The organism is Arenibacter sp. F20364, assembly GCF_023015905.1.
Taxonomy (GTDB): domain Bacteria; phylum Bacteroidota; class Bacteroidia; order Flavobacteriales; family Flavobacteriaceae; genus Arenibacter.
In genome coordinates, this window is record NZ_JALKBD010000015.1 from 1 (window position 1) to 57,671 (window position 57,671).

Genomic DNA, 57,671 nt, shown 5'->3' on the forward strand with positions numbered 1-57,671 from the left:
AAGGCCCAGTGCTTCTCGAACTTGGCGCCCTGTTCTATCCATTTCTTCAATAGCTTCTTTTCATACGAATTCAGGGCCAATTGCGAATCCGGTGGGGGCATCAGTAGTTTTGGATCGTCCGAGATTACGTGCCGGTACAAAAGACTGTTGCCGGGCCGGGCCGCAACAACGGCATATTTCCCCGGATTCTCCGGCAGTTCCGAAAGTGCCGCCTGCTCCAGATCCAGGCGAAGGCCGGCCTTCCTCTTGTTGGCATCAGGTCCATGGCAGGTATAGCAATTGTCCGATAGTATCGGCTTTATATGGAAATTATAGTCAACGACCTCGGGCAGCTTCTGGTTCACGTACCCGTCGTCCGAGGATTTGAAAAACCCCGACTTAAGGGCAAACAACAAGGCTACCAGACCCAATAAAATCAATACTATACTAACTTTTTGTTTCATTCGGGAATTCTATTTCAATATGGGTAATTTTAAATAATTAATATCTTTACCCTAATATTCCAATATTACATCCCCATTATTATTTCGGGGCGATTTTCTTGAGCCCTAAAATTGGCTGCCTCATTCTCTGTAATGGTCGTACCCCAGACATACACCCTTTTCAATCCTTTCATTTTAACAAAACTCTCAAAGCTCGATGAAGTAATTTTAGTCTGGTATAAATTGAGTCCCGTTAAACTTTGGTTAGCCGTTATTTCACTAATTCCGTTATCCGTTACCGGATTTTTTTCAATCTCCAGTTTCTGAAGGTTTACAAACTGACTTATAGTTTTTAAGTGCTTATCCTGTAAATGATTATCCTTCACGGAAAGCCATATTATATTGTCCTTTATAGAAAGTAACTTCTTCAGTTTTATATCCAACTCACTCTCATTCCCTGCCAAAATGGATTTTGAGGGTAAAACAACGTCATACAATCCAGATTCGAATACCAATTCGCGTATTTTAAAACCTGCGTCCGTAATTTCCCCTAGAATTTCAGCTGTAGGTTGTGACACCTTGGGCAAGGGTATTCCACTTTTACCAGTGGCGTCTTCCAAGCCCAACATTGTGGATGCTATACTCGTTATCTCATCCGGAGTTTCCAACTCCCCTATTTTTACTTTAAAATTGGCATTGCCCTTTTCTATCCAAAACGATAAAATTGATTTTTCCTCATCTGTAAGGGGTGTCTTTCCTTCTGGGGGCATGTAATCCTCATGGTGCGGATTCAACATAACACGTTTTATCATTTCTGAGTCGGCCACATTCCCAGCAATAAAAACATCGCCATTTTTTCCCCCTTTTTTTATGGCAAGGGTATCCTGAAATGAGAGTCCACCCTTTTTCTTACTGGAATTATGACAACTATTGCACTTTGTTTCAAGGATAGGGTTTACCAGATAATCATAGACAGCGGCTTCCTCCAATTTTGCAATTGGGGGCAGCACCACTTTTTCCGTTCTTCCAAAAGGAGCATATTTCACCAAATAATCGCTTCCATGGGTCAAATTACCCCCATAATGACCGGTAACACCAACCAAAACGACCACCAAGGTTAGCGTGGCCATATTAGGTTTTAGACCGCTTAATTTTGGTATACTTAGTTTTCCCGAACGCAAAGACCATGCAAAAAATGTTACCAGGGTCGTCGCTATTCCAAACCAGAAATGGGTATCCAACATCCCCTTCTCATAGTCGCCGCTAAGGGAAAGCATATATCCCAGAACACTGGCCACCAAAGCACTTATTGCCCCACCAAACAAGGCCAAACTAATGGCCGTGGACAAGGCCGGGTTTATATGCCTGCGCCCATAGATTTCCAAAAGAAAGGCAAATATCAAAAACCCAATGGGCAAGTGCACCACAAGAGGGTGAAATCGACCTAAAAACAAAATAAAATCCGGCACAGTACTTTCCATGGTTAACTTTTAATTCTCTTGTATTCTAGTAATATCTTTTTATACCCTCTCCAATTTTATTGGCGCCGTATTATAGGCGTTCCACTGACATACATATAAATTTTTGTCCGGATCCACAAAAACATCGTGCCCATGGTTAAAAATCGGCACCTTGGAATTATGCATGGTTTGGAGTTCCCCATCAATATAATTGGGAGCCTCGCCCCCAGGATTGGAAACGACCTTGTTTTTACCGTCCAATATGGTTACAAAACCTGTATCCCTGACCCATTTTTTACCATCCCTAGTTTCCGACCAGCACACTCCGGAATAGATATTTTCCTCATCCAAAACAGCCCTGCAAACAAAGGCACCGGGCAAGTTCAATGTTTTGATATATTTTCCGTCCAGCGTGAAAAATTTAAAGGCGTTTTCTGTTCTTGAAGTTACTACTAATACCGGATTATTACTATCGCGATAATCAACAGCTACCCCGTGGGCATTTACTAAATTATAGTTTTTATCGTCATTATTTTTTCCTCCCCATTTTCGAATAAATTCGCCCTTGTCATTGAATTGAAGGATATAATCCGATCCGTAGCCATCGGCCACATATATATCCCCATTTGGTCCTATGGCCGTTTCCGTAGGCATATAGGCTTCCTCCTGTTTATATACCCCAATGGTATGCGGATGCGGCAAGGGAAAAATTAAGCGCCCATCAATAGTAGTTTTAAATACCTGACCGGCCTGTGCATGGTATTTTCCAGATTTATCCACAAAATATCCACAATCCACAATATAAAGCACATCCTCCCCTCCTTCGTTGTGCAGAGTTAAACCATGTCCTCCAGGGTAACCAGTACCCCAATAGTCCAGTAATTTACCTGATTTGTCAAATACCAAAATATTATTGTCCGTATGATCCCCGATCATTAATAACCTTCCTTTGCTATCCATTTGCATTTCATGACAATTAAGGATAGGATTATGTGCGGTGGAAATTTTTGCCCAGTCTTTGTGAACCTTATATTTAAAATCTCCATGACCAACAATATTGTCCTCTTGATTTTCTTTTTTCATAATATGAAAACCAAAGGACGGGGTCGCTGCCAGTGCCGTTCCCAACATCGCGGTACGGCCTATAAATTTTCTTCTCGAATTGTTCATTTAATTTTTAATTTAGGTCGATATGTTTTGAATTAGGTAAGAATATCTTTCACCACATCTCCATGTACATCAGTAAGTCTAAACCTACGTCCTTGATGTTTATAGGTCAATCTTTCGTGATCTATTCCAAAAAGGTGCAGTAAGGTGGCCTGAAAATCATGGGTATGTACAGGATCCTTAATAATATTATACCCAAAATCATCTGTTTCACCATAGGTAAATCCCGGTTTCACCCCTGCCCCCGCCATAAACATGGTAAAAGCTTTAGGGTGATGGTCCCTTCCGTAGTTGGTATCTGTCAACTGACCTTGGGAGTAGACCGTACGGCCAAACTCACCGCCCCATACCACCAAGGTATCTTCCAGCATGCCCCGCTGTTTTAAATCTTTGATCAAAGCTGCCGTTCCCTGATCGGTATTCTTGCTCTGGTGTTTTACACCCCCGGGACAATTGCCATGCTGATCCCATCCCTGATGATACAATTGCACAAATTTTACGTCCTTTTCCAATAATTTACGGGCCATTAGACAGTTTGCCGCGTAAGTTCCAGGATTTCGACTATCGGGTCCGTACATGTCAAAAATATGATCCGGTTCGTCCGATACATCCGTTACCTCGGGTACGGAAGTCTGCATTCTATATGCCATTTCATATTGCGCTATCCGCGCATTAATTTCCGGATCGCCGTAGGCATCATATGCTATCCCATTCAACTTGTTCAAATAATTCAACATTTCCCTACGGTCCTTTCCGTCGTAATTCTCCGGATCTCCCAAATATAGCACAGGGTCTTTTCCGGATCGGAACTGTACCCCCTGATGTTCTGTTGGTAAAAAGCCATTGCCCCACAAACGGGAATATAAAGGCTGCCCTGAACCATTTTTGGATACCAGGGAAATAAAAGTTGGCAAATTGTCATTGTCGGATCCTAAACCGTAGCTGATCCAGGAACCTATGGAAGGCCTTCCCGGTTGTTGACTGCCCGTTTGAAAAAAGGTTATGGCCGGATCGTGGTTAATGGCATCGGTATGCATGCCCTTAATAAAACAAAGGTCATCCACAACCTCGGACAGGTAAGGCATAGCATCACTTACCCAGGCCCTAGACTCGCCATACTGCTTAAAGTTCAGAGTGGATGCAGCAATGGGGAAAGCCGTTTGATCGGCGCTCATCCCGGTAAGGCGTTGCCCGGCCCTTATAGAATCCGGTAAATCTTGGCCAAACATATCCTTGAGCTTTGGCTTATAATCGAACAGATCCAACTGTGATGGCCCACCGCTTTGAAACAGGTAAACTATACGTTTGGCCTTGGGCAAATGATGGGGTAACCCCAGTTTGTTTTTAGCAAAGGCATTCAAAGATCCATTTGCATCAGCCATGGGGTTCACAGCACTCCATAGCTTTTCCGACTGCAATAGGGAACCAAGTGCTATAGCTCCTATCCCAAGTGAGGTCTTTTTAAAGAACTCTCTTCTGTCCAATTGTTTTTCGATGCTCTGAAGATCCCTATTGTTCGATCTTAATTTATCATGATGATCACACATATCCTCTTGTTTAACGCTACTTTTCTTTTAACTTATTACCTTTTAGTGATATAGGCATCCGCATTCATAATGGCATTGGCCACAACGGCATTAGCGGCCACCAATGCCCTATCATCCCCATTTTCCAATTTGAACTCACCAGTATTTAGCCAACCTTTAGTCCTTTCCAAGTTGGCAGTAAATTTTTTATATTCATTCTCCTGAAGTTCAAGCAACAATTGCAGCTCATTTTCCATGATTTTCCTCCCCGTAAGCTGCCTAAACACATTGGAAATACCCAATTTTAAATCTCCCGAATCGCTCATACGCTTACCTAAAACTCTCGCTGCCTCAATATAAGTGGGATCGTTGAGCAATACCAAAGCCTGTAGCGGAGTATTGGTTTCCTGTCGCTGAATAGTACAAACATCCCGTGCAGGGGCATCAAAAGTAGCCAAGGTAGGATGGGGTACGGATCGTTTCCAGATGGTGTACATACTTCTTCTGTACAACTTATCTCCGGTATCCTGCCTATAGGTTGCATTGTTCACCCTCCACAGCCCTTCAGGCTGATAAGGACTTACACTTTTCCCGCCAATGGATTTGTTTAGCAATCCAGAACTGGCCAAGGCATTATCACGCAACATCTCCCCAGACAATCTTTTGGAAGGGCCTCTTGCCAACAGTCGGTTTTCAATGTCCATTTCCATCAAATCCTCACTTACCATTGAAGATTGCTGATAGGTATGGGACATCACGATCAATTTTTGAAATGCCTTAACATCCCATCCCGAATCCCTAAATTCCAAGGCCAACCAGTCGAGCAATTTTGGGTGGGAGGGCATTTCCCCTTGATTCCCAAAATCCTCAGATGTCTTAACCAGACCATACCCAAAGTAGTGCTGCCAAAATCTGTTGACCGCCACTCTAGCAGTCAAAGGATGGTCCTTATGAAACAGCCATTTGGCAAACCCCAATCGGTTCTTTGGATATTCTTCTGGCATGGCCAATATAGCTTCAGGGGTATTGGGAAACACTTCTTCACCCCTTGCATTATATACTCCACGATCCAATATGTATGACGGTACCGGCTCCGGAGTCTCCTCCATGACCATAACCTCTTTTACCTTTTCCACACTATCCACATAAGCTTTGCGCAATTCTGCCAATTTGCCCTCTTGTAATTTGGCAGCTTGTGAAACCGTCTTCAAATAATGTTCCTGTAATAATTTTTTATCTCCGGCCCCAAGATTAACGACCTCTTTTTTTACCAGTTCATTTAGTTGAAGATCATTTGCGAGTTGCATGATCTCTAAAGCCGACAGATCCCTTTCATAAACCCGTATCTCATCTACAACAGCCCCCTTAATTCCTTTTCCCCTTAACCTAGCGCCCAATTGCAGTCCTGGTTCATTATTATTCCTAAAAAGAATGTCCTTGTATAGGTTATCAGTTTTCATAAAGGTCTCCATTTCCCTACCATTTACAAATAGCCTATACCCTTCAGCTTTACTGGAACCATCATAGGTTACGGCAAAATGTACCCATTGATCCCTTGGAAAGGCATTTTTGGCAATCTCAACAATAGCATTGTTGGGCGCCGTATGCGCCATCATCAGTTCCAATTTATTGTCAACGATCTTAAGATGATAGCCACGCCAATTGTACAAAATGGCCCCGTCTCCCTTATGGAAAATATTACCATTTTCGATATTGGAGGGAATGTTGGCCCATAAACCTATGCTAAAGGCATCGTTTCTTCCAAATACACCTGTTTTTCTTAAATCCAACCAAGTATCCCCATCGAACAAAACCCCTTTACCCTTTTTTCCTTCCGAAAGGTTTATTTTTTGCCCTTCAGTACCTTCCCGCTTCATGGTTCCCTTTTGATTTGGATCGATGGCATTTCCTAAACTTTGGTTATTTAGATCAAAATAAGCCGTTAAACCTTTGGAAGGAACTTTCATTCCAAGGGCCGTATATTGCTTTTCGGTTAGCCACTTATCAAAATTCGAGGCAATTTCCTTTTGCTCCACTTTCTTAATCTCCCCTTCAGTCTCTTGAATTAACTTCCCCATATAGGACAGCACTTTTTCTTCCTCTTCCGTAGTCAACATTAATGTGGGCACCGGGGTGGCATCATTCCACGAAATCTGTCCAGACTCGTTCACATTGTTGAAAAAACTGGTAAGCTCGTAAAAGTTCTTATGCGAAATGGGATCGTATTTATGATCATGACATCTGGCGCAGGCCACGGTTAACCCCATAAATGCCTGTCCGGAAGTACTTGCGCGGTCCACTGCGTATTCCACCAAAAACTCTTCACTTACAATACCACCCTCCATATTTTGTGGATGAACCCGGTTGAAGGCGGTGGCCAAAATGGATTCGCGACTGGGATTTTCAATAAGGTCTCCTGCCAATTGCCAAGTTATAAACTGTTCATAGGACATATTTTTGTTAAAGGCATCTATTACCCAATCCCTCCACGGCGACATATCCCGATACCGATCTACACTATAACCATGGGTATCTGCAAAACGGGCCAAGTCCATCCAGTCCAATGCCATTTGTTCTCCGTAGTGCGGGGAGGACAATAATTTGTCCACTTCCTTTTCGTAAGCTTCGGGCGAAGTATCCTTCATAAAAGAATCCATATCCTCCAAAGTTGGAGGCAGTCCCGTAAGATCCAGATAGAGTCTTCTCAATAACAATTCCTTGTCCGCTTTAGGGGAAAATTCCAGGGCCTCCTGCTCCAAGCGGGCCAGTACGAAATTATCGATAGGATTTTGTACCAAACCTTCCTTATCCTGGGCTTTTGGTTCATCGTATTCCTTTGGCTTAATAAATGCCCAATGATCCTTATATTCGGCTCCCTGTTCAATCCATTTTATCAAAACCGCCTTCTCATGGTCGGATAGGGATAGATGGGAATCCGGTTCCGGCATCACATAGTTGGGGTCTTCCGAGATAATTCTATGGAACACTTCACTTTTGTTTAGATTCCCTGGCTTTAACGCAAACTTTCCAGGAGATTCCACCAATTCCTTATAAGCCGCTTCCGGAGTATGCAATTGAAGGTCAGCCTTTATTTTAGCCTTATCGGGGCCATGGCAAATAAAACATTTATCCGAGAGAATAGGCTTTACGTGGATATTGAAATCCACCTGCCTTGGTAGTTTTTCATATTCCAACGATACCAATTCCGGTATATCCGGACCTCCACAGGAAAAAAATAAAAATAACCATATATAAACCAAAAGATTCCTAATAATTGTCATACCCAACCAATCAATTTGCTATTTTTTCAAAGATAAAATTTAAGGATTCATAATATACACTCAAATCAGTTTAAGTATTGCACATTTCCGACATTAACACTTGCCCAATTCCTAATTCCATCTATATTTTTTATTAAATTAGTATATAATTATCTATATATTGGATGGTGATCCACAAATTTCTTTTACTCCAAATCCGACAAAATCCCGCTTATGTCTAAAATACTTCAATCTTTAAAGTTATCCTTATTGAACACGGGTTACGCAAAATTGGATCCCCTATGGGACTATGATGACGTTATTAGCCCTTTTATTCGCCTCTATTACATCACCAAAGGGAGCGCAATGGTCTATCACAGCAATGAGGCCATTGAATTGAAGCCCGGACATATTTACCTCATCCCCAGTTACACCTTCGGCAGGTATAAATGCGATGAATATCACGAACAATATTACATTAGTTGTTTGGAGGAGATAAAAAATGGTTATTCCATATTTAATTTTAGCAGCTTTATTTATGAGTCAAAAGCAAACCCTATGGACTTGTATTATTTTAAGCGCATATTGGAATTAAATCCAAATAGGCAGCTGGAAAACAATAACCCAAAAGTTTATGACAACCGACCTACACTGATGGAATTTGAAAAGAGAAACGAAGAATTAAGTCTTTCGGCATACATGGAAACCCATGCCATTTTGGAAATAATCCTATCCAGGTTTATCGGGGCCGCCAACTCCCAATCCCCAAAAAGCAGTGTAAAAAAGGAATTTGGCATGGTCCTAAACTATATCCATGAAAATCTCCATGAGAATTTAACAGTGAAACAGTTGGCCGACTTTTGTCACTTAAACACCGACTATTTTTCCAGGGTCTTCAGTCAAAATTTTGGTATGCGGCCCAACAAATACATTCAATCCAAACGAATCGAAAGAGCGCAATTACTATTGCTTTCCACAAGCAATTCCCTAAAGCAAATTGCGGAAAAAGTGGGGCTTGAAAACCCGTCCTATTTCACTAGAATATTTAAAAACCATACAGGAAAAACCCCAGGAGTTTTTAGAGAAGAGCGTTTGCAAAAATAACGGTGTAAATAAATACGAAAACCCAAGAATCTAAATTGGCCCTAAAGACGACCGATAAAAAATTCTATTTAAAAGTGTTGGAACAGACCCATAAAAAATAGACCCTATCCCTTTGTATAGACCAAGTCGAAGTCGATAGTGACATTATCCCCAACTATTATTTGGCCAAACATTGCCGTTGGAGGCTCCATATCATAATCCTGCAACTTTATTTCCTTACTTCCCTTAAAAACGTAATTCCCACCAGCTTCCTGGTATTCTGATGTAATAGCTACAGCTTTTTCAACACCTGCTATATTTAGCATCCCGTTAATCTGAAAAGTATTTTCCGAACCGGCAGTTTTTTTTATTTCTTGTAATTTAAAGGATACCTCAGGATGATCTTCCATTTTTAAGGCCGCATGCATTTTTTTATCCATAGCTGCCCCACGTTCACTTTTAATCTGGGCCACCTCTACCTGAAATAACAAATTCTTTATAGTATTGGCATTCATGTTCATGGATCCCTTCATAGAATTGGCCGTTACGGTCCAGTCATGTATGGTAGAAGAACCATTAATTTTAAGGACGCTTTCTTTGGACAAGGTATATGATTCTTGGGCATATCCAATAAACACCAAAAAGAGTAATGATAATAAGGTAAGTATATTTTTCATCTGTAACGTTATTTTTTTATTATTAGGCATAAGCCCTAGGCCTACTCATCCAATACGGTTTGCCAAAACTGTTTTTGTTCCTCTTCGGAGGGCTGCTCTTTTGGACTCACCAATCTAAACCCTATAAAGTTGGAATCTGTGTTCCACCAAAAGCTTTTTGGAATCTGCGGATCCCTCTTCTGTAATTTCAAACTTGATGCAATCCTAGCAGACGACCTAAGTGTCTTTGCATCATCATCCCATGACCCTCCTTTGATTACCCTGGGATGTATTACGGTCGGCTTTACCCAAGGGTTCTTGGACTCTGCAATAGCCAAGGCATTTTCCTTGTACTCATCCAGGGTCCATTCGGAAACATTTCCGTGCATATCGTACAATCCCCAAGGATTTGGCAATTTGCTTCCCACCTTGGCATACTGATTATTGGAGTTTTTATAGTAAACTGCATAATCGTCAATTTTAGAAACATCGTCTCCAAATGAATAGGCCGTGTTGGTCCCGGCCTTGGCAGCATATTCCCATTCTGCCTCTGTTGGCAATCTATAAAACCTTCCGGTAACGGTACTTAACCACTTACAGAACACAAGGGCAGAATAGGTCGACATGCTTATTGCAGGGTATCCTACCTTTCCCATACCATAAGAAGGGTCCTCATAAGGAGGACTTGGCCTTGTAATGGCGTCTATTCCATTTAACTTATCTGCTTCCAAATTCTCGAACAAATTCTTGTTCTGCTTAAAGAACAACTCAAAAACTTCCCAACCAAGTTCATATTTTCCCATATAAAAAGCATCCAATTCAACATTCTTCATGGGACCTTCATCAGGCTTTCTGTTGGGCTGATCCTCTGGGCTACCCATTTTAAATTCTCCTTCAGGAATCAATACCATGTCAAAAGAAATATCGGTAGCTGGAATATTCTCCGTAAAAATTTCGGTAGCCTGCTCCTTTTTATCTGGAGCAGCAACAACGGCTTGCCCAGATTTACAAGACTCCAAAGAGATCGTCAAAGATGTAAATAAGAGAAAACTAAAAAGAGGTAGATTAAATAATCTAGAGGTAATTCTTAGCATTTGAAAAATTAGTTTAGGTTGATGGCCTAAAAATATTACTATTTTTTCAAAGAGCCATCCCTATGTCCTATTTAAACCTCTCAAACTCAAAATTTCTAAGGTTACAACTCCTAAAACACCCTTTAATTTTTGTATTATTGAACATCACAAACTACACTCCTATGAGAACAAAAATCTTATCGCTTATATTGATCGGCCTAATTTTTAGCAGTTTTTCCTATGGGCAATTGCAAAAATCAGCCTCCGTGGAGGGAATTACGGAATATAAAATGGACAACGGCCTTAAGGTTCTTCTGTTTCCAGATAATTCCTCACAGACCATAACCGTTAACATTACCTACTTAGTAGGATCCAGGCATGAAGGTTACGGGGAAAAAGGAATGGCCCACCTATTGGAACACATGGTTTTTAAAGGCACCCCCAATCATCCGGACATCCCAAAAGAACTAAGTTCACATGGAGCCCGACCCAATGGCACTACCTGGTTCGACAGGACCAATTATTTTGAAACTTTTAATGCCACCGATGAAAATCTGGATTGGGCCTTGGACCTAGAGGCAGATCGCATGATGAATTCGTATATCGCCAAAAAGGATTTGGAGTCCGAATTCAGTGTAGTTCGAAATGAATTTGAAAGTGGTGAAAACGATCCTTCAAGGGTTCTTATGCAGAACGTCATCAATGCTGGCTTTATGTGGCACAACTATGGTAATAGCACTATTGGAAATAGATCCGATATAGAACGTGTTCCCATTGAAAACCTACAGGCATTTTATAAAAAATTCTACCGCCCGGACAATGCGGTTTTAATGGTTACCGGCAAATTTGATGAAGCCAAAACACTGGACTTGATCCAAAAAAAGTTTGGTGAAATTGAAAAACCCGCCACCCCAATAAGGGATTCCTATACGGAAGAGCCGGCACAAGATGGCGAAAAAACGGTACAACTAAATCGTGTTGGCGATTTACAAATAGTTTCGGCTATGTACCATACCCCCGCAGGTTCCCATGAGGATTATGCCGCCATTTCGCTTATAGAAAACGTCCTATCGGATGAACCTTCCGGCAGGCTATACAAAGCTTTAATAGAAGCCAACAAAGCTTCATCGGTATGGTCTTTTTCCCCTTTCACCAAAGAGCCCGGGTTTTTGTACCTCAACGTAGATGTACCTTCGGATAAGAATGCGGACGAAGTGGAAAAAGTACTTAAAGAAACTTTGGATGCCGTAAAGACCTCACCCATCACCCAGGATGAATTGGATCGTGCCAAAGCCAACCTTTTAAAACGAACCGATCAAATCTTTAGAAATTCGTCCTATCTAGGAACCTATATGAGCGAATTCATTGGTGCAGGGGATTGGAGATTGGCGTTTATATTGCGCGATAGAATTGAGAACACCAGTCTGGAAGCGGTAAATGAAGTGGCCAAAAAATACTTGATCACCACCAACAGAACCATCGGTAGATTTAATCCCACCAAAAATCCGGAGAGAATAGCAATTGAGCATACGCAAAATCTTGATGCCCTTGTGTCAGACTATAAAGGCAAGGAAGATATGGGTACCGGTGAGGCATTTGATGTTTCCTATGATGCCATTCAATCCAGACTGGACGCAGGCAAACTTTCCAATGGAATTGAATATGGCCTTATTGAAAAGAGCAACCGAGGAAAAACAGTCAGGCTTAGTTTTAGTATTAGAAATGGTAACATGGAATCCCTTAACAACAAAGGAGTTGTACCATCTTTTACCGCAAGCATGCTAAACAAAGGTACAAAATCCAAAACCAGACAACAGATTGAGGACGAATTGAGCAAATTGAAATCTTCGGTATCCTTTAGAGCTAGTAATGGAAATGTTTATGCCAATATAGTCTCTACCGAAGAAAACCTAATGGCCACATTGGCCCTAATGTCGGAAATGCTAAAAACCCCTTCCTTTGAGGCCACAGAATTGGAAAAATTAAAAACTGAGTCTTTGGCATATTTGGAAAGCAACAAGACAGAACCCCAATTTTTGGCCTCCAAAAGATTATCCCAATTAAACAATACCCATCCTAAGGGACATCCTTTATACTCCATGTCAGTGGAAGAGGAAGAAGCAGCCATAAGGGCAACCAGCATAGAGGAGATCAAAAGCTTCCACAAGGCGTTTTATGGCCTAGGCAAGTCCATTCTGGTAGGGATAGGCGATATGCAGCCCAAGGAATTAAAGACCTACATGGAAAAAGAGTACGCCAACTTCAAGAGCAAAAATACCTACGAGAGGCTTAAAGATCCATTTACCCATTCCCCGGAAATACATGAGGACATTCTTACCCCGGACAAGAAAAATGCCATGACCCTCGGAAACCTAAATATTAAAATCAGTCAGGACGATGAAGATTATGCTGCACTTAATATGGCAGCTACTATATTGGGAGGTGGTTTTCTAAATTCAAGGATTGCGGACAGGTTGCGCCAAAAAGACGGTGTTAGTTATGGTGCAGGGGCTGGATTCCAAGCCGATTCCAATGCTGATGATCAAAATTCATCCATGTACCTATATGCCATATATGCCCCAGAGAACTATGACAAGGTGCAACTAGGATTTAAAGAGGAATTGGATCGTTTTATTAAAGATGGTATAACGGAGGAAGAATTGCAGAATGCTGTTAACGGTTGGGTACAGGAGCAAAATGTTTCCCGCGCCAAAGATGCCGAGCTCGCAGGCCTAATAAACAACAACATTTACTACGATCGTACCATGGACTTCCAGAAGAACTTGGAAGAAAAAGTGAAAAATTTGACCATAGGCGATATTAACAAGGCCATTCTAAAATACCTTAAACCTTATAAGAATTGGACGGTAATCAATGCCGGGGATTATAAGAAATAAGTACGAATTATAATACCTACCTTAAGAAGACAGTTTAAAAATCAACATATTTAGACTGTCTTTTTTTTTGAGGAAGATTAAATAGCCTAACAGATTATTGCCCAATATCCAAAGCCTCGAAGGCATTTAGCTCCCCCTCATTAAAAACCGGGGTAACCGATATAGGATTACAGCAAACCTCACAATCCTCTACATAGGTCTGCCTAGAGATGGAAGGGTCCAATAACATAGATATTTCTTCCCAACAATAGGGGCATTGAAAGAAGTGTTCGTACATGTCTTGGATGTTTAAAATTTACCAGCTTGAAAACTCTTGGCCTACGTCAGCTATTGTACATTTAGAGCAATTCTGTCTAAAATTCAACCGACAACAACTGTCCTGTTAATTGCAACAGCTGTAATTCAGCCAACTTGGCATCATATTTCGCCAAATTTTTGTTGGTCTGAGCATTCAACAGGTTTATTTGGGCCTGCCTAAATTCTATGGATGTTATCCTACCCAATTGAAACTGTTCCTTGGACCGCTCAAAATTATTTTGATTGGTTACGACGTTCTGTTCCTGAATTTGAAATATCTGCAACCTATTTTCGTAGATTCCCAAGGCATTTAAAATATCCCTATTCACTTCAAGTGAAACTTGTTCCTTGAGTATTTCCTGATTTTCATAGGCTATTTTGGCATTTTTCACCCTTACGGTTGTTCCGCCACCATCAAACAAATTCCATGTAAGATTGGCCCCCAAGGCCAAATTATAACTATTCCTATTGCTCCCGGGAATAATCTGCCCCGGAAGAAAGGATGTTGCTGCACTTTGGTTCAAATTCCATCCATAACTCCCGCTCAACCCCAAAGTAGGCAAGTATCCAGATCTATTTACCTTAATATCATAATCGTTTATAGCCAAATTGCGTTCTGTCTGAAGTATGGCCACATTGTTCTCCTTGGACTGGGCAATATAATCCTCCAACTGTAATTTGGGAATAAAACTTACTAGGGTATCCACAACGAATTTTTCATTGAGATTTTGATTGAGGACCACATTTAAATCCCGTTTCGTATTGGCTAAACTCTGCTGAGTATTCATTAAGCTAATACTATCGTTGGTAACATCTACCTGGGCATTTAAGATGTCCAATTTTGTATTCTGCCCATATTCAAAAGAATACTCCGCCCTTTTTATCCGGTCCTTGGAAATTTGTAGAGCTTGTCTTAAAACATTTTCGTTTTCGGTTAGCCTAGCAATTTCGTAATAGACACTAAATAACTGCAGAACTGTATTCTCTATGGTTTCCCTGGCTTGCAACTCCGATAACTGATACTGTTCCTTTAATCTCTTAAAATTATAAAGTCTGCCCATACCATCAAACAAGGTATAGTTTAAGCTAAGTCCGGCATTATAAGCCTGTGATTCCGCATCATTGATCTCCAAATCTGCCCTGGGATCCCCATTGGACTCAAATTGACCGGGATACTCCGTATTACTATTAAATTCGTTATAAGTGGCACCAGCCGTACCCGTAAGACTCGGTAAATAACCAGAGTTCAGGATTCCCGAATTATTATCGGCAATAGCCACCTGATTTTTGGCTACCTTAATTCCAAAATTGTTTTCCAAGGCCAATGAAACAGCGTCATCCTTGGACAATAACTTATCTTGTGCACTTAAAATTCCGCTAAAACCTATTAGTAGGCTTGCGATCAAATATTTATATCCCATTTATTTATCGTCTTCCAATTCGTTAGATATTACAATTTCATCCTCTAACGATGTTGCTATTTCCTGAGAATGACCGTTCTGCTCATGTTTTTCAAAATTTTGCATATGACCTTCTTCCTGTTGTTCCTTTATTGCCCGTTCCACTTCTTCCTTGGTTACTTTTTTTCCGGTGATCAACCATTTGGAACCAACTTTCATCTTATTGCTAAAGGCTAGGAACAACGGTAACATCAATAAGGTCAATACGGTTGCATACCCAATACCGTAGGCAATGGAAATGGCCATTGGCTTTAAAAATTGTGCTTGACGACTTTTTTCCAATAGCAATGGGGCCAAACCTGCAATAGTGGTAATAGAAGTCAAAAATATTGCCCTAAACCTAGATTTCCCGGCTTCATAAATGGCATCATCAAATTTCATTCCTTCCCTAAGATTGCCGTTAAATTTCCCTATCAGCACCAGGCCGTCATTTACCATGATACCAATTAGGGCTATAATTCCCAACATGGACAAAACGTTGATAGGAAAATCATGGATCCAATGGCCCCAGGATACAGCGGTAATGCTAAAAGGCACCAAAATAATCAACATTAGGGGTTGACTAAAACTTCTGAAGGTAAAGGCAATCGTTATATAGATCAACAATAAAACGGAAAGCCCCACAAATTTTAATGAACCAAAAAGTTTAGCGGTCTCCCTGTTCTGACCCTCATAGGAAGCCGTTACCGTAGGATATCTGGAATGAATATCCGGCATTATTACCGTTCTTATTTCATTCATAATATCCGTGGCACTAGTGGTCTTATCGTCTTTAATATCGGCAGAAACCTGAATTTCGCGCTGACCTTCCAAATGGTTAATGGCAACGTCCCCTCTCACTATAACGTAGCTTGCAATTTCCTTTAAGGGCACCTTATTACCACTGGGAGTGGTAATCCTCATATCGTCCAGATCATTAATGGATGATCGGTCCGCACGGTCGTAACGCACCCAAACCCGAATTTCATCCTGTCCCCGTTGAAAACGTTGTGCCTGTGCCCCAAAAAATCCGGCACGAACCTGATTCATAACACTTCTCAAGTCCAACCCCATTAAATAGGCGTTCTCCTTAAGCTCCATCCGTATTTCCTTAATCCCCGCAGGATCATTGTCCGCCACATCCTTTAGCAGGGCATTATTTTCCAAAATGGCCTTGAGTTCTTTTTTTGCCTCTTTTAGTTCTCCTATATTATTTCCCAACAGGGAAACAGAAACGGGGCTGCCCCCAAAATTACCTCCTGAACCATAAATAAGACTTTCTACGCCAATAACCGGACCTACCAATTCCTGCAATCTATTGGTTATCAAATCCGATCGTATCTCGTCTGGCCTTTCTTCTCCTGGCAAAAGGTTAATATCCAGCGAAGCCGTTGAAGAGCCGGGCCCCACTTTTCTAATCATGTTTTCAAAAAGCTGTTTCCCCGTACCCTTTAAGTACTTTTCCGTTAGCTCTTGGTCCACAATTTTAGCCTTTTCCTCTATAAGGCTTATAATGGAATCGGTTACCCGTTCGTGCGTCCCATTGGGCATAAGCAAGTCTACCGATACCCTATCACTGGCCACACGCGGAAAAAACGAAGTTCTGATAATTCCTCCCCCAATGGAACCGAAACTTAAGAACAGTAGCATTACGAAGATGGAAAACATCAAGAATTTATAGCGGAGTGAAAAGCGCAAAACGGGGCCATAAAGTTTATCCCGCATCCACATCATAAAGCTATCGCCCCATTCGTTTATAACCCTTAATTTTGCAAATAGCCTTGCTATGCCAGTTTTAGGCTTATTGTCCAAGGGCTGCAGGGCTTTTGAATGGGCCAAATGGGCAGGTAGAATAATCAAGGCCTCAACCAAGGAAACCACTAAAGTAAGTATCACAATTACGGATACCTCACCAAAAAATTCGCCGATCCTACTATCCAAGAATAGGAAAATAGAAAATGCCAATATCGTAGTAATGATGGCCGATATAATTGGAGGCAATACCTCCATAACACCATCTACCGCCGCCTGAATAGGGGGCTTTCCTTTTTCGTAGTTCTGATAAATGTTTTCGGCGATCACAATACCGTCATCCACCAATATACCGATTACGATAATCATTCCAAAAAGGGACAAAACATTAATGGTTACATCAAAGAATCCAGCAAATACAAACATTCCCAAAAATGCTACTGGCAATCCGAAGGCCACCCAAAACGCCAACCTGGTATTCAAAAACAGGGAAAGGAAGACGAGTACTAGAATCATTCCCATTATGGCATTTTCGGTCAACAATTGCGTGCGCTGGGTTAGTGTAACTGACTGATCACTGATCACGCTCAACTTTACGTTGTTATGCTTTTGATTATACTCTTCTATATATTCCTTTACCTTTTCGGATGATGTTATTAAATCTTCAGTATTGGTACTGGTAATGGCGATATTCACTGCTAAATTTCCATTGAAATAAGTAGCATTGGGCGTTTCTGAGAAACGATCTCGGATAACCGCCACATCCTTAAGCCTTACGGTTTGACCAGAAGCATTGGCCCTGACGATCACATTTGACAATTCATTTCCATAATACGACCTATTATTGGCCCTGATCAGAAATTCCTCCGCACTAGTCTTAATATTACCCCCAGTGACCAAAATATTGGCATTTGAGACCGCTTGGGCTACCTCGTCAAATGACACATTATAAGCCAAAAGACTATTTTCATTTACGGCAATCTCTATTTCCTCATCGGGATATCCGGTAATATTGATCTGGGAGATACCCTCCATGGCCCTTATATCGTTCTCTACCTGCCTGCCTATCTGCTTCAGCGCCGATAAGCCTATATTTTCACCACTAATGGCAAAACTAATCGTCTGTCTTACTGCCTCCAATTTGGAGACCACCAAGGGCTCCATACCTGTTGGGAAAGAAGGCACTCTATCCACGGCATTCTTAACTTCCAAGAGCATAAAGTCTATATCCCTGTCCTTCTCTATCTCGACATTTATAATACCGCTGTTTTCCCTTGACGTGGAAGTAACCCGGTCCACTCCCTCCAAACCTTTTAGGTTATCCTCTATCTTAAGCACAATGCCCTCCTCCACTTCTTGGGGGGAAGCACCAGGATAGGTTACATTTATGCTTATATTTTTGGAATCTGTAAGTGGGAAATAGGAAGATTTTAATGACAATGCCCCAACAATACCAAAAATAAGGAAAGCCACAATGATGACATTTACGGCAACATGGTACTTTATGAAATAGGCTATAATATTCCTCATTAGTCTAGATTGTTGGTTTCTTGGTCGCTAAATACTTTTACCAACATTCCGGAGTAGGCTCCCATAACTGGCTTGGATAAAATTGTTAGTCCGTCCGGAACATCTTTCAAAACTACTTTGTTATCCGAAAAGTAAACCGGTTTTACCGGTATCAAATCCAATACGGAATCCCTAACGACAAATATTTGTTGGGTTTCCAGTAATAAACTTCTGTTTATTTCAATTGCATCTGTCTCTTCCTTTGCTTTAAGATGGGCCTCCATGTACATCCCTTCCCTTAGGTCCGGATCCTTTACCTCTATAAATGCTGTAATGGTCTGGGAATCTAAATCTACACGACCATTGATCCTAGTTACTTTTCCCTGGTAGGTTTTGTTCCTGTCTATACTTCTTAACTCAACCACTTCCCCAACATTCAGCAGATCACTATATGTTTTACTAATGGCAACTTCCAGTTCATAATCATTGTTATTGATGAACTCGCCCAATTTCTGACCAGACCTAACCAAGGTTCCTTCTGTAACCAATGCCTCTGTAAGTACCCCATTAAACGGTGCTGCGATGGTGTATTTGGCCAGACGTTGCTCTAAATTTTTTATGGTGTAGTAATTGGTCAATATACCTCTACCGGAAATAAAATACTTCTCCTTTTCCGTGGACATTTCCGGAAGGGGAGGAATACTTTTATTTATATCAAAATTGGCCAAAAATGTCTGCCATTTATTAAAAACCTCCGGGTAGTCCAATCGAAGATCAGGCATTATGGAAGTGATTAAATTGTAAAGATTACTTTTTGAAGATTGAACATTGGCATAATATTCTGCAGCGTCTATTCTTATAAGTACTTCCCCTGCCCTGTATTCCTGTCCTGGTCTAAATAATTTGTTTCCTGGTTTAAAAACACCTTGGACCTCGGCATAAAGCTCTACCCTTCTTTTGGCCACAAGATTTCCGTTTGCCGGAACAATAATGGGTACATTGCCATTTTTGACAGTCTCTACCACCACCGTTTTTATCACTTTTTCGGGTCGTGGTTTTGGTGTCTTCTTACTGTTGACAATGTAGCTAGCCCCAAAAAAGGAGCCTATTATTAGGAGAACCCCAATAATGGATAAAACAATTTTTCTAGAATTCATAAAAGGCTAATAAAGGGGGTTTGACTGCAAAACTATCTATTAGTTTAAGGGATTTTTGTTAAATGTATCTTAAAGTTCCAAAATACAGGAATAATAAAAAAAAAAGGAATACAAATTGTATTCCTTCTAACCAAACCAACTTATTTTTAAATAATTACTACTCCTCCATTTCATCCTCAAACTTCGTATCTGCCATTCTTGTTTTAATAACATCAAAATCCTTATACTTGTTTTCCTTTTCTACCTCCTTCTTATCATAGTCAAAGACAAGGAACTGACCAGAATTCATGCTCTCCATATTATCAAAAGAGAAAATATTGTTGTTCTGAATTTGAAGGACTTTCAGGCTTGCCAACTGTCCAAACTCTTTTGGAATTTCTCCACCAAGTTCATTATTCGCCAGCACCAATTCCTTTAATTGCCCCAATTTACCCAATTCTCCAGGAATGGAACCGTACAATTTATTTTCAAAAAGTCCCAGACTCTCCAATTTTGAAAGCTCTCCCAATGAATTTGGTATACGCCCCGTAAGATTATTACTGGATAAATTAAGCTCCTTTAAGGTCTGAATGTTACCAAGACTTTCCGGTATTTTTCCAGAAAGGAAATTGTTAAAAGCGGACAATATTGTCAAGGATTTCATATCCCCCATTTCCGCAGGTATTTCTCCTTCCAACCTATTCATCTCCAATTTCAAAACCTCCAATTTATTAAGCTGTACCATACTTTTAGGAATCTCACCACTAATGGTATTAAAGGCAAGATTTAGATGTACCAAGTGCTTTAATTCACCTATACTTTCTGGCAGGCTACCCACAAGGTTATTCCTAAAAAGGTTTATTGCCACCACATGACCGTTTTCTACCGTTACACCATACCAACTGTCAACTGGGGCATTCACATCCCAAGAGTTGTTCCATTTTTGGCCTTGGGTACTTTTGTAGAGTTCCAGCAGCACATTTTTTTCGCTTTTTGGAACCATGGCGTTCACTGTACTGGTAAAAACCAAACAAAACCCAAGCAGCATCAAAAAGTTTGCAATATTTAATTTTCGTTTCATCATATCCATAATTTTTTTATTCCACAGCATCCTCAAACCTAGTCTCAGCGGTTCTTACGTCCTTGGCACTATTTATTTTACTAAAATCAATCATTCTTTGATTACTTTCATCAAAATCAAAAAGCGCAAATTTATTTTTACCGTTTTCGCTATTAAAATCATTTTTACCAAATCTATTATTTTGTAATTGCACCAGTTCTAGGTTAGGAAGGCTCAAGATATCCTCTGGAAATTCCCCCCTAAAACGGTTTTCTGCCAAAACAAGCATTTTCAAATTGGTCAGGTTCTCCAAACTGTCCGGCACTAAACCTCCAAAATTGTTATCTCCAAGCTCCAAACGTTCCAGATATCTTAAATTCCCAAAGGTCAAAGGAATAGAACCACTTAATCCGTTATGGGAAAGTAATATTACCCTTAACTTTTTGATCTCACCAATACTTAAAGGTAATTCTCCGGAAAGGCCGTTATAAAAAAGGTCCAATACAACAAGTTTTTCCAGATCCCCTATATTCTCAGGAATCTTCCCCGCTATCTTATTTTTACCCAATCTTAGTACAACCAATTTTTCTAATTTGGTGATACTTTCAGGAATACTCCCTCCTAGATTATTTAAGGCAAGGTTCAACACTTTTAAATCCTTTAGGTCTCCTATTGAATTTGGTATGCTGCCGCTGAGATTGTTGTTCATTAAATTAATGGAAACCACTTTATTGTTCTCAAGCGTTACGCCCTCCCAAGTAGAAACTGGGGACTTTAAATCCCAACTCCTGATCCAGGCATCACCCTTAGCACTGCTATATAGGTCTATTAGCGCATTTTTTTCCAGACCGGTAACCTGCCCTGACAAAAATTGCCCCACAATAACCATTAAGAGCATAAGTATGCTTTTTTTCATATTTTCACTATTATCCAACTAGGGAATAAGAATTACCCTACAAAATAAGATTATTGTCCGATAAACTGCAAAAATATTCGATGAAAAAAGCTCGAAAGCCCTATTTTTGTTGTGAAAGTGCAAAAAGTTGTGGTGAAAGAAATATAGCCCTTTAGTTTATTTTTCCTACAAGGTAAATTCTTCAAGTTCCAAGGTTATATTCTCCCAAGTTTTCATCAGATTTTCGAGGCTCTTTTTTTTCTTCTGATAAGAGTCAAAAAAGTTCTCCTTGGCAATTGTTGCATCATAATTCATAAGCAGATCATGATCAATACCTGCTATTTCCTTTTCCAACTGGGCAATATCACTTTCCGTTGAACTAAGTCTATTTTTTAGGGATTTTATCTTCTTTTGATCTTCAAAATCGATGTGCTTCTCCTGGGGCTTTTCCTTTTTTTGGACTACCGTCTGCTTCTTTTCTATTGCCCGGAAATCCTCTACTTTTCTTTGTTCCAAATAGAAATCGATATCCCCAAGATATTCTTTAATATTCCCATCCTTAAATTCATACACTTTGTTGGTAAGTCCCTGTAAAAAATCCCGATCGTGGCTCACTAGGATCAGGGTTCCATCAAAATTCTGAAGGGCCTGTTTTAAGACGTTTTTGGATTTAATGTCCAAATGGTTCGTAGGCTCATCCATCACAAGCACATTAAAAGGCTGTAGGAGCATTTTAGCAAGGGCCAATCTGTTCCGCTCCCCTCCTGAAAGTACTTTTACATATTTCTCCACCTCATCTCCCCTAAATAGAAAAGACCCCAAAATATCCCTTACCTTACTCCTGTTTTTCTCATTGGCCGCATCTATCATGGTATCTAAAATAGTCTTTTCGCCATCTAGATATTCTGCCTGATTTTGGGCAAAGTAACCTATCTGCACATTATGTCCCAATTTTAAATGGCCCTCGTGGTCTAGATCCCCTACCATTATTTTGGCCAAAGTAGATTTTCCCTGTCCATTTTGCCCAACAAAAGCGGTCTTGGAGTCACGCTCTATTAAAAGATCTATTCCCTTAAGCACATGGTTCTCCCCATAACTCTTGGATAAACCCTCAATCTCCGTTACTACTTTGCCAGGGGTTAGCGAAATTTGAAATCTCAAATTCATTACACTGTTGTCATCCTCATCAACCTCTATCCGTTCCATTTTGTCGAGCTTCTTGATCAGGGACTGAGCCATGGAAGCTTTTGTGGATTTGGCCCTGAACTTTTCAATCAACCTTTCCGCCTGTTGTATTTCCTTCTCTTGATTTTTCTGGGCATTTAACTGCTGTTGCTTTATTTCGTTCCTCAGTACCAGGTATTTGGAATAGGGCTTATTGTAATCATATATCCTACCCAAGGAAATTTCAATGGTCCGATTGGTAACATTATCCAAAAACATTTTATCGTGGGAGACGATCATTACACCTCCCGCATAATTTTTTAGAAAATTCTCCAACCAGATTATAGATTCGATATCCAAGTGGTTGGTTGGCTCATCCAATAAAAGCACGTCATTGCTCTGTAACAAAAGCTTCGCCAATTCTATCCTCATCCGCCAACCGCCGGAAAAAGTTTCCGTTTTACGATCAAAATCCTCACGCTTAAAGCCTAGGCCCAATAATACTTTTTCCGTTTCTCCCTGATAATTGTAACCCCCCAATATTTCATAGTGATGGGTTACATCGTTCAAATCTATTATCAATTGATTGTACCCTTCGCTTTCATAATCGGTCCTTTCTGCCAGTTGATGATTGATCTCGTCCAACCTTTGCTCCAAAGCCTTTATTTCCTCAAAAGCCTGATGGGCCTCTTCCTGTACCGTTCTTCCAAGGTCAAAATCGATATCCTGCCGTAAAAATCCCATCTTAATATCTTTATCCGAAGCTATAGTTCCGGAGTCTATGGGCATATCCTTGGACAGAATCTTCAAAAGCGTAGATTTACCCGCCCCGTTTTTTCCTATAAGACCAACTCGATCCCCGGAATTTAAACGGAAAGATATTTCTTCAAACAAGTATTCTCCTCCAAAAGAAACGGAGAGGTTATGGATATTAAGCATATTTGGTGACTAATGTTACACTGATTAATTCTACAAAAATGTATTTTTGTTGAAACTTTTTGCAAATGTTAAAAAAAGGAAACAAACTCTACAGCATTTTAACAGGAACTTGTCCTAAATGTCACGAAGAGAGTATGTATCAGGACAAAAACCCTTATCATTTGGGGAATCTTTTTAAAATGAACGAGCGTTGCTCGCATTGCGGGACCAAATATAAAATAGAACCCTCTTTTTTTTACGGCGCCATGTATGTTAGTTATGGTGTTGGTGTGGCATTTGCCGTGGCCGCTTTCGTGATAGCCTTTTTATTTTTCAAGGCTTCTTTGATAAATACCTTTATCGCCATTATAGTTACAATGATCGTTTTTATGCCGTTTATTATTAGGGTTTCACGAAATATATGGATTAATTTCTTTATAAAATATGACCCACAGGCTACTACTAAGGTTAAATCCTAAAATGTTTCTTGGTAAAACGGGACAGGTCCATTTCAGGTTCCAATGCCTCTTTATTTTCTATAAAACCATATAATTGCTGTGATGCCATTGGTGCTATCATGACCCCACGGGAACCCAAACCATTGAGTAAATACATGTTTTCATATTCGGGATGCCTACCTACCAGTGGCTTCCTATCACTTACCGTTGGCCTGATTCCCGCTACATGATCTACAACCTCATAGGAACATTTTAAAAAGGTGTTTAACTTTTGTAAAAGTTCTTGTTTACATTCTTCAGTGGGAGTATTGCTTTTATCTTTCCATTTATAGGTAGCCCCCACCCTGTAAAGATCCTGACCCATGGGAATTATAAAAACAGAGGACTTAATAACCCTCTCCTCTTTCAAAGCCGGTGCCTTAATGGTCAACAATTCCCCTTTTGTACCGTTAAGAGGCAGATAATTGAAATATGGATTTTTTTTTATTCCAAAACCAGTTGCAAAAACTATTCCTTTGGCCTTTGATCCACGGTATTCCACAAATCCATCTTCCATCTTAAGGACTTCAAAATCAAAAGTTTCCCTTAGCATTAAATTTTTATGCATCAGATACTGCCTGTAGTGCGATAATAAAACGGCAGTATCTATCCTACCCGTATACAACACTTCGCCATAACCATAGGGCGATTCAAGATTGGGATTATCGTTAGAATATATTTTTGGCGCCACAAAATGACCCAGATTAGGTTTGTCCGAAGCCTCAAACCAAAGGTTCTGTTCGTTTATGCTGGCAAAACGACGCATGATCGGAATTTTGTAATCCAATTGAACATTTAATTTTTGCTCCAATTGGGAATAGAAGGGAATGGCCAGGTCTAACTGTTCTTTGGCATTCCAGGCTAAGGTAAAGCGCTTCAGGGTAACAGGATTGTACAGTCCACCTGCAACCACGGAAGAGGTTTGGGAATCATCACTGATTACTTTAAATGATTTTTTATTTCTGTCCAATACCTCACAGAAGGAAATACCGGCCAAGCCCAGACCAACAATTAGATAATCTACCATTTTGCAAAAGTAGAGAAGGAATTTTAAATCTTGGTCAAATTGAAATATTAATCATATGGCTTCCATTAAAAGCAACTTTTCTTTATTCCCTTATCTTTCACAACTGTTGATTACGAAATTAAGAACCCCAGAGCAATGTCAGTTCGGGATTGGCTCAAGATGCCGAGCGAAGTCCGCAACTTCGCAGCGTTAATGATCAAGGGGTAAAAAACTCAAAAAAAAGATAAACTGTCCGCGAAGCTGAAAACTGCGCAGATGGTTGGAGCGAACAGTTCAGAGGCTTTGGAAATATAGAATTCTTCCCTCATAGCGCCTTTTCTTTATTAACCAATTATTCAAAGTAAACTACCTCGGGGCAAGCCTGCCTGACCGACATAGGCAGGTTTAAATCTGGATTATCGAGTAAAACCAAGAACGTGCTGTGCGTTATGAAATCGAAATCATCTAAAAAAAAGAAGCGCCACATCTTAAGATGTGGCGCTTAACTATATATGTGAATTGGAATATTATTAAGGCTAGTAGGCCCACATATCTTGTTCCCTATCTCGGATAACCTCTTTAATTCGTTTGGATTCCAATAATTGAAACAGGGCATTATCAGCTATATAGTCCTTAACCTCACGATCCCCGTGCACGTTATCTTCCTTGTAGATCGTTGCATTGAATCTTCTTGCATTCAACAACATATCAAAAGAAATGGGCTGTGCGGAATTCCTTTGGTTAAACACTTTGGCCTCATGTAATATTTGTCTTGCACTTGGGTACCATACCCAGAACAATGGAACTTTTGCTTCGGCCAAATCCATAGACTCATCATCTATAAAGTTAACGTCCGGAGCCACAGGTGCTATACCCAACAATCGGTATTTTAGCTCTCCCAACCTTTTGTCGAAATACCAGATTCCTTTAATAAGGTATTCTTCCAAATCGGCAGCCGAAAGGTTCCTGCGATTAATATATTCAGGAGAAATTGGCTCTCCCGCGTTGTATTGCTCATATCCGTAGTCCGTAGTATCCACTTTTTGCAAAGTTGCTGCCAAATCACTGAACTTTCTTTTTTCGGTAAAATAGGAATCTACGTATACATCTTCCAATTTTCCGTTTTTGATGTTCTTGATCAACACATCGTATAAGGACCTTCTGTCCGGACCTATGTCAATAGTATCCAAAGGATAATAAAGTGGAAAGTTAACACGCTCGTCCAAGTCGATAACCTCCCAAACGGTTTTGGACCAGAGGATATCCCTGTCGTCCACATAAGCGTAGGGTAAAGGAGCGTCATTATCTTTCGCAATTTGCGCCTCTGTCTTCTTCCCTATCTCTTCCGGTAATTTGGCATTTAAAATATTTGCCTGGGCGGAAATAGACAATGGCAACAGGACCACTACTCCAATTAATAAAACATTTTTCCAATTCATCTGTTTAAATTTATTGTTTTTATTCTTCAGTCGCGCTTCACAGCAGACTGGTGAATTAGCCATGGTAAACCTTCTTCGTTTGCCATGGCTACCTCACAACATTTTTCTAGTTTGTGATCTCCACAACAACAGGAGATACCTTTTTAAGCTTATAGCTTTTGTTATTTGTAATATAGGCTTCGATATCAAATATCTGAATAGCATCTCCACGGCTTGCTCTCTTTAAGGCAGACTTGGCTCTAGCATCCAATTTGTTACCATTTACATCTACAGTAGGCTGTCCTGGAACCTTAAATTTAAATCCGCTAACCGCTAGGTTAAGATCAAAATCAAAGTCTTCCAATAAAGCTCCAATAGTAGATATTTCTAGGTTGTTTTTACCCATTTTAGCACTTCCTGATTCCCCTCTTACGGATCCTGAAGGTCTTGGAATATCCTTAATCCTAAATTCTGAAGAAGTTTTGATCATTTGTCCATCAGGCAATTTACCTGAAGCAGTTATTGATACTGTTCTTCCTTTACCAGGATTCATGGCGTATTTACTTCCACTCTGCTTACTTAGTCCTGGAGCGGATGCACTTACATTGTTATCAGGAATACCGGGAATGGATATGGTTATTGGGTTGGAAACACCACGATAAACAACATTCATTTTATCGGCTGAAATAACAGCGGCATTTGGCTTGGTAATAGTTGCAAAAGTAGAGGATACCGGCACTTCTGTACGCTCTCCATCCTGCATAAACACTAAGTTACCAGCAATCTTATGATCCCCTGCACTTCCAGCACTTACGGTTAGCCTTACCCTACCATCCTCGATAACATAATCGGTACCTTCACTTAACTTTCTACCATCAAGGGTCAAGTTAACTTCGTTAGGTTTTGTAGTGGCATCTTTACGTCCTAAAACTATATTTCCAGCGAATTTTTCACCAGCGTAAAAAGCAGATTTCTCTTGCTCCAACAAAGTGGTATAGTTGGTCATTGATACCTCGCTGGTCAACTGTCCTTGTAACATAGCTTTCAAGGCATCTTCCTCCGTTGACTTAATATCGGCCTGAAGCGCAGTAAGTTTGGTTAAAGAAGCTATCAAAGGGAACCCCTCGTAATGATAAGCCAACCAATCTACTTTGATGCCATCCCTATTCTCTACTTTACCATTCGCATCGCCAGTTTCAAATCGTGCCTTTACGGCATCTCTTACTTCTTGCATGCTCTCCGGTAAAACAGCGGTAACCTGGGAACGATAATCCGTGATCCTTTTCATGAATTCCTTTCCTTCCTGTCCTAAGTTATCTCCTTGAAAGAATTTTTGATCTAGATAATCTGTTTTATCCATGACCTGATAATCCTTAGGGTCTTCTACACCCACAAGCATTTCTTTCTTAAGATTCTCCAAATAGTCAAAATACTCCACAGACAATGCCTTTATTTTCTTGGCGTCTGCCAAAAGCGGACCGAATTTTTCTTCGTTTTCACCGGCTTTTGTTTCCAAGCCGCTCAAGAAGGCAAGGTTATTCTGTGTTGTTTTGGTATTGGATGTCTCCAACTTTTCGTTCATTAGACCGAAAGCTGCAAGTACTTCCTTACTCATGTTCAAGGCCAACATACAAATGAAGACCAAGTACATTAAGTTTACCATTTTCTGACGTGGTGATTGTTTTCCTCCTGCCATTTTCTAATTAGTTTTAATTATTAATTGATTTGGGTTTGGTTATTGAATTCTAACTAATTAGTTTCTATTCATTGCAGATAACATACCACCGTAAACTCCGTTCAAAGAAGAAAGATTGGTTGCCAAGGATTCCATTTGATCCTTAAGGGCACTTGAATTCTGTACCACTTCTTCGTTGATGGAAGCCTGTCTGCTAGCGCTTTCCAATTGTACTTTATAAAGACTGTTCAAAGATTCCATTTGAGCGGCAGCTTGTACCATTTCATCAGAATACTTTTTAGTAGACTCCATAGCATCTACTGTTGGAGCTATACCCTTGGCTGCACCTTCAAAATTTTTGATGCTACTACCCAAGCTGCTCATTAACTCCGCGTCAACTCCAGCTTCTTTCAATAGGTCATCCAATTTTTTGGACAAAGAAGCTTCTGCCTCTTTCATTTCCGCATTGGGATTTGATTTTCCAGAGGATGCTCCTCCCTGTAATTCTGGATACACCAATGACCAATCATATTCATCATCGATGGGTTCAAATGCACTAATCGCAAAAATCAATGCTTCTGTAATAAGTCCTACTGCTAATAAGAGACCTCCTGTAAGTGGTCCGAACTCCCAGTGTAGAATTTTAAATAAGGCACCTATAATTACGATAGATGCTCCAAGGCCGTAGGCCATGTTAAATAATTTCTTAGTTGATTTTGACTGTGCCATAATTTTAAATTTAATTAAGTAATGTTAATAATAAGTATTTGGTTTAACGTTTGATTCAATATAAAGGTCTTCTTTATTTTATATTTTAATTGGTCGAGTCTTCCTCTCCCATGTAATCCTGTACGGTTCTAAAACCGATATAACTACGGGCCGAATCCTGGTATTCGTAATCCCTGGTGCTTACCTGTAGGAAATAAGCAACATCTTTCCAAGATCCACCTCTAATAACTTTTCTAGCATTTTGGGTAGATTCCGCATTCGGGTTCATAGTGGATACATATTCATATGAATTTGGGTCGTAGCTACTATTGGTCCATTCGGAAACGTTACCTGCCATATTGTAAAGGTTGTAATCGTTAGGCTCATAAGCTTTAGCCTCTACCGTATACAAGGCTTGATCGGCTGCATAATCCCCACGCTGTGGTTTAAAGTTGGCCATAAAACACCCGGTATCACTGATTACATACGGTCCTCCCCAAGGGTAAGTACCTCCTTCTATACCTCCTCTGGCAGCATATTCCCACTCTGCTTCGGTAGGTAATCTAAAGCGGTTTACAAATTGCTTGCCCCTACTTTTTTGATCGTCGTTCTTAAACTTGGTCCTCCAGTTACAAAAAGCCTGGGCCTGTTGCCAAGAAACACCCACAACAGGATAATCGCTGTAGGCATCGTGCCAGAAATAATCGTTGTGCATTGGTTCATTATAGGAATAGGAAAAATCCTTTATCCATACTGTGGTATCCGGATATATTTCCAATTCTTCCTTTTTAATGAAATTCTTTCTATTTCCTTTTTTGGCACGGGCAGCTGCCTCTATATCCATCCAGGTATATTTATATTTCAATTTGGTTACATCTATATGGCGTTGGCCATTATAGGATTCCTCTTGAGAGATATACAAGGAGTCCATTACCTCGGCATAATACTCGTCCGGATATTTGGATGTATCCCATGTTAGATTTTCTTTTCTGTTCAATGCCCTTCCCTCATAGCCTGTTTCGCCCATTCCGGAATAATTGTTGAGCATATACTTATCGTAGGCAGACAATCTTGTGGTATCTGCATCACTAAAAGCATAATCCCCAATTCCTCCGTCCTCTGGACCTAGGCCCAACTCATCGGCCAAAATGGCCAAACGGGTTCTTGCAATGGAATCTTTTACCCATTCTACAAATTGACGATATTCACTATTCGTAATTTCAGTATCATCCATGTAGAAAGATCGAACAGTTACAGTTTTTGTCGGGGCGTTTAGTACCTTAGCCTGATCTTCCTCACTCTTACCCATGATGAATGCTCCTCTCGGAATCAATTCCATTCCATAGGGTTTTTCGGGATACCACTTTTTTCCTTGAGCTCCGACCAGCTCTCCTTTTGTTTTGGACCCACAACTTGAGAGTAAAAAAACAAATGCTATAGATGACAACAATAGCTTCTTCATACGTTAGGTTAAATTTCGATTATGATTATAAATGCAAACACAAGTATTATTCTCTAAAACTTATTTTTAAATAATTTATTGTATAAATATTGTTTTTATACCCTAAATTTTTTATTTCAATTAAACCCTTTTTTGTAGGCTTTAAACCACCGCTCAGGAATATTTTGATTACATGCATCCAGATAATCCAACTCAGTGCATGGTAATAACGCGGGTGAATTTGTTTTAGTATGTGAAGTTAAAATTGAAGGTACCTCTACCCACCATCTTTCGCTGAGATGACTTTTATAAAAGATAAGGGACTCATCTTCTGTAGGTACGGTATACTTGGTGAAGTCGTTACTATTACTATTGGGAGTTTCTTGAATCCTAAAATTTAAGCCCTCTATAAAATACCATATTATTTGGGCAATAAGTTGAAAGGACTGGTTGTGATTTTCTGCCTCGTATATTCCAAATACGGATACATTATCACTTATACCGGCATATCTGGCAATGGCACAAATTTCCCTACCGGTAAATCCGTTAGGTGAAAAATTCTTGGAATATCCTATGTCTGCCGAACGTATGGCACGTGCATCCAAACTGACTAGGTGGGCATTTCTAAGCACTGGCTCTGCCAAGGTTATATTGGAAATTAATTCCCCAAGCCTGTAAGAATCAAAGAAAAGACGCTCCATAAGGTCCAATTCTTCTTGGGAATTAAAATAACTTTGATAGCCAATATTGGAGAAATTAAAAAGATTGTTGGGCTTATCTGAAATTATTTTACTCATATAGGAATGGGATGAAATTAATTCCTCGTCCATTCCAAAGTCGAACCTGCTATCAATAGACACCAAATTGACCATGTTTTTTAATCCGTCAAAAGCCCTATAGGTTGGATAGGTCAGATCTTGTGTTGCACCTATTACAATGGGGATGATTTTTTCCTCCAGCAGGCCGGCAACTATTTCCTTGACCACAAAATAGGTATCCTCTACGGTCTCCCCCTCCTCAATATCGCCTAAATCTATGATGGAGGAATTCCAATTCCCCATCATTAAATTATACAACTGAAGTCTAATTTCCGATATATCCAGGCGCTCGGGTTTTTTGTCAAAAGCGTTCCTGGATTCATTGACCCCCAATATTGCTACACTTACATTAGCCAACACCGGAAGCCCATGCCTTGCAGTATGCATATATATGTGTTTCCCCAATGCTTGGGCCGGAAGTAATTCGCAGTGGGCCAATACCCTGTCGCTAACGGGTACTAAAAAATCGAACGCCATATTATTTTTTAGCCTTAGGTTTTGCTTTGGTTTTTTTCTTAGGTGTCTTTTTCTCGATTAATTCCTGCGCCTGTTTAAGGGAAATCTTGGTAGCATCCACATCCTTGGAAACTTCCACCTTGATCTTACCCTTGATAATGCTATGCCTGCCCCATCTAGCCTTTTCTATACGAATACCTTCTTCTGGCCATTCTTGGACCAATTTATCGATTTCTTTTTGTTTTTTGGCCTCTATAATCTCTTCTATATCCTGCTTGGAAAGGCTATCGAAGTCGTATTTCTTACTTACATTGATAAACATTCCGTCCCATTTTATAAATGGGCCAAATCTTCCGACCCCTTTGGTCACCTCCTTATCCTCATAAATTGCTATGGGGGCATCCGCTTTTTGCTTTTCTTTAATAAGCTCTATGGCGCGATCCATATCTATATCCATGGCATTTTCATCCTTACCTAGGGAAACAAACTTTTTACCAAACCTTATATAAGGACCAAACCTTCCAACATTGGCCTCCACATCTTCCCCTTCATAGACACCAAGTTTTCTAGGCAATTTAAATAGGTCCATAGCTTCTTCGTAGCTAATGGTATTTAGGGATTGGTCCGGCAAGAGACTGGCAAACAACGGTTTTTCTTCGTCATCTACGGTGCCCACCTGTACCATAGGCCCAAAACGGCCCAATCTGACCGAAACCTGTCTTCCCGTCTTGGGATCGGTCCCCAAAACACGTTCGCCACTTGCCCTATCGGCATTTTCCTCCACGTCCAAGACCTTGGGGTGAAAATCCCCGTAAAAATTCTTCAATACTTTTTGCCAATCCTCATCCCCGGAGGCAATCTCATCAAAATCCTCCTCCACTTTGGCAGTGAAATGATAATCCAAAATTGTTTCGAAATGACCTACCAAGAAATCGGTTACAATCATTCCTATGTCCGTTGGTACCATTTTACCTTTATCGGAACCAACATTTTCCTTTAAATTTTTGGCAGTAAGTTTATCTGATTTCAGAAGCAACTGCACATAATTCCTTTCCGTTCCCTCGATGGCACCCTTTTCTACATAACCCCTATTCTGAATAGTGGAAATTGTAGGGGCATAGGTAGATGGTCTTCCTATTCCAAGTTCTTCCAGTTTCTTGACCAAAGAAGCTTCCGTAAACCTATATGGTGCCCTTGAAAAACGCTCAGTGGCCGTTATATAATTGTTTAAAAGCTTTTCGCCCTCCTTCATTGCAGGAAGCATTCCTTCCTGTTCTTCACTGATGTCCTCCTCATCGGTACCTTCCAAATAGACCTTTAGGAAACCATCAAATTTAATAACCTCCCCATTGGCCGTAAATTCTTCCTTATGGGTATTGGTTTTTATTTTAACATTGGTACGCTCCAATTCGGCGTCACTCATTTGTGAGGCCAGGGTACGCTTCCAAATAAGCTCGTATAATTTGGATTGATCCCTTTCCAACGACGGGGACTGATTGGTCATTTCCGTAGGGCGAATGGCTTCATGGGCCTCTTGGGCTCCCTTGGATTTTCCAGTAAAATTCCTAACCTTACTATATTCCTTTCCGTAATTACTTATAATGGCATCCTTGGCAGCATCAATGGCATCCTTGGATAGATTTACACTATCCGTTCTCATATAGGTTATTAACCCCGCCTCGTACAGGCGTTGTGCCACCTGCATGGTCCTTGAAACAGAAAAATACAATTTTCTAGAAGCTTCCTGCTGCAGTGTTGAAGTCGTAAATGGTGCTGCAGGCGATTTTTTTGCCGGTTTCTTATCCAGACTGGCAACCGAAAAATTTGCTCCAATATTTTCCTTTAAGAAAGCCTCCGCTTCTGACTGGCTGGCATAGGTCTTATTCAACTTGGCCGTAAAAATACTGCCCTCATTGGTTTTAAACTCTGCCGATATCCTAAAAGCAGCTTCTGGTTTAAAAGCTTCTATTTCCCGTTCCCTTTCTACGATTAGCCTCACCGCTACGGATTGAACCCTACCAGCCGATAATCCCGGTTTAATTTTTTTCCATAAAACCGGAGAAAGTTCGTAACCCACCAATCTATCCAAAACTCGCCTTGCCTGTTGGGCGTTTACCAGATTGTAATTAATTTCCCTAGGATTTTCAATGGCCCTTTGAATCGCAGATTTGGTAATGGAGTTAAAAACTATCCGCTTCGTTTTATTCTTGTCCAATTTTAATTCTTCCGCCAAATGCCAGGAAATGGCCTCCCCTTCACGGTCTTCATCACTCGCAAGCCATATGGTATCCGCTTTGTCCGCTAAATCTTTCAGCTTTTTTACAAGTGCCTTTTTATCCTTGTCAACAATATATTTAGGAGCAAAATTATTGTCCACATCCACTCCCAATTCTTTGGAAGGCAAATCGGCAATATGACCAAAACTGGACTCTACCTTATATTCCTTTCCTAAAAATTTTTCAATTGTTTTTGCTTTAGCCGGGGACTCTACGATTACTAAATTCTTTGCCATTAACTAGTTTTTGGTGACACAAAAGTATATCAATTTTTTTATTTAATGGATTTTCATTTGTGTCACCATAAAAAAACACCCCTATTTTAGGGGTGTTTTAAATATTTTGACCGCGATTAATTAAGCTTGAATGTGCTTATCAGCTTAATTTTATTTTCCTTATACTCATATTGATAAATGATTTCCTCACCGATCATCAACAATTTATCCTCCATGGGAATCACATCAAAAGTGTCTATATCCTTAAAATGGTTAAGTTGAACCAGATTCTGAACATCGGTCTTATCATAGACCTTAAGCCCCGAAGCCCCATCGCACACAAACAGCTTTTCATCCTTTACCCCCAAGCCATAAGGGCCGTCCATAGGATATGACTTTGTCAATTCTGGGTTGGTAATATCCGAAATATCCACAATGAAGAGTCCGCTCTCCGTAGCGCCGCACATATTGCCACCCCTTAAGGTTACATAGGCATAATCCCCATCAACCACTACCGGGTCACAGGCCGTACCATGCTGAAATTCGGAAATCAAAGTAGGCGTAGCTGGAGAAGAGATATCATAGATATACATACCGCGCATACTTCCCAAAAACAATTGATCGCCCCGGTTAAAAATAGTTTCAATGTCGAAACCGGCATAAACATCATCCAAATCCTTGGGATTTTCCAGATCTTCAATATTGAATACATTAATATTATGACTATCTACGGCATACAGGTACTCGTTTACGATCTTAAAGCGCGCCAAGGATCCCCCCTGCCCTGTTGGGGCCGAATTCTGGGCGGCATTGGACAACATTACATCAAATTCACGTGAAAAATCTACCTGCACTTCTTCAATCAACCTTCTCTCCCTAACGGTTTCCCATCCTATCACAATATCATTTTCATAGTCTATATCCTGCCACTCATAAATATCTACCTCAAATGGAAAAATCACGTTGTCCCTCAAAACATTTTCCAAGCGGTTAACCGTTTTAATATTATTGATGTCCGATATATCCAAAACTATCAAATCGGTAACACTATCGGCATATAGATAATTGCCCTTTACAGAGATATCTACATTTCCCGGTATTTTAATAAAAGCTATTTTTTCAGGGGCTTTGGGATCGGAATTATCAACTACATGAACCCCTTTATATTTGTCATTGATAAATATATATTCCCCATAGACATAAATCTTACCGGATTCGTCCAAAGGGATAGGAGCTATGACATCTATGGCCTTTTTAAATTCGGCCTTGCTCATCTTTAAAGGTTTGGCTACCAAATACTCCTCATATTTACCATCATCCTCATCGTTACAGGAAACAAACCCAAAGGCAGCTAGCGTAAAAAACAAAATAATTGTACTTCTCATATCTGTAAAAGTATTTGGATCACCTTTTTAAGATACAAGTAAGCGCATAACGTTGCGTTGATTTTTGAGAAATATTTAACTGTCAATATGTCATATTTTACCATATTATACTATCTTTGCAACCTCTAAAAGATGACGATGAATGCATAATAAAATGGAGAAGATCATAGACGAATCCGTTCAAGGAACTGCCATAACTATTGCGGAAAAGGAAAATAGTTCCAGAAAGCTCTATATAGAAAGCTATGGCTGCGCCATGAATTTTTCAGACAGTGAAATTGTTGCCTCTATACTGTCCAATGAAGGCTTTAGCACCACCCAGGAATTGGAAGATGCCGACTTGGTCTTGGTGAACACCTGTTCTATTCGGGAAAAGGCCGAGCTTACCATTCGCAAGAGACTGGAAAAGTTTAATGCCGTAAAACGACACAGGCCACATATGAAGGTTGGTGTTCTTGGGTGCATGGCCGAAAGACTAAAAACAAAATTGCTGGAAGAGGAAAAAATTGTGGATATGGTAGTAGGTCCGGATGCCTACAAGGACCTGCCCAATCTTATCCAAGAAGTGGATGATGGCAGAAATGCAGTAAACGTCATCCTATCCAAAGAAGAAACCTATGGGGATATTTCCCCCGTTCGCATCAATACCAACGGCGTTACCGCCTTTGTATCCATTACACGTGGATGTGACAATATGTGTACATTTTGCGTGGTGCCCTTTACCAGGGGACGGGAACGCAGCAGGGATCCACAGTCCATACTGGAAGAAGTCAATGACCTTGCGGATAAGGGATTTAAGGAAATTACGCTGTTGGGACAAAATGTGGACAGCTACCTTTGGTATGGTGGTGGATTAAAAAAGGGATTCGAAAAAGCGTCCGAAATGCAAAAGGCAACGGCCGTAAATTTCTCCAACCTATTGGAGATGGTAGCATTGGCGCAACCAAAATTACGCATCCGCTTTTCGACTTCCAATCCGCAGGACATGACCTTGGATGTAGTTAGAATTGTAGCAAACTATCCAAATATCTGTAATTATATTCATTTGCCTGTTCAAAGCGGTAGCAATAGGATCCTAAAGGAAATGAACAGGTTGCATACTCGCGAGGAGTACCTTGAACTGGTGAGGAATATCAAGGAAATAATTCCAGATTGCACAGTTTCTCAGGACATGATCACTGGATTTCCTAGCGAAACAGAGGAAGATCATCAGGATACCCTTTCCTTAATGAAAGAGATTCAGTACGATTATGGTTATATGTACGCCTATTCGGAAAGACCGGGTACCGCTGCCGCCAGAAACATGGTAGATGATGTACCCCTAGAAGTAAAAAACAGAAGATTAACGGAAATCATAGCCCTGCAGAGGGAACATAGCCATAATAGGAGCAGACAACAGCTGGGAAAAACTGTTGAAGTTCTGATTGAAGGATCTTCAAAAAAATCGAACTTGGATTGGATGGGTAGAAATTCCCAGAGTTTTGTGGTAGTATTCCCTAAGGAAAATTACAAGGTTGGGGATTTTGTAAATGTTGAAATTACGGACTGTACCTCGGGAACTTTAATAGGAAAACCTACTGGGCTATCCAATAACAATTAGAAAATGGAATCGATTCAATCTATAAAACAGCGCTTTGAAATTATTGGTAACGATGTTAAACTTAACCGTGCCATTGAAAAAGCCATTCAAGTGGCACCTACGGATATTTCCGTATTGGTCACTGGGGAAAGTGGTGTTGGTAAAGAAGCAATTCCAAAGATAATACATTCCCTTTCACATAGAAAACACGCAAAATACATTGCCGTAAACTGCGGAGCCATTCCTGAAGGCACGATAGATAGTGAACTTTTTGGGCACGAAAAAGGAGCTTTTACCGGCGCTACCTCTACCAGAAGTGGGTATTTTGAGGTAGCCGATGGCGGCACCATTTTTTTGGATGAAGTTGGCGAACTGCCCTTGACCACCCAAGTCCGACTATTGAGAGTTTTGGAAAATGGAGAATTTTTAAAAGTAGGTTCCTCCCAGGTGCAAAAAACGGACGTAAGAATAGTGGCGGCCACCAATATAAATATGTTCGAAGCCATTAAAAAGGAAAAATTTCGGGAAGACCTTTATTATCGGCTAAGTACCGTTGAAATAAACATACCTCCATTACGCGAACGCAAGGACGACATACATCTATTGTTCAGGAAATTTGCCTCGGATTTTGGACAGAAATACAAAATGCCCACTATCCGCTTGGATGATGATGCCGTTCAATTGCTAATAAAATACAGATGGCCTGGAAATATTAGACAGTTGAGAAACATTGCTGAACAGGTTTCCGTATTGGAGGAAAGCAGGCTTATTTCCCTTGCCACCTTAAACAGTTACCTTCCCAGTTCTGGAAATACCAATCTGCCGGCCATCGTGGGCAAAGAAAAAAAAGAGGGCGACTTTAGTACCGAAAGGGAAATATTGTACAAGGTGCTTTTTGATATGAAAGGCGATCTGAACGATTTAAAGAAGCTAACACTGGAGTTGCTTAAACATAACGACAGTGAGAAAGTACAGGAAGAAAACGAAAATCTTATCCGAAAAATCTATGGCGATGAGGAGGAAGAATATACGGAACAAGAGGACAGCACAAGCAAAATATTGCAGCTTCCCGAGCCTTACATAGAAAAACCCATAGTTAAAACCCCACAGGATGACAAGTATCACTTTGCGGAAGAAATAGAAGAGGAAGAAACCCTATCTTTACAGGATAAGGAAATAGAGCTCATAAAAAAATCCTTGGAACGCAATAAGGGCAAAAGAAAGGCAGCTTCTGCGGAGTTGGGCATCTCGGAACGCACGCTATACCGCAAAATAAAACAGTATGACCTGTGACAGTAGGCAGTAGGCAGTAGGCAGTAGGCAGTAGGCAGTAGGCAGTAGGCAGTAGGCAGTAGGCAGTAGGCAAAAATAAAGGGAGCAATCAAATACAAAAAAATTAATGATCAGGAGTAAAAATATTATTTTAATGCTTGTTTTTATAGCCAGTATTTCTGGTTGTGGCATATACAACTTTACTGGGGGTGACGTAGGTACGGCAAAGACCTTTCAGGTTCCTTATTTTCAAAACTACGCTTCCCAAAACCCGGGATCCACTTTTGAACCGGGAATGGATAGGGATTTTACCTTGGCCCTGCAGGATTTAATTTTAAACCAGACCAGCTTGGATCTTGTCAAATCCAATGGGGATTTATTGTACGAAGGAGAAATTGTGGAGTACCGAATTTCTCCCATGTCGGCCACCTCCCAACAAACCGCGGCACAAAACAGGTTGAGCATTGCGGTAAATGTCAGGTTCTTTAACAATACCAAGGAAGATGTAGATTTTGAACAACGATTTTCCTTTTTTTACGACTATCCGGCTAATTCACAATTGGCAAGCGTTAAGGATGAGGCCCATCAGGTAATTTTTGAACGTATTACCCAGGACATTTTTAATAAATCATTGGCAGATTGGTAATTTATGAACGTACAGGACTTTACATATCTACTTCAGAACCCGGACAAGGTAGTCTCTCCAGTGCAGACCAATCAACTGGAAGATGTTCTGGCCGAGTATCCATATTTTCAAGCTGCGCGGGCCATGCATCTAAAAGGCCTTAAAAACCTAAACAGTTTTAAATATAACAATGCCCTAAAATTAACTGCCGCCTATACAGCGGATAGGGATATACTTTTTGATTTTATCACTTCCAAAGATTTTCTGCAAAATACCATTGCAGACACCATTTTAGGAAAAACTACTTCCCTAAAGGACACACCCACCGTTTCGGAGGAGATTGTTTCGGAATTTAAAAAAGAAAGTGCTTTGATCGAAGAATCGGCCGATGAACCCTTGCCCAGAACGGCAAAGGATGCGGACGACATCTTGGACCCTTCACTTTTTTCCTCCAAGGACCCTAAAATTGACAAATCTATTTCTGATAATAAAAAAAAAGCTGAAGAGACACTGGAAATTGGAAAACCATTGAATTTTACCAAAAAAGAAAAATATTCCTTTGGGGAATGGCTTCAATTAACCTCGGATAAACTACAAAAGCCAACGTCTGAACCCAATACCACAAAAAAAGAAATATCCAAGGAAGCAAAATCAACTCCAAAGGCAGATAAGCTAAAACTGAAAAAATTTGAGCTTATCGACAAATTCATTGAAAGCAACCCCAAAATAGTCCCTACAAAAAATACGGTTAAGGTACCTATAAAAGATTCTTTGACGTTCGATAAAAATGAATTGATGACAGTCACTTTGGCCAAGGTTTATTTGGAACAAAAGAAGTATAAAAAGGCCATTCAGGCCTACAAAATTTTAAGTTTGAAATATCCAGAAAAAAGTAGTTTCTTTGCAGACCGAATTAAAGCGGTAGAAAAGATACAACAAGAAAATAATTAAATAATGAATACAACATTTACAATATTCTTGGTACTGATCATCTTAGTTTGCATCCTATTGATGCTTGTGATTATGGTACAAAACCCTAAAGGTGGCGGATTATCTTCATCCTTTGGAGGTGGCGGCAACCAAATTGTAGGGGGCGTAAAGAAAACAGGGGACTTTTTGGACAAGAGCACCTGGACATTGGCCACCATATTGGTCGTCTTGATTTTGCTTTCCAATGTAGCCTTAAAGGGAAGCTTCAGTGATTCCGATTCAAAATTGCTTAACGGTGACCCTATTGAAACAACTGCACCTGATGCTTTGCCCGAAACTCCAATCTCTGCACCTGCCACTAACGGTACAAACACTACTGACAGTGTTCAATAATAAGAGAAAACAAATCTAAAATATTAAAAATGCCAGCTTAAGTGACAAGCTGGCATTTTTGCTTTAACAAAGTGTCAGTTTTAAGGCAATGGCATAATTTCTGCCTACAATAATCAAACTTAAAAACATAAAATCTAAATAATATGGCTAAACTTAGCATTAAACCATTAGCAGATAGAGTTCTAATAGAACCTATGGCTGCCGAAACAAAGACTGCATCTGGTCTTTACATCCCTGATACCGCAAAGGAAAAACCACAAAAAGGCAAGGTAGTTGCCGTTGGTCCTGGTACCAAAGATGAAAAAGTGACCGTTAAAGTTGGAGATACGGTGCTATACGGTAAGTATGCCGGTACTGAGCTAAAGCTTGAAGGTACCGAATACCTTATGATGCGCGAGAGCGACATATTGGCAATTATATAATATTGCCCTTTTTCCCGAAAGGTTGGGAAAATTCCAAACAACAAACTAAAAGTATAACTAATGTCATTCCGTTTTTTTTGGAATGATAAATGAAATTAAATTATGGCAAAAGATATAAAATTTGATATCGATGCAAGAGACGGCCTAAAAAGAGGTGTCGATGCATTGGCAAACGCGGTAAAAGTAACTTTAGGACCTAAAGGTAGAAACGTAATCATCAGTAAATCGTTTGGTGCTCCAAACATTACAAAGGATGGTGTTACCGTAGCCAAAGAAATTGAATTGGCAGACCCTCTAGAGAATATGGGGGCCCAAATGGTAAAGGAAGTTGCTTCCAAAACCAATGATTTGGCAGGTGATGGTACCACTACGGCAACTGTTCTTGCCCAAGCTATTGTAAAAGAAGGCTTGAAGAACGTAGCGGCAGGTGCAAATCCTATGGACCTTAAAAGAGGTATAGACAAAGCAGTAGAAGCTATTGTAGAAGATTTGTCCAAACAGACCAAAAAAGTAGGTGATTCTTCAGAAAAAATCAAACAAGTTGCTGCTATTTCATCCAATAACGATGAAACTATTGGTGACCTGATATCCCAAGCTTTTGGGAAAGTAGGTAAAGAAGGGGTTATTACTGTAGAAGAAGCCAAAGGAACGGATACTTACGTTGATGTTGTAGAAGGTATGCAGTTTGACAGAGGATACCTTTCTCCATACTTCGTTACGGATTCAGAAAAAATGACAGCAGATCTTGAGAACCCTTACATATTATTATATGATAAGAAGATTTCTTCAATGAAGGATTTGTTGCCAGTATTGGAGCCAGTAGCACAATCGGGAAAACCTCTTTTGATCATTGCTGAAGATGTTGACGGAGAAGCCTTGGCTACCTTGGTTGTAAACAAATTAAGAGGATCTTTGAAAATTGCTGCCGTTAAGGCACCAGGCTTTGGTGACAGAAGAAAAGCAATGTTGGAAGATATCGCTATTCTTACAGGCGGAACAGTAATAGCTGAAGAAAGAGGCTTTACTATGGAAAACGCTACCTTGGACATGCTTGGTACCTGTGAAAAAATTACCATTGACAAGGACAATACGACTATCGTAAACGGTTCAGGTGACCCAAAAACTATCAAGACAAGGGTTAACCAGATTAAATCACAAATCGAGTCTACCACGTCTGATTACGACAAGGAAAAACTTCAGGAACGTTTGGCCAAATTGGCCGGTGGTGTTGCCGTTCTTTATGTTGGTGCTGCTTCCGAAGTAGAAATGAAGGAGAAAAAGGATAGAGTTGATGATGCCCTTCACGCTACAAGAGCGGCTGTTGAAGAAGGAATCGTTGCTGGTGGAGGTGTAGCCTTGGTAAGGGCAAAATCTGTTCTTTCAAAAATCAAGACTGAAAATTCCGATGAAGAAACAGGAGTGCAAATCGTTGCCAGAGCTATAGAATCACCTTTGAGAACCATTGTTGAAAATGCTGGTGGAGAAGGATCTGTAGTCGTTGCCAAAGTCTTGGAAGGCAAAGGCGATTTTGGTTATGATGCCAAATCGGAAAAATATGTGGAAATGATCAAAGCAGGTATCATTGATCCCAAGAAGGTAACAAGAATTGCGTTGGAAAATGCTGCCTCTGTTGCCGGAATGATCTTGACTACGGAGTGTGCCTTGACCGATATAAAGGAAGACGCTCCTGCGGCGCCCCCAATGGGAGGCGGAATGCCAGGAATGATGTAAGTTTTAAAATTTACGACTATAAAAAAACCGCATTTGGAATTCCAAATGCGGTTTTTTATTGATTATCTCTGATCAAGTAATCCTACTCATGATGCTGGCCATCGTCGGAATTATCCTCACGATACTTACAACAAGGATGAACGCTCTGGTAAGCTTCCTCTGTAGCCTTCAGTTCCTTGGTATCGTGACCTACCCCAACAATTGCCGATTTTATAGCCATGGAGTTTGTTTTTCGCTCATCAACAATCAACGATAATTGATGGGTAGGAATATCCCATAAGGCATATTTAACCCCTTTCACCCCTAAAGCTGCTTCCTCTATCCTCTCTTTGCACATGGCACATTTTCCATTGACCTCGAAACTCATTTTCTTATTTTTCTCCTGGCCATAGCCAGATACCGTCAATAAAGCAAACACGGCTCCTAAAATTAAATTTCTCATTGTAATATATTTAATATGTTAAATCATTGATTTTATAATACACTTATAATTTATACCTAAATCCCGTATAGAACATTCTTCCCATGATGGGCCCATATACCATTGTAGTATCAAAATTGGCGCCAAATGGATCATCGGCAGCTATCACAGGGTTATCCTGGGTAAAATTAGTCAAATTTTCCGCTCCTACATAGATCTCAAAAATGTTACTGAACACCTTGGTCAACTGCGCGTTCATTAAACTGTAGGATGGCGAAAATTCCCCCAGCTGATATGGCGTCGGGCTAATGTCAGTGTTGGGCAAACGCTGTTTCCCCAAGGTATGCAAGGTATAATCCATCCGCCATTGGGACCCATTGGTCTTAGGAACGGTGTTGTACCCCAAATTGGCAAAAAATCGATGTTGCGCCTGAAGCGGTTTTTGAAGGTTGCCACTTTGGTAATCCGTTGCCACATCATAAAATTTGTAAGCCGTCCTTAATTCAAGGTTTCTAAGAATGTTATGGTTTAATTCCACCTGAAAGCTATTGGCGATGCTCTTTCCGTCCAAATTGTAGAAAGAAACCTCTGTAGGATTCTCCCAATCCACCACCACTTGATTCTTAAAATTGGTAACATAATAATCTATTGTTAAGTTACCGGACCTACCAAACAAATTAAAACCTTGTATAAAACTGGCACCGTAATTCCAGGCATCCTCAGGATCTAATCCAAAAATATTCCCGTCCGTTCCCAATATGTTTATTTGGCGTGATGATGCAAATAGCTGTTGGTTTTCGGCAAAGATGTTGGCGGCCCGTTTTCCACGCCCTAAAGACATCCGGAAGCTACCCCTTTCCCAAGGCATGTATCGTACATGCAATCTGGGCGTTATAAAAGTCCCCAAATTATTATGATTGTCTAACCTTATGCCAGCGGTTAAACTCCATTCCTTTAAATTGTCATAGCTATATTCAAAAAATGCCCCTATGGATTTATCCACTCTGGAAAAATCCTCTGTATTCACCATTTCCCCATAGCTATCATAAGCAAAGGTCAAGCCCGTCTTAAATTTACTCTTGGTATCCCCAATTATGGAATTGAACAGTAGGTTGGAATAGACACTTTCGTGATCTATGTTGTATTCATTAAATCCAAAATAGGAATCCTGCTTATGAATATTATAGGCCGTTTGAAAACCAAAACTTTGAAAAGGAAGCTCGGGAAAAACGTAGCCCAATTTCCATGAAGTATCAAACCTTCTGGTATTTATTTCGCTTCCCCATGAATTGGTAGTGAATTTATCGGTAGCGGGGTCAAAATTGGTTTGTCCTACCTGTTTTTCATCATTCAAAAACCGAAGATTAATAAAACTCACCCAACCCGTATTTGGGTTTTGGTACTGCCATCTGTTCAATACATTTATTTGATTGGCCAATGGCGCATCCAAAAACCCATCCCCATTGTCATCTTCCTTGGCATCCCTACGGTTAGCATGGACATAGAGCCCGGTACTCCATTTGTTGGTCAAGTTCTTGTTTAAATGGGTATTTAATTCCAACCTACCGTTCATGTTGGCATATCCATTAACAAATAGTGCTTTATCCGTTAAGGGTTTAACCAACTCGGTATTAATTTGTCCAGAAATACTCTCGTAACCATTGACCACACTGCCAGCCCCCTTGGTTATCTGTATACTCTCTACCCAAGTTCCTGGCGTAAAGGTTAGTCCGTAGGCCTGTGAAGCACCCCTTACCATAGGGATATTCTCTTGGGTGATCAATAAATAAGGACTGGTAAGTCCCAACATCTGTATTTGTTTGGTCCCGGTCAAGGCATCGGAAAAATTAACATCAATGGCCGGATTGGTCTCAAAACTTTCTGAGAGGTTGCAACAGGCCGCCTTTAATAATTCGGCACTATTTATGGTGACCACGTTTTGTGGACTGAAATACGATTTTTGTACGGCATCACGCTTTTTTTGGACCACCACTTCATTTAACTCATTGGCAGGTTTTAACCAGTGGTGTACCATTTTAGGGGAATCAATGAACAGCGTATCCGACTCAAATCCCACATAACTGATGACAAGTTGATCATACTCCTTTTTAAATGGAATAACAAAGCTTCCATCCTCTTTGGTCATGGTCCCGGTTTGTGAATTTAACCAATATACATTGGCCCCGGCCAGCCCAATGTGCTCGTTACCAGGATTGGTTTCCATGACCATACCCTCAATATTGTTCTGGGAAATAGCCAACAATGGAATCCATAAAAACATACTTATAACAAAATTCTTCACTTGATATATTATAATATTAGCAGATAATAGAAATCATAAAAAACCATCAAATTCTCCAATTTCAAAACATGGAAAATCGAGGTTACTACCAATAAAAAATCAAATGAGGAAGACCTGGTCCAAGATGTGGATATCCTTTACCAGTATGGGCGGTGGGTAATGTGCATGTGGAACAAGGGGCTGCGACACAGGCTGAAATAAATCCAAATAGTAACCTGCAAAGGCCACCAAGAAAAATTGCTGATCAAGGTCAAGATCATGATAAGACATCTTTAGATCATCTTGGCCCGGAACAAAAATAATTTCATCACTGCAACAGCTATTGGAATCCTTATCCAACTTTATACGATCATTTAATGATCCCATATCCATGCCACAGGTGTCCGCCTCATGAAAGAGGGCGACATCCACCACCGTACCAAAGCAGTAGTGTTTCTCTATCGTCCAAGAAACAGTAGAGGCCAGCATAAAAACTGCCATAAGCAGGGCCAGTATTTTGTGGATCATTACTTTCATCAAGACAAAAATAATCAAAAGCCATAACTTTCCATTTTCCTTGTACAACATTAACTAAAATTTAGGGCCAAAATTGTACAGAACAATAACATATCGGAAGTTTAAAGTGCTTATGAACCAAACCATTTGGAAATAGCCTTATTTTTGCAAAAAATTATCGTATGCTTAGCACATTAAGACCACAGGTATCGGCAATCACAAACAGTACAAAAAAAAGTACCCCGGAAAAAATGCAGGCCATTTGCGAATTGCTGAAAGAAAAAGTCCCTTATTACGATTGGGTAGGCTTCTATTTCAGAAATGGCGACAAAGAAGAGCTAAAATTGGGTCCTTATGCCGGTGCCCCTACAGATCACACCATAATTCCTTTTGGCAAAGGTATTTGTGGACAGGTAGCCGTATCCAATCAAAACTTTGTAGTTCCGGATGTAAAGGCCCAGGACAACTATATAGCCTGCAGTATAACCGTTAAGGCGGAAATAGTAGTCCCCTTATTTTTAAATGGCGTAAATATTGGCCAAATAGACATAGATTCCAACACTCCGGACCCATTTTCCAAAGAGGATGAACACTTTTTGGAATACGTAAACCAAAAGGTATCCAAAATTCTTTAAAACTTTAGGGCGATTGTTAATAAACGTGCTGATTTTTAAGCACAAAAAAATTACTTTTGTGTCCTTATAATCCATAACAACAATCACAACAAAATGAGTACCACTAAAAAAGCTTCCTCAGCCTTAATATCTGTTTTTCACAAAGATGGCCTAGAGCCATTGGTAAAAAAGTTTAATGAATTGGGAATTACCATCTATTCTACAGGCGGTACTGAAACATTCATTAAGGATTTAGGAATTGATGTAGTACCTGTGGAGGACGTCACCAGCTATCCGTCTATTTTAGGAGGTAGGGTCAAAACATTGCACCCCAAGGTATTTGGCGGCATTTTGAATCGTCAGGACAACAAGAGTGATCAGGAACAATTGAAGGAATTTGAAATTCCACAGTTGGATATTGTTATAGTAGACCTATATCCTTTTGAAAAAACAGTTGCCAGTGGGGCGTCGGAACAGGATATTATTGAAAAAATAGATATAGGTGGTATATCTTTAATACGTGCGGCCGCCAAAAATTACAAGGATACACTTTGTGTTTCCTCCATGAACGATTACGATGAAGTTTTGGAAATGATTACCAACGGAAATGGTAGCACTACTTTGGAAGACCGTAGACGTTTTGCGACAAAATCCTTCAATGTTTCATCGCATTATGATTCGGCCATTTTTAATTATTTCAACAAGAACCATGAAGAAGCTGCCTTTAAATTAAGTGAAACCAACGGTCAAATTTTGCGTTATGGTGAAAACCCACATCAAAAAGGATTTTTCTTTGGTGATTTTGACGCCATGTTCCAGAAACTTCACGGAAAGGAACTTTCCTACAACAATTTGCTGGATGTGGATGCTGCCGTAAATCTTATCCAAGAATTTAAGAATGACGCTCCCACCTTCGCTATTCTAAAACACAATAATGCCTGTGGTCTTGCAACCAGGCCAACAATCCATCAGGCCTATGTTGATGCATTGGCCGGGGATCCTGTTTCCGCTTTTGGCGGAATATTGATCAGCAATGTTGAAATAGACAAGCCAACAGCCGAAGAAATACACAATCTCTTCTGCGAAGTGGTAATCGCACCTAGTTACACTCCAGTTGCCTTGGACATCTTAAAAGGCAAGAAAAACAGAATTATTCTTGTACAGAATGAAGTTGAACTTCCAAAAATGACCGTTAGAACATGTTTAAATGGTGTTCTTGTGCAGGAAAAGGATGAAAAGACCGATCAACTTTCAGACCTTAGCAATGCCACCAATAAAAAACCAACGGATAGGGAATTGGAAGATCTGATCTTTGCCTCCAAATTGTGCAAACACACAAAGAGCAACACCATTGTCCTTGCAAAAAACAAACAATTATGCGCCAGTGGAACAGGGCAAACTTCTCGTGTAGACGCTCTAAACCAGGCTATCCACAAGGCTCAATCCTTTAATTTCGACCTTAATGGGGCCGTATTGGCCAGTGACGCCTTCTTTCCTTTTCCGGATTGTGTAGAAATTGCGCATAAAAGTGGCGTCACCAGCGTTATACAACCTGGAGGTTCCATAAAGGACCAACTTAGTATCGATTATTGTAATGAAAATGGAATTGCAATGGTAATGACAGGCACACGTCATTTTAAACATTAATTTTATTACTTTTAACGATCAAACTGACTTTTAAACCGAAATATAACAACATAAAATGGGATTCTTTGATTTCTTAACCGAGGAGATTGCAATAGACTTAGGTACTGCCAACACCCTCATCATTCACAACGATAAAGTAGTGGTAGACAGTCCATCTATTGTAGCCAGGGACAGAATTAGCGGCAAAATTATTGCCGTGGGCAAGGAAGCCAATATGATGCAAGGAAAGACCCATGAAAACATAAAGACCATACGGCCTTTAAAGGATGGGGTAATTGCCGATTTTGACGCCTCGGAGAAGATGATCAATATGTTCATCAAGAACATACCCGCTTTAAAGAAAAAGTGGTTTCCACCGGCTCTGAGAATGGTTATCTGTATTCCCTCAGGCATTACCGAGGTCGAAATGCGTGCCGTTAAGGAGTCCGCTGAACGCGTTAACGGAAAAGAAGTCTACCTTATTCATGAACCAATGGCGGCTGCCATTGGTATCGGCTTGGATATAATGCAGCCCAAAGGGAACATGATCGTTGATATAGGGGGAGGTACCACTGAAATTGCGGTAATTGCCTTGGGCGGAATTGTTTGCGACAAATCGGTCAAAATTGCAGGTGATGTTTTCACAAACGATATTATCTACTATATGCGTACGCAACACAACCTTTATGTTGGAGAGAGTACAGCGGAAAATATAAAGATTACCATTGGCTCCGCCACGGAAGACTTACAGACGCCACCAGACGAAATGTCCGTTCAAGGTAGGGATCTATTGACCGGTAAACCAAAACAAGTCTCAATTTCCTACCGTGAAATAGCCAAAGCGCTCGATAAATCAATTTTAAGGGTAGAGGATGCCGTTATGGAAACCCTATCCCAAACACCGCCAGAACTGGCTGCGGACATCTATAATACAGGTATCTATTTAGCCGGAGGTGGGTCTATGCTCAGAGGACTCGATAGACGTTTGTCCCAAAAAACGGATTTACCCGTATATATTGCGGAAGATCCATTAAGGGCAGTTGTAAGGGGTACCGGTATTGCTTTAAAAAACTTGGAGAGATACAAGAGTATTTTGATCAAGTAGTTTTTTAGCACCATACAATCGGCACTACCTTTTTAAAAGGTAACAAATAGCAAACAGGCCTTAATTCCTTATTGGTAATTACCCAAATAAGGCTTACAAAACAATTTAAGTGAATGCGGCAGATTATCGACTTTATATTAAGATATAAAAATTTCTTGCTCTATCTTTTCTTGTTGATTATATCCTTAGCGCTTACCATACAGTCCCATTCCTATCACCGTTCCAAGTACTTTAATTCCTCCAACTGGCTAACGGGCAATATCTATGAGACCACTAGCAATATAACCACCTATTTTGGCCTAGGGGAGGAAAACAAAAAATTGGTAGAGGAAAATAAGCGTTTGCGAAATCTTCTTTTTAACCAAAAAAAGCAGGATTCCATGCAATTGGACACCGCCAATATTACGTACAAGGTCATTGCTTCCCAAGTTATCAAAAACAGTTATAGTCTACCGCGAAACTATATTACCATCAACAAAGGAAGTGCACATGGGATAAAACCCGATATGGGTGTCATAACTGCCAATGGTATTCTGGGTATAGTAGAAAATACATCCAAAAATTTTGCAACGGTTCAAAGCATTTTGAACACTAAATCGAGGATCAACGCCAAAATCAAGAATACCAACCATTACGGCTCATTGGTTTGGAACACAAAGGACTATAACACCGTTCAACTGGCCGACATTGAAAGATTGGTACCGTTAAAACTCGGGGACACCATTGTTACCGGTGCCAGTTCCAGCATCTTTCCGGAAAACATTCCCATTGGGATCGTCAAAAATTTCGATCTGAACAATTCCCAAAACTCGTATAATATAGATATTAAACTCTTTAACAATATGGCCACGGTTAAAAGTATTTACCTAGTGAACAATATTCAAAGGGAAGAAATAATAGAACTAGAAGCCAAGACCAACAATGATTCGCAATAGCTACTTCATTAACATAATTAGATTTGTGCTATTGATTTTAGTGCAGGTATTAATTTTTAATAAGCTCAATTTTTTTGGATATATCAACCCTATGGTGTATATTCTATTCCTGTACTGGTATCCCATTAAGCAAAAGAGACAATTGTTTCTTCTGTTAAGTTTTCTGCTTGGCTTTTTGGTCGATTTATTTTCGGATACCGTTGCCATACACGCGGCAGCCACCGTTACCATTGCGTATTTAAGGCCCACAATTATGCGCTTTTGTTTTGGGGTAAATTATGAATTTCAAAATTTTAAACTAACCAACACCACCAGGGCACAACAAATTACATTTTTAACGTTATTAATTATAATACACCATCTAGTTTTCTTTACCCTAGAAATTTTCAGTTTTGAAAATACTCTGTTAATTTTGAGGAAAGTATTGACTATGAGTATAGCCACATTAGTATTGTGCTTGCTATTAAGTTCACTTTTTAGTGTTAATAAAGAATGAGAAAAATCCTATTATCCTCCATTATATTATTGGTTGGAATAACTTTTATCGGTAGATTGTCCTATCTCCAGATTTTTAGTTTTTCCCCCAATCAAATATTGGAAGATCCGGCCATAAAAGCAGTTTATGATTATCCGGAAAGGGGTTATATATACGATAGAAATGGCGAATTACTGGTAGCAAACCAGCCAGCCTATGACGTTATGGTAATTCCAAGGGAGGTAAAACCGTTGGATACTCTCGAATTTTGCAACCTGCTAGGAATTGATAAGGATAGATTTGTATCCCAGCTAAAGAAAGCCAGGGTATATTCCCCTAGACTTCCCTCTGTTCTTGTGCCTCAGCTTTCCAAAGAAGACTATGGAAGGCTTCAGGAAAAAATGCGGAGATTTGAAGGGTTCTATATTCAAAAAAGATCCTTGCGATATTACGACACCAACAGTGGTGCCAACGTTTTGGGATACATCAGCGAAGTTAACGAATGGGATTTGGAACGAAACCCATCATACGCTGCCGGGGAATTAAAGGGAACTACCGGAATTGAAAAAGAATACGAGACCATCCTAAGAGGTCGAAAAGGGGTGAAATGGATTCAAAAAGACCGATTTAACAGGGATATTGGTCCTTATAAGGACGGTGCATTGGACACCCTCCCTGAGCAGGGAAAACAAATAACCGTCACTATAGACAAAATTCTTCAGGAATACGGCGAAAAATTGATGATTGGGAAACATGGAGGAATAGTAGCCTTGGAGCCGGCCTCCGGCGAAATACTGGCATTAATTTCAGGTCCCTCCTACGATCCCGCGCTATTGGTCGGCAGGGAAAGATCCAAGAATTATAGCAAATTACATTATGACACCATTTCAAAACCCACCTTTGACCGATCCATATTGGCGTCACAATCCCCAGGGTCGCCATTTAAGACCTTAAACGCTCTGGTAGCGCTTCAGGAAGGTGCAATTACCCCTGAAACTACTATTCATTGCTACAACGGATTCTACGTTGGAAAAAGAAAAAGAGGCTGCCATTGCGGAGGAGGGACACGAAATTTGAACTCTGGCATATACCTCTCCTGTAACGCGTATTTTGCGGGAGCCTTTCGTAAAATCTACGACCAATTTCCAACTTCCGCGGAAGGTATGGATGTCTGGGAAAAACACATAAAAAGCTTTGGCTTGGGAACATTTTTGGGATATGATCTTCCTACAGGAAGGCCCGGACGAATTCCAAATAAGGAGTATTATAACCGCATTTACGGCGAAAACAGATGGTCGTCTTCCACAATAATATCCAATTCCATAGGCCAGGGGGAAGTAGAAGTAACCCCCATCCAACTAGCCAACATGACCGCCGCCATTGCCAATAGAGGGCATTATTTTACACCACATGTACTTAAAAAAATAGGTGCTGACGATATCAGTATCCCAGAATTCACCGAGGCCAAGCATACCACTATCGACAAAAAATATTTTGAACCTGTTGTACAGGGAATGGCCGAAGTATACAAAAAAGGTACGGCCAGATGGCTCCAAATTGAAGGGATTGAAATAGCAGGTAAAACAGGTACTGTAGAAAACTTCACAAGAATAAATGGGGTACGTACCCAACTTACCGATAACTCTGTTTTTGTTGCCTTTGCACCAGTAAACAACCCCAAAATAGCCATTGCCGTTTATATTGAAAATGGATACTTTGGGTCTCGTTATGCAGGGCACATAGCCTCTTTAATGATTGAAAAATATTTAAAAGGCGAAATTACCAGAGTTGATCTGGAGAAAAGAATGTTGGAAAAAACGCTGGAAGAAGAATACGCAAAACCCTACAGCGGACAACCCTTTAAAATAAATGAGCGTGTCTGGTAAAAGTGTCCTTAAACGCTTGGATTGGTTTAGCGTTCTAATTTACATTTCTTTAGTCTTTATTGGTTGGGTAAATATTTATTCCAGCACCTTTACCGAGGACAACCCCTCTATATTCAACTTTGCTTCATTGCATGGAAAACAATTGTTTTTTATAGGTACAAGTGCCGTTTCCATCATTATCATACTGGCCTTGGAGGCCAATTTCTACGAACGATTTTCCAGTCTGTTTTATATAATATCCATAGTTCTGCTATTGGGTCTATTTGTCTTTGGCAAAACTATTGCCGGCGCAACCTCTTGGTACGACCTTGGATTTTTTAACCTACAACCCTCGGAATTTGCCAAAGTTGCCACTGCACTTGCCTTGGCCAAGTATTTAAGCGATATACAGACCGATATAAAGCGCCAGAAAGACCAAATGATCTCAATATTGATCATATTGATCCCCGCTTTCTTGATCATACCCCAGCCAGATCCAGGCAGTGCTTTGGTGTTCTTTGCCTTGATCTTTGTAATTTTTAGGGAAGGCCTCCCTCTTTACTATCTTGGAATAGGGTTTATGGTGATTCTTATATTTATTTTAACGCTGATGTTCGGTACTATTTGGATAACCATAATCCTTGGGCTATTATTGGCATTGTTCCTCCTATTGAAGAAGCCCTCCTTCAAGGTCCCTATAATCCCGGTTGCCCTTATATATGTCGTTATAATACTCTTCTCCCTATCGGTCAATTTCGTTTTTAATTCCGTTTTTGAACAAAGACATAGGGATCGATTTAGTCTTTGGCTTCGATTGGAAAAAGACCCTAAAAAATTGGAGGAGATTAGAAAAACCATAGGCTATAATACATATCAATCCGAAAAAGCCATAGAATCAGGGGGAAAATATGGCAAGGGGTTTCTGGAGGGCACACGTACCAAAGGCGATTTTGTCCCCGAGCAACATACCGATTATATATTTAGTACCGTAGGGGAAGAATGGGGTTTTATTGGTACCGCAACCGTCGTAATTCTCTTTACCGCCTTGCTGTTGCGCCTAGTATATTTATCCGAACGCCAAAAAAACGCTTTCAGCCGCATGTACGGCTACGGGGTTATCTCTATTTTATTTGTGCACTATTTCATAAATATAGGCATGGTTACAGGGGTTCTGCCTACCATAGGAATACCGCTGCCCTTTTTTAGCTATGGCGGTTCCGGCTTATTATTTTTTACGGCGCTCTTGTTCATTTTCCTAAAATTGGATGCCAATAGGTTAAATGAACTAACCTAAAATCTCCAACCGCTGGTGCTAAGGCTGGCTTCCAAAATAGCCTCCTGTTCATCAGGCAAACCGGAAAAGAAATCGATCCCTGTCAATTTTTCAATTCTATCCACCGGCACCACAAAGTGATCCAATCTTTCTTCATCTTCCTGGTTGGGAAAAAGAAACCCTATAATTTTTAGGTTTTCCCCCTTCCCCTGGGCTATAATTTTATAAAAATACTTTGGAACTGCCACATCTTCCTCTCCTATACTGGACAAGCCACCTTCCAAAACCCCCGCAGTAACAACAAATAATGGCCCTTCCCTTTTGGCCCAATACCGCACCTGCTGCTCCAACCTATTCCAAATACCCGCATTAAATTCTCTATCCTGTGGCGCAATATTGCTGGTATAAAAAGTTTCATTGTAGGCGTATTCGGAAAATCTACGATCCCCAGCTGGACACAAATGTCCCCTATCGTATCCCGAACCCCTATAGTTCCTCCAATCTGCCGATTTCGTCCTTACCTTGGGATCCTCAAGAAAAAGAGGTCTTTTTCTATCGTCCTTGGTTAAATGGGATTTTTCCAAAACATAGGCCACCCACTCCGCCTGTTCATAAGCTTCGTTATAAGATAGGGCAAAATGGGCGTGCTGCACTATTTCACCAGTGCTAGAACTAGGCCATAGCCATTTCGGAATTTCAGTCCTATACCCCTCCCCTTCAGGTAAGGAATAAGGGGCGGGTGTGTAAAAATTATCGAACATCCAAAATAGGACCACACAAACTAGTAGCAGAGTGGTATAAATTATCCTATTTTTCCTATATTTATTCATAGTGTAAATATAGATTAAAACTACCATTCGGAAATTTCGGCAGGTGTAAGTATTGGGCTTTTTGTACGACCAATTTTCTAAACAAAATGTTCATCACAGAATTGTTTTAACGCTCCCAATACCACCAAAGACACCTACTATATCTATTAATTTTTAATAATAAAAAAGAAAGGAAAATATTCATGCTAACTTGGAAAGACGTTATTAACTACAGTGTTAAGGGAAATCCGCCACCCGACAAAAGAGTGGAAAAAACAGAACAGGAATGGCGAGACCTATTAACTCCAGAACAATATAGAATAACAAGAAACAAAGGAACAGAAGCGCCACATAGCGGTGCCCTTTGCAGTACCCATGATGCAGGGAAGTACAGTTGTATTTGTTGTAACACTCCTTTATTCGATTCCACAATTAAATTCAACTCCGGTACTGGCTGGCCAAGTTTTACTCAGCCCATAAAAGAAAACGCTATTAAGTACTACAAAGACTCTTCTTTTGGTATGGTTAGGGTAGAAGTAATGTGCAATACCTGTGATGCCCATTTGGGGCACGTATTTCCCGATGGACCGGAACCCAGCGGATTGCGCTATTGTATTAATTCAGAATCCATGAAAATAGTAAAAGAAAGAGTAACAGATGAACAATAAAAAATTAGAAATCGCGACCATGGGCGGCGGATGCTTTTGGTGTACAGAAGCCATTTTTCAAGAGGTCAACGGTGTACAGAAGGTAATTTCGGGATATACCGGCGGAAATGCCCCAGGGAAACCAACATATAGGGAAGTTTGTTCTGGACTAACCGGCCATGCGGAAGTGGTACAGATAACATTTGACAACAAGATCATCACCTATGAAGATATATTGCTCATTTTTATGACTTCCCATGACCCTACCACCATAAATAGGCAGGGAGCAGACACAGGGACACAATATCGATCGGTAATATACTATCATGATAAGACCCAAAAAGAAATTGCCGGGTTGGTCCTAAAAGAAGTAGCACCCTATTACGAGCAAGCTATTGTTACGGAAATAAGTCCTTTGGGAACCTTTTATGAAGCAGAGGAGTACCATCAGGATTATTACAGAAACAATCCCACTCAAGGCTATTGTAGCGCTGTTATTTCCCCAAAATTGAGCAAGCTCAGAAAAATGCATGCCGATAAAATTAAAAAAGTCAAGGTATAAGAACCCTTAATACTCCAATAGCCTGGTTTAGGACCAATTACAAAGGTGCCAGATAATGTAGATGTCGTAAGGCCAATTATTAATCTCGGCTATTCCGTATATATCCAAAACCATGGGCACCAAAAACCAATTCCGCCCGCTGAAGATATTAAGTTCATAAAGATTTAAAGGGAATAAAAATGCATAACAACATAGACACAGATAATTTGACGGTACAGCACGAAAAAGACAACAATAGATTCACCATGGCTATTAATGGTGAAATTGCCAAAGTAGTATATAAACTAGACCAAGATAAAATGTTTTTGACCTATTCGGAGGTACCCATTAAGCTCCGGGGCAAAGGGTATGGCAAGGAACTAGTGGAGGGCACCTTTGAGCAGTTAACAAAAGAAGGATATAAGGCTGTTGCCGTGTGTTCCTACATAAAGGCCGTTGCTAGAAGAAGTGAAAAATGGAACTCTATAATTGAATAAACACCCTATGAACCTTACTATTAAGGACACCTTTAATACTGAACTCCCAGCAGACCATCTCAAGGAAAATACGAGAAGACAGGTTATGCAGGCATGCTTCTCATTTGTTACACCAAAATCAACCTCAAAACCAGGTATAGTCCATGCTTCGAAGGAGTTGGCCCGGGATCTTGGGCTTACCGAAAATGATCTCAAGTCGGAGGAGTTCAAAAATATATTTACCGGAAACTCGATATTACCTGACACGAATCCTTACGCCATGTGCTACGGCGGGCACCAATTTGGCAATTGGGCCGGACAACTGGGAGATGGCAGGGCCATTAATTTATTTGAAGTCAACCACAATAATAAACAATGGGCACTTCAACTTAAAGGTGCCGGGGAAACCCCTTATTCCAGAACCGCCGATGGGCTGGCGGTATTACGTTCCTCTATTAGGGAGTATTTGTGCAGTGAAGCCATGTACCACCTAGGAGTGCCCACCACCAGAGCATTATCATTGGCCCTTACAGGAGACCAGGTTTTAAGGGATGTGCTATACAATGGCAATCCCGAATACGAAAAAGGAGCCGTGGTATGTAGAGTGGCACCTACCTTTTTACGCTTTGGAAATTTTGAAATTTTTTCGGCCCGACAGGATAAAAAGACTTTAAAGACACTCAGCGATTATACCATAAGGCATTTCTTTCCCCACTTAAAGGAGGGCACAAAAGAAGGTTATCTTGACTTTTTTAGGGAGGTTACCAATAGTACTCTGGATATGATCATTCATTGGCAACGTGTAGGCTTTGTACACGGGGTAATGAATACGGATAATATGTCCATTCTTGGCCTCACCATAGATTACGGTCCCTACGGATGGCTGGAAGGTTATGAGGAGGGGTGGACCCCCAATACCACAGACCGACAATATAAACGCTATAGATATGGTAATCAAATAAACATTGGCCTTTGGAATCTGTACCAATTGGCAAATGCCCTCTTCCCTTTGATAGAGGATGCCAAACCACTTGAAGCGATATTGAAGGAATACCTTGAAAATTATGCCACAAAATATCTGTCGATGATGAAATCGAAAATTGGACTTTTTAAACCGGACGGGAACGACCCAGAACTATTGGCCAGATTGGAGAGCAATTTGCAATTGACAGAAACGGACATGACCATCTTTTTTAGAAATCTAAGCCACATAGCTAAAGATAGCCCTACAAATGACAACTTCTTAGCCCCCGTATGGGATGCCTTTTACGTCCAAGAAGAAGTTAAGGGCCATATCCTTGAAAAATGGAAGTTATGGTTCACCGACTATAAAAGTAGATTGCAAAAGGAAAGTATCAGTGATGGGGAAAGAGCTGAAAAAATGAATAAGGTAAATCCAAAGTATGTTCTAAGAAATTACATGGCACAATTGGCCATAGACGGGGCGGACAAAGGGGATCACACACTAATAAATGAATTTTTCCAACTTTTGAAGCATCCGTACCAAGAACAATCCACAGCCGAAA

Annotated in this window: 47 protein-coding genes (1 of these 47 running past the window's edge); 21 read left to right on the plus strand and 26 right to left on the minus strand. The window is 40.3% G+C overall.

The window, feature by feature from the left end; all coding sequences use genetic code 11:
• The 5 genes from MWU84_RS13380 to MWU84_RS13400 form a co-directional block, all read right to left on the minus strand.
• Positions 1-443 (minus strand): c-type cytochrome domain-containing protein (locus tag MWU84_RS13380; protein ID WP_348647872.1); only part of this gene is annotated, 443 nt, incomplete at its 3' end.
• Between the two features lie 65 nt (positions 444-508).
• Positions 509-1,903, minus strand: coding sequence for a DUF2231 domain-containing protein (locus tag MWU84_RS13385; protein WP_246902068.1), 1,395 nt, complete (start codon positions 1,901-1,903; stop codon positions 509-511).
• A 39-nt stretch (positions 1,904-1,942) separates the two neighbouring features.
• On the minus strand, positions 1,943-3,052 hold the full coding sequence (locus MWU84_RS13390) for a 6-bladed beta-propeller (RefSeq protein ID WP_246902070.1): 1,110 nt from the start codon (positions 3,050-3,052) through the stop codon (positions 1,943-1,945).
• A gap of 32 nt (positions 3,053-3,084) precedes the next feature.
• Positions 3,085-4,596 carry a DUF1501 domain-containing protein gene (locus MWU84_RS13395; protein ID WP_246902072.1) on the minus strand — a complete coding sequence of 504 codons (1,512 nt, stop codon included), beginning with the start codon at positions 4,594-4,596 and terminating at the stop codon, positions 3,085-3,087.
• Positions 4,597-4,631: 35 nt separating this feature from the next.
• On the minus strand, positions 4,632-7,856 hold the full coding sequence (locus MWU84_RS13400) for a DUF1553 domain-containing protein (protein WP_246902074.1): 3,225 nt from the start codon (positions 7,854-7,856) through the stop codon (positions 4,632-4,634).
• 213 nt (positions 7,857-8,069) lie between these two features.
• Between MWU84_RS13400 and MWU84_RS13405 the strand changes: the two genes are divergently transcribed.
• The gene (locus MWU84_RS13405) at positions 8,070-8,939 is read left to right on the plus strand and encodes an AraC family transcriptional regulator (RefSeq protein WP_246902076.1); all 870 of its coding nucleotides are present in this window, start codon (positions 8,070-8,072) and stop codon (positions 8,937-8,939) included.
• Between the two features lie 104 nt (positions 8,940-9,043).
• On the opposite strand, the gene MWU84_RS13410 is transcribed toward MWU84_RS13405, so the two are convergent.
• Both MWU84_RS13410 and MWU84_RS13415 read right to left on the minus strand, forming a co-directional pair.
• Entirely contained in the window at positions 9,044-9,595 is a 552-nt protein-coding gene (locus MWU84_RS13410) for a YceI family protein (protein WP_246902079.1), read from the minus strand.
• A 41-nt stretch (positions 9,596-9,636) separates the two neighbouring features.
• Entirely contained in the window at positions 9,637-10,668 is a 1,032-nt protein-coding gene (locus MWU84_RS13415) for an SUMF1/EgtB/PvdO family nonheme iron enzyme (RefSeq protein WP_246902081.1), read from the minus strand.
• A gap of 161 nt (positions 10,669-10,829) precedes the next feature.
• On the opposite strand from MWU84_RS13415, the gene MWU84_RS13420 reads away from it, so the two are divergent.
• Positions 10,830-13,544: a pitrilysin family protein gene (locus MWU84_RS13420; protein WP_246902083.1), complete on the plus strand. Its 2,715-nt coding sequence runs from the start codon at positions 10,830-10,832 to the stop codon at positions 13,542-13,544.
• 94 nt (positions 13,545-13,638) lie between these two features.
• Here the strand turns inward: MWU84_RS13420 and MWU84_RS13425 are convergent, their stop codons facing one another.
• The 7 genes from MWU84_RS13425 to MWU84_RS13455 all read right to left on the minus strand — a co-directional run bounded on the left by MWU84_RS13425 (position 13,639) and on the right by MWU84_RS13455 (position 23,735).
• The gene (locus MWU84_RS13425) at positions 13,639-13,821 is read right to left on the minus strand and encodes a CPXCG motif-containing cysteine-rich protein (protein WP_246902085.1); all 183 of its coding nucleotides are present in this window, start codon (positions 13,819-13,821) and stop codon (positions 13,639-13,641) included.
• 76 nt (positions 13,822-13,897) lie between these two features.
• Positions 13,898-15,262, minus strand: coding sequence for a TolC family protein (locus MWU84_RS13430; RefSeq protein WP_246902087.1), 1,365 nt, complete (start codon positions 15,260-15,262; stop codon positions 13,898-13,900).
• Entirely contained in the window at positions 15,263-18,562 is a 3,300-nt protein-coding gene (locus tag MWU84_RS13435; RefSeq protein WP_246902089.1) for an efflux RND transporter permease subunit, read from the minus strand.
• On the minus strand, positions 18,562-19,698 hold the full coding sequence (locus MWU84_RS13440; protein WP_246902091.1) for an HlyD family efflux transporter periplasmic adaptor subunit: 1,137 nt from the start codon (positions 19,696-19,698) through the stop codon (positions 18,562-18,564). Before MWU84_RS13440 ends, MWU84_RS13435 begins: the two co-directional genes overlap by 1 nt.
• Positions 19,699-19,855: 157 nt before the next feature.
• The gene (locus MWU84_RS13445) at positions 19,856-20,761 is read right to left on the minus strand and encodes a hypothetical protein (RefSeq protein ID WP_246902093.1); all 906 of its coding nucleotides are present in this window, start codon (positions 20,759-20,761) and stop codon (positions 19,856-19,858) included.
• 13 nt (positions 20,762-20,774) lie between these two features.
• The gene (locus MWU84_RS13450; RefSeq protein WP_246902096.1) at positions 20,775-21,653 is read right to left on the minus strand and encodes a hypothetical protein; all 879 of its coding nucleotides are present in this window, start codon (positions 21,651-21,653) and stop codon (positions 20,775-20,777) included.
• A gap of 165 nt (positions 21,654-21,818) precedes the next feature.
• Positions 21,819-23,735, minus strand: coding sequence for an ABC-F family ATP-binding cassette domain-containing protein (locus MWU84_RS13455; protein WP_246902098.1), 1,917 nt, complete (start codon positions 23,733-23,735; stop codon positions 21,819-21,821).
• A 65-nt stretch (positions 23,736-23,800) separates the two neighbouring features.
• Here MWU84_RS13455 and MWU84_RS13460 point away from each other — a divergent pair, with 65 nt between their 5' ends.
• Complete coding sequence (locus MWU84_RS13460) at positions 23,801-24,193, plus strand: DUF983 domain-containing protein (RefSeq protein WP_246902100.1); 393 nt, start codon at positions 23,801-23,803, stop codon at positions 24,191-24,193.
• Here MWU84_RS13460 and MWU84_RS13465 read toward each other — a convergent pair.
• The 8 genes from MWU84_RS13465 to MWU84_RS13500 form a co-directional block, all read right to left on the minus strand.
• Positions 24,183-25,238: an FAD-dependent oxidoreductase gene (locus MWU84_RS13465; RefSeq protein WP_246902103.1), complete on the minus strand. Its 1,056-nt coding sequence runs from the start codon at positions 25,236-25,238 to the stop codon at positions 24,183-24,185. The genes MWU84_RS13460 and MWU84_RS13465 overlap by 11 nt on opposite strands.
• A gap of 515 nt (positions 25,239-25,753) precedes the next feature.
• The gene (gene gldN, locus MWU84_RS13470; protein ID WP_246902105.1) at positions 25,754-26,656 is read right to left on the minus strand and encodes a gliding motility protein GldN; all 903 of its coding nucleotides are present in this window, start codon (positions 26,654-26,656) and stop codon (positions 25,754-25,756) included.
• 106 nt (positions 26,657-26,762) lie between these two features.
• On the minus strand, positions 26,763-28,331 hold the full coding sequence (gene gldM / locus MWU84_RS13475) for a gliding motility protein GldM (RefSeq protein ID WP_246902107.1): 1,569 nt from the start codon (positions 28,329-28,331) through the stop codon (positions 26,763-26,765).
• Between the two features lie 57 nt (positions 28,332-28,388).
• Entirely contained in the window at positions 28,389-29,039 is a 651-nt protein-coding gene (gene gldL, locus MWU84_RS13480) for a gliding motility protein GldL (RefSeq protein ID WP_246902109.1), read from the minus strand.
• Positions 29,040-29,124: 85 nt separating this feature from the next.
• Entirely contained in the window at positions 29,125-30,480 is a 1,356-nt protein-coding gene (gene gldK, locus MWU84_RS13485; RefSeq protein WP_246902111.1) for a gliding motility lipoprotein GldK, read from the minus strand.
• Between the two features lie 116 nt (positions 30,481-30,596).
• Positions 30,597-31,754, minus strand: a complete 1,158-nt coding sequence (locus MWU84_RS13490) for a formimidoylglutamase (protein ID WP_246902119.1) — start codon at positions 31,752-31,754, stop codon at positions 30,597-30,599.
• Position 31,755: 1 nt separating this feature from the next.
• Complete coding sequence (gene topA / locus MWU84_RS13495; protein ID WP_246902121.1) at positions 31,756-34,245, minus strand: type I DNA topoisomerase; 2,490 nt, start codon at positions 34,243-34,245, stop codon at positions 31,756-31,758.
• Positions 34,246-34,361: 116 nt separating this feature from the next.
• Positions 34,362-35,609, minus strand: coding sequence for a hypothetical protein (locus tag MWU84_RS13500; RefSeq protein ID WP_246902123.1), 1,248 nt, complete (start codon positions 35,607-35,609; stop codon positions 34,362-34,364).
• 154 nt (positions 35,610-35,763) lie between these two features.
• Here MWU84_RS13500 and miaB point away from each other — a divergent pair, with 154 nt between their 5' ends.
• The 7 genes from miaB (at position 35,764) to groL (ending at position 42,561) form a co-directional block, all read left to right on the plus strand.
• Complete coding sequence (gene miaB / locus MWU84_RS13505) at positions 35,764-37,209, plus strand: tRNA (N6-isopentenyl adenosine(37)-C2)-methylthiotransferase MiaB (RefSeq protein WP_246902327.1); 1,446 nt, start codon at positions 35,764-35,766, stop codon at positions 37,207-37,209.
• Positions 37,210-37,212: 3 nt separating this feature from the next.
• Positions 37,213-38,481 (plus strand): sigma-54 dependent transcriptional regulator, encoded by a 1,269-nt coding sequence (locus MWU84_RS13510; protein WP_246902125.1) that lies wholly within the window; start codon positions 37,213-37,215, stop codon positions 38,479-38,481.
• 106 nt (positions 38,482-38,587) lie between these two features.
• The gene (locus MWU84_RS13515) at positions 38,588-39,106 is read left to right on the plus strand and encodes an LptE family protein (protein WP_246902127.1); all 519 of its coding nucleotides are present in this window, start codon (positions 38,588-38,590) and stop codon (positions 39,104-39,106) included.
• 3 nt (positions 39,107-39,109) lie between these two features.
• A complete protein-coding gene (locus tag MWU84_RS13520) occupies positions 39,110-40,036 on the plus strand; it encodes a hypothetical protein (protein WP_246902130.1) in 927 nt (308 codons plus the stop codon).
• A gap of 3 nt (positions 40,037-40,039) precedes the next feature.
• Positions 40,040-40,408, plus strand: coding sequence for a preprotein translocase subunit SecG (gene secG / locus MWU84_RS13525; protein ID WP_246902132.1), 369 nt, complete (start codon positions 40,040-40,042; stop codon positions 40,406-40,408).
• Between the two features lie 143 nt (positions 40,409-40,551).
• Positions 40,552-40,830, plus strand: a complete 279-nt coding sequence (locus MWU84_RS13530; protein WP_246902134.1) for a co-chaperone GroES — start codon at positions 40,552-40,554, stop codon at positions 40,828-40,830.
• Positions 40,831-40,932: 102 nt separating this feature from the next.
• Positions 40,933-42,561: a chaperonin GroEL gene (groL, locus tag MWU84_RS13535; RefSeq protein WP_246902136.1), complete on the plus strand. Its 1,629-nt coding sequence runs from the start codon at positions 40,933-40,935 to the stop codon at positions 42,559-42,561.
• A gap of 82 nt (positions 42,562-42,643) precedes the next feature.
• Here groL and MWU84_RS13540 read toward each other — a convergent pair whose 3' ends face one another.
• The 3 genes from MWU84_RS13540 to MWU84_RS13550 all read right to left on the minus strand — a co-directional run bounded on the left by MWU84_RS13540 (position 42,644) and on the right by MWU84_RS13550 (position 45,851).
• On the minus strand, positions 42,644-43,003 hold the full coding sequence (locus MWU84_RS13540; RefSeq protein WP_246902138.1) for a metal transporter: 360 nt from the start codon (positions 43,001-43,003) through the stop codon (positions 42,644-42,646).
• A gap of 43 nt (positions 43,004-43,046) precedes the next feature.
• The gene (locus tag MWU84_RS13545; RefSeq protein WP_246902330.1) at positions 43,047-45,263 is read right to left on the minus strand and encodes a TonB-dependent receptor; all 2,217 of its coding nucleotides are present in this window, start codon (positions 45,261-45,263) and stop codon (positions 43,047-43,049) included.
• A gap of 120 nt (positions 45,264-45,383) precedes the next feature.
• A complete protein-coding gene (locus MWU84_RS13550; protein ID WP_246902141.1) occupies positions 45,384-45,851 on the minus strand; it encodes a hypothetical protein in 468 nt (155 codons plus the stop codon).
• A gap of 110 nt (positions 45,852-45,961) precedes the next feature.
• On the opposite strand from MWU84_RS13550, the gene MWU84_RS13555 reads away from it, so the two are divergent.
• From MWU84_RS13555 to rodA, 7 genes are all read left to right on the plus strand, one after another.
• Positions 45,962-46,414, plus strand: a complete 453-nt coding sequence (locus tag MWU84_RS13555; protein ID WP_246902144.1) for a GAF domain-containing protein — start codon at positions 45,962-45,964, stop codon at positions 46,412-46,414.
• A gap of 93 nt (positions 46,415-46,507) precedes the next feature.
• The gene (purH, locus tag MWU84_RS13560; RefSeq protein WP_246902146.1) at positions 46,508-48,040 is read left to right on the plus strand and encodes a bifunctional phosphoribosylaminoimidazolecarboxamide formyltransferase/IMP cyclohydrolase; all 1,533 of its coding nucleotides are present in this window, start codon (positions 46,508-46,510) and stop codon (positions 48,038-48,040) included.
• Between the two features lie 55 nt (positions 48,041-48,095).
• Positions 48,096-49,124 carry a rod shape-determining protein gene (locus MWU84_RS13565; RefSeq protein WP_069858480.1) on the plus strand — a complete coding sequence of 343 codons (1,029 nt, stop codon included), beginning with the start codon at positions 48,096-48,098 and terminating at the stop codon, positions 49,122-49,124.
• 113 nt (positions 49,125-49,237) lie between these two features.
• Positions 49,238-50,059, plus strand: a complete 822-nt coding sequence (mreC, locus tag MWU84_RS13570; protein WP_246902148.1) for a rod shape-determining protein MreC — start codon at positions 49,238-49,240, stop codon at positions 50,057-50,059.
• Entirely contained in the window at positions 50,046-50,555 is a 510-nt protein-coding gene (mreD, locus tag MWU84_RS13575; RefSeq protein WP_246902150.1) for a rod shape-determining protein MreD, read from the plus strand. The genes mreC and mreD overlap by 14 nt, the downstream gene beginning before the upstream one ends.
• Entirely contained in the window at positions 50,552-52,420 is a 1,869-nt protein-coding gene (locus tag MWU84_RS13580; RefSeq protein WP_246902152.1) for a penicillin-binding transpeptidase domain-containing protein, read from the plus strand. Before mreD ends, MWU84_RS13580 begins: the two co-directional genes overlap by 4 nt.
• Complete coding sequence (gene rodA / locus MWU84_RS13585) at positions 52,410-53,693, plus strand: rod shape-determining protein RodA (protein ID WP_246902154.1); 1,284 nt, start codon at positions 52,410-52,412, stop codon at positions 53,691-53,693. Before MWU84_RS13580 ends, rodA begins: the two co-directional genes overlap by 11 nt.
• On the opposite strand, the gene MWU84_RS13590 is transcribed toward rodA, so the two are convergent.
• Positions 53,690-54,502 (minus strand): DNA/RNA non-specific endonuclease, encoded by an 813-nt coding sequence (locus tag MWU84_RS13590; protein ID WP_246902156.1) that lies wholly within the window; start codon positions 54,500-54,502, stop codon positions 53,690-53,692. The genes rodA and MWU84_RS13590 overlap by 4 nt on opposite strands.
• Positions 54,503-54,684: 182 nt before the next feature.
• Between MWU84_RS13590 and msrB the strand changes: the two genes are divergently transcribed.
• The 4 genes from msrB to MWU84_RS13610 form a co-directional block, all read left to right on the plus strand.
• Positions 54,685-55,149 carry a peptide-methionine (R)-S-oxide reductase MsrB gene (msrB, locus tag MWU84_RS13595; RefSeq protein WP_246902159.1) on the plus strand — a complete coding sequence of 155 codons (465 nt, stop codon included), beginning with the start codon at positions 54,685-54,687 and terminating at the stop codon, positions 55,147-55,149.
• Positions 55,139-55,690, plus strand: coding sequence for a peptide-methionine (S)-S-oxide reductase MsrA (gene msrA / locus MWU84_RS13600; RefSeq protein WP_246902161.1), 552 nt, complete (start codon positions 55,139-55,141; stop codon positions 55,688-55,690). Before msrB ends, msrA begins: the two co-directional genes overlap by 11 nt.
• A 179-nt stretch (positions 55,691-55,869) precedes the next feature.
• On the plus strand, positions 55,870-56,166 hold the full coding sequence (locus MWU84_RS13605) for a GNAT family N-acetyltransferase (RefSeq protein ID WP_246902163.1): 297 nt from the start codon (positions 55,870-55,872) through the stop codon (positions 56,164-56,166).
• 7 nt (positions 56,167-56,173) lie between these two features.
• On the plus strand, positions 56,174-57,671 hold the 5' portion of the coding sequence (locus MWU84_RS13610; protein ID WP_246902165.1) for a protein adenylyltransferase SelO. The gene runs 71 nt beyond the window's last position; only the first 1,498 of its 1,569 coding nucleotides appear in the window; it begins with the start codon at positions 56,174-56,176; the stop codon falls past the right edge of the window.

What these genes read in the sequence shown, in the direction of transcription:
- MWU84_RS13385 (WP_246902068.1), bottom strand. Translation starts at nt 1,903, where the DNA reads ATGGAAAGTACTGTGCCGGATTTTATTTTGTTTTTAGGTCGATTTCAC.
- MWU84_RS13390 (WP_246902070.1), bottom strand. Translation starts at nt 3,052, where the DNA reads ATGAACAATTCGAGAAGAAAATTTATAGGCCGTACCGCGATGTTGGGA.
- MWU84_RS13395 (WP_246902072.1), bottom strand. Translation starts at nt 4,596, where the DNA reads ATGTGTGATCATCATGATAAATTAAGATCGAACAATAGGGATCTTCAG.
- MWU84_RS13400 (WP_246902074.1), bottom strand. Translation starts at nt 7,856, where the DNA reads ATGACAATTATTAGGAATCTTTTGGTTTATATATGGTTATTTTTATTT.
- MWU84_RS13405 (WP_246902076.1), top strand. Translation starts at nt 8,070, where the DNA reads ATGTCTAAAATACTTCAATCTTTAAAGTTATCCTTATTGAACACGGGT.
- MWU84_RS13410 (WP_246902079.1), bottom strand. Translation starts at nt 9,595, where the DNA reads ATGAAAAATATACTTACCTTATTATCATTACTCTTTTTGGTGTTTATT.
- MWU84_RS13415 (WP_246902081.1), bottom strand. Translation starts at nt 10,668, where the DNA reads ATGCTAAGAATTACCTCTAGATTATTTAATCTACCTCTTTTTAGTTTT.
- MWU84_RS13420 (WP_246902083.1), top strand. Translation starts at nt 10,830, where the DNA reads ATGAGAACAAAAATCTTATCGCTTATATTGATCGGCCTAATTTTTAGC.
- MWU84_RS13425 (WP_246902085.1), bottom strand. Translation starts at nt 13,821, where the DNA reads ATGTACGAACACTTCTTTCAATGCCCCTATTGTTGGGAAGAAATATCT.
- MWU84_RS13430 (WP_246902087.1), bottom strand. Translation starts at nt 15,262, where the DNA reads ATGGGATATAAATATTTGATCGCAAGCCTACTAATAGGTTTTAGCGGA.
- MWU84_RS13435 (WP_246902089.1), bottom strand. Translation starts at nt 18,562, where the DNA reads ATGAGGAATATTATAGCCTATTTCATAAAGTACCATGTTGCCGTAAAT.
- MWU84_RS13440 (WP_246902091.1), bottom strand. Translation starts at nt 19,698, where the DNA reads ATGAATTCTAGAAAAATTGTTTTATCCATTATTGGGGTTCTCCTAATA.
- MWU84_RS13445 (WP_246902093.1), bottom strand. Translation starts at nt 20,761, where the DNA reads ATGATGAAACGAAAATTAAATATTGCAAACTTTTTGATGCTGCTTGGG.
- MWU84_RS13450 (WP_246902096.1), bottom strand. Translation starts at nt 21,653, where the DNA reads ATGAAAAAAAGCATACTTATGCTCTTAATGGTTATTGTGGGGCAATTT.
- MWU84_RS13455 (WP_246902098.1), bottom strand. Translation starts at nt 23,735, where the DNA reads ATGCTTAATATCCATAACCTCTCCGTTTCTTTTGGAGGAGAATACTTG.
- MWU84_RS13460 (WP_246902100.1), top strand. Translation starts at nt 23,801, where the DNA reads ATGTTAAAAAAAGGAAACAAACTCTACAGCATTTTAACAGGAACTTGT.
- MWU84_RS13465 (WP_246902103.1), bottom strand. Translation starts at nt 25,238, where the DNA reads ATGGTAGATTATCTAATTGTTGGTCTGGGCTTGGCCGGTATTTCCTTC.
- gldN (WP_246902105.1), bottom strand. Translation starts at nt 26,656, where the DNA reads ATGAATTGGAAAAATGTTTTATTAATTGGAGTAGTGGTCCTGTTGCCA.
- gldM (WP_246902107.1), bottom strand. Translation starts at nt 28,331, where the DNA reads ATGGCAGGAGGAAAACAATCACCACGTCAGAAAATGGTAAACTTAATG.
- gldL (WP_246902109.1), bottom strand. Translation starts at nt 29,039, where the DNA reads ATGGCACAGTCAAAATCAACTAAGAAATTATTTAACATGGCCTACGGC.
- gldK (WP_246902111.1), bottom strand. Translation starts at nt 30,480, where the DNA reads ATGAAGAAGCTATTGTTGTCATCTATAGCATTTGTTTTTTTACTCTCA.
- MWU84_RS13490 (WP_246902119.1), bottom strand. Translation starts at nt 31,754, where the DNA reads ATGGCGTTCGATTTTTTAGTACCCGTTAGCGACAGGGTATTGGCCCAC.
- topA (WP_246902121.1), bottom strand. Translation starts at nt 34,245, where the DNA reads ATGGCAAAGAATTTAGTAATCGTAGAGTCCCCGGCTAAAGCAAAAACA.
- MWU84_RS13500 (WP_246902123.1), bottom strand. Translation starts at nt 35,609, where the DNA reads ATGAGAAGTACAATTATTTTGTTTTTTACGCTAGCTGCCTTTGGGTTT.
- miaB (WP_246902327.1), top strand. Translation starts at nt 35,764, where the DNA reads ATGGAGAAGATCATAGACGAATCCGTTCAAGGAACTGCCATAACTATT.
- MWU84_RS13510 (WP_246902125.1), top strand. Translation starts at nt 37,213, where the DNA reads ATGGAATCGATTCAATCTATAAAACAGCGCTTTGAAATTATTGGTAAC.
- MWU84_RS13515 (WP_246902127.1), top strand. Translation starts at nt 38,588, where the DNA reads ATGATCAGGAGTAAAAATATTATTTTAATGCTTGTTTTTATAGCCAGT.
- MWU84_RS13520 (WP_246902130.1), top strand. Translation starts at nt 39,110, where the DNA reads ATGAACGTACAGGACTTTACATATCTACTTCAGAACCCGGACAAGGTA.
- secG (WP_246902132.1), top strand. Translation starts at nt 40,040, where the DNA reads ATGAATACAACATTTACAATATTCTTGGTACTGATCATCTTAGTTTGC.
- MWU84_RS13530 (WP_246902134.1), top strand. Translation starts at nt 40,552, where the DNA reads ATGGCTAAACTTAGCATTAAACCATTAGCAGATAGAGTTCTAATAGAA.
- groL (WP_246902136.1), top strand. Translation starts at nt 40,933, where the DNA reads ATGGCAAAAGATATAAAATTTGATATCGATGCAAGAGACGGCCTAAAA.
- MWU84_RS13540 (WP_246902138.1), bottom strand. Translation starts at nt 43,003, where the DNA reads ATGAGAAATTTAATTTTAGGAGCCGTGTTTGCTTTATTGACGGTATCT.
- MWU84_RS13545 (WP_246902330.1), bottom strand. Translation starts at nt 45,263, where the DNA reads ATGTTTTTATGGATTCCATTGTTGGCTATTTCCCAGAACAATATTGAG.
- MWU84_RS13550 (WP_246902141.1), bottom strand. Translation starts at nt 45,851, where the DNA reads ATGTTGTACAAGGAAAATGGAAAGTTATGGCTTTTGATTATTTTTGTC.
- MWU84_RS13555 (WP_246902144.1), top strand. Translation starts at nt 45,962, where the DNA reads ATGCTTAGCACATTAAGACCACAGGTATCGGCAATCACAAACAGTACA.
- purH (WP_246902146.1), top strand. Translation starts at nt 46,508, where the DNA reads ATGAGTACCACTAAAAAAGCTTCCTCAGCCTTAATATCTGTTTTTCAC.
- MWU84_RS13565 (WP_069858480.1), top strand. Translation starts at nt 48,096, where the DNA reads ATGGGATTCTTTGATTTCTTAACCGAGGAGATTGCAATAGACTTAGGT.
- mreC (WP_246902148.1), top strand. Translation starts at nt 49,238, where the DNA reads ATGCGGCAGATTATCGACTTTATATTAAGATATAAAAATTTCTTGCTC.
- mreD (WP_246902150.1), top strand. Translation starts at nt 50,046, where the DNA reads ATGATTCGCAATAGCTACTTCATTAACATAATTAGATTTGTGCTATTG.
- MWU84_RS13580 (WP_246902152.1), top strand. Translation starts at nt 50,552, where the DNA reads ATGAGAAAAATCCTATTATCCTCCATTATATTATTGGTTGGAATAACT.
- MWU84_RS13590 (WP_246902156.1), bottom strand. Translation starts at nt 54,502, where the DNA reads ATGAATAAATATAGGAAAAATAGGATAATTTATACCACTCTGCTACTA.
- msrB (WP_246902159.1), top strand. Translation starts at nt 54,685, where the DNA reads ATGCTAACTTGGAAAGACGTTATTAACTACAGTGTTAAGGGAAATCCG.
- msrA (WP_246902161.1), top strand. Translation starts at nt 55,139, where the DNA reads ATGAACAATAAAAAATTAGAAATCGCGACCATGGGCGGCGGATGCTTT.
- MWU84_RS13605 (WP_246902163.1), top strand. Translation starts at nt 55,870, where the DNA reads ATGCATAACAACATAGACACAGATAATTTGACGGTACAGCACGAAAAA.